Raw genomic sequence first — 57671 nt, forward strand, 5'->3', positions numbered from 1 at the left:
TATCCTCTTCATCATCACCATCACTGATTGCCTTAACTTGTCTCGCTTGCTCTCGGCTCAATCTTTCAATAATCAGGATGTTCGAAATAAAAACACCAAGGCCAACCGCAATGATCAAATCAACAAATACGGTTAACAGCATCACACCATACATCACGCCCATACCCGCATAACTGACCTTATGCGCACGTTGGATGAAACTCCAATCGAGTATATTGAAACCAACATACATTGCTATGCCAGCCAAAACCGCCATAGGAATCGGTTCGGTTAAGCCCCCCGCAACCAATACCACTAGCGCAAGTACTAACGCTCGAATAACACCTGAAAGCGGAGAACGCGCTCCCACCTGAATATTGGTTACCGTGCCCATCGTGGCACCAGCACCGGGAAGTGCACCAAACAAACCTGAAATCATATTAGCGATGCCCTGCCCGCGAAGTTCCTTGTCGGAATCGTGCTCTTTACGAGTCAGCGAGTCTCCAATAACGGCGGTCAAGAGCGTATCAATACAACCAAGCGTACCTAGCACTAAAGCATCAATAACCATGGTGGTGAATTGCTCAGCACTGATAGTAGGAATAACCAGAGAAGGCAAACCCGCTGGAATTTCACCAATTCGGCGAATAGAGTTGGTATCAAAAATAATGACGGACAAGAGCGTCACAGCAATCAAAGCAACCAGTTGAGCGGGCACATACTTACGATATTTAGCTGGAAAACCGAAAAGAATAGCGAGCGTTAATGCCCCTAAGAACAGTTCGCTGATTTTAAGATTAGCCAGTGTATCTGGAAGCGCAGAGAGCGTGCCCATTACCCCGCCAGAGGGAGCTGCATGTCCTAATAAAGGAGACAACTGAAGAATAATCAGAATAACGCCGATACCCGACATAAACCCGGAGATCACGCTATATGGCATCAACGTAACATATTTTCCGAGCTTTAATGTACCCAGTAATATCTGAAAGGCCCCTGCCATCATCACAACAGTAAAGGTCATTGCCATTCCACTTTCAGGGTACTTGGCGACCATACTTGTCATAACAGCGGTCATGATCACCGTCATTGGTCCGGTAGGCTCTGATATCAAACTGCTCGAACCACCAAACAATGCGGCAAATAGGCCCACCATGATCGCGCCCCAAAGACCAGCCTCAGCTCCCGCCCCAGAAGCAACGCCAAATGCCAACGCTAACGGCAGTGAAATAATCGCAGTCGTTACGCCGCCAAACATGTCACCTTTGAGATTGATATCCGTAAAACGATGTCCCAACAAAATACACTTTCCTGATGATTAATGAACAAATTTCATCACTCTAGCAAATGAGTGAGCCATGCCGAAAGTGGTAAATCAATCACATTGTTTATGTCTTATAACCAGATGGTAGCTTATGTGCTAAGTTAATGATTTTAGGGACTAGAACACGTCAGATGAGTACGTATTAATCGATTTTTTACGGGATTGAATTTGTAACATTGTGTATAGTTACCATTCTTAATTAAGGGATGTAAGACGTAAAATGCCAGAAATTAAACAGCTTTTTGAAAATAATTCTAAATGGTCAGAGTCTATTCGCTCTGAACGACCAGAATACTTTGCTACGCTTGAAGAGGGACAAAACCCTGGTTTCCTATGGATAGGTTGTTCTGATAGCCGTGTACCGGCCGAGCGTCTCACGGGTTTATATTCCGGCGAACTGTTTGTTCATCGAAATGTGGCCAACCAAGTCATTCATACCGATCTTAACTGCTTATCAGTTGTACAATACGCAGTGGACGTACTCAAAGTTAAGCACATCATTGTCTGTGGTCACTATGGTTGTGGTGGTGTCAATGCCGCGATTGATAACCCTAAACTAGGTCTGATCAATAACTGGCTACTTCACATCCGTGATAACTACCTTAAATATCGTAAGCAGATTGAATCTCTACCTCGTGAACAATGGGGTGACAAACTCTGTGAGATTAACGTCGCAGAGCAAGTCTACAACCTCGGTAACTCAACCATCATCCAAACCGCATGGGAACGTGGGCAAGAGATTGAAATCCATGGTGTCGTATACGGTATCGGTAATGGCAAGCTGCAAGATCTTGGGGTACGTTGTTCAAGTAATGACACGCTAGAAAACAGCCATCTAGAAGCACTTGATAAAATCCTGTCATCACCAACTCTTGGTTGATACTGAAAGCGAAAAATATGAAAAAGGCTCGCACAGTGCGAGCCTTTTATGTTTTTCTCAAGAAAGACAAAGATTACTCTTGAGGAACAACTTTACCAATATACGGTAAGTGACGATATTTTTGTGCGTAATCAATACCCACACCAACAACAAACTCATCAGGGATTTCAAAACCAATCCACTTAGTATCGACAATGACTTCACGACGAGAAGGTTTGTCCAGTAACGTGCAGATTTCGATAGATTTAGGACCACGTAGGCTCAGAATCTCTTTCACTTTCGTCAGTGTATTACCCGTATCGATAATATCTTCTACCAGCAAAACGTCTTTACCTTGAATATCGTCATCAAGATCTTTCAAAATACGTACATCACGCGAACTTTCCATGCCATTGCCATAGCTAGACGCCGTCATGAAATCAACTTGGTGAGTTAAATCGATAGCGCGAGCAAGATCCGCCATAAAGACAAAAGATCCACGTAATAAGCCAACTAAAACAAGATCTTCACTACCGTTGTAATGCTCCGTGATCTGTTTACCTAATTCGCTCACTCGATCCTGAACTTCTTGCTCAGAGATCATGACTTCAACTGTATGCTTCATACTGCTCTCATTTTATTTAGTGATTGCGACCAATATTGACCGTTTCGCCAGGTTTGCCGCTCAATTTTGTGGCTAAGTCTAGCATTGCTCAAATACCCACACCACCTTATGACTCGAATTTGCTGTTAGATTATCAACGATTGTGCACACAAAGACTTGTCCAACCGTCGCTTTCTCTCATATCTATGCTGATCACGCTTTATGGATCAACTACCTATAAAACAAGCTCAAAGGATTGACCATATTCATATGCACCATTACACTCATTAGTGCTTAAATAATAATAAAATCATTAATATAAAAATTCGTTGGCAAGGAAAATAAAATGGACTCAATATCTAAGAGACCTAGAACTAGGCTTTCACCCTTAAAAAGAAAACTTCAATTGATGGAAATCGCACTCGAGGTCTTCTCTCGTCGTGGCATTGGACGTGGCGGTCATGCAGACATCGCTGACATTGCCCAAGTTTCCGTTGCAACCGTGTTTAACTACTTTCCAACCCGTGAAGATCTGGTTGATGAGGTGCTGAATCACGTAGTCCGCCAATTCTCCAATTTTCTCTCAGACACGATTGATCTCGATGTTCACGCAAAAGAGAACTTACACAATATCACGAACGAAATGGTGAGCTTAGTCGCTAAAAATTGCCATTGGTTGAATGTTTGGTTCGAATGGAGCACATCGACTCGTGATGAAGTCTGGCCTCTATTTGTAACAACAAATCGTACAAATCAAATGTTAGTGCAAAATATGTTCAGTCAAGCGATTGAACGCGGTGAAGTCTGCAACAAGCATGCTCCTAAACACCTAGCAAACCTATTCCATGGCATTTGTTACTCGCTATTTATCCAAGCGAAACGTGCAGAAACGCCAGAAGAGCTTTCAAGCTTAACGGATAGCTACTTGAACATGCTGTGCATTTATAAGTAGATTCGAGATTCGAGATTCGAGATTCGAGATTCGAGATTCGAGATTCGAGATTCGAGATTCGAGATTCGAGATTCGAGATTCGAGATTCGAGATTCGAGATTCGAGATTCGAGATTCGAGATTCGAGTAAAATGATTTAAGGATTGGCGTTTTTCGTCAATCCTTTTTGATTGCCAATAGATTGCTATGAGTTGAAAGAGATTCCCTACTCCTTCCTTCGTCAGTCTAGGGAATGACGGACATAAAAAACCACTAATCATTACCGTGACCGAGTGGCGAAGAAATGAATCAGACACTGAAGTCAGAGATTCTCTATTCCTTCCCCCGTCAGTCTAGGGAATGACGGACATAAAAAACCACTAATCATTACCGTGACCGAGTGGCGAAGAAATGAATCAGACACTGAAGTCAGAGATTCTCTATTCCTTCCTCCGTCAGTCTAGGGAATGACGGACATAAAAAACCACTAATCATTACCGTGACCGAGTGGCGAAGAAATGAATCAGACACTGAAGTCAGAGATTCTCTATTCCTTCCCCCGTCAGTCTAGGGAATGACGGACATAAAAAACCACTAATCATTACCGTGACCGAGTGGCGAAGAAATGAATCAGACACTGAAGCCCGAGATTCTCTATTCCTTCTTCCGTCAGTCTAGGGAATGACGGACACAAGAAACCACTGATCATTACCGTGACCGAGTGGCGAAGAAATGAATCAGACACTGAAGTCAGAGATTCTCTATTCCTTCTTCCGTCAGTCTAGAGAATGACGGGAATACCGAGTGACAGTTCTCTCCTTCACGCTGAATAATCACCAAAATATAAGCTTCAACACCTCACTTCGTCATCCTCAAGAGCGAGGGACGAGCGAGTTGGGGATCTCTACAAGCATGACGACCAACGTTTCTTCAGACATAAAAAAACCGCTGACGAATCAGCGGCTTTTAAAAACATTAGCGAGTGGCTAAAAAAGAATTACTTTTTCTTTTTCACTGCTTTCTTGTTTGGAAGGTCAGTGATTGAACCTTCGAAGACTTCCGCAGCTAGACCAACAGACTCGTGTAGCGTTGGGTGAGCGTGGATAGTAAGAGCGATATCTTCTGCATCACAACCCATTTCGATTGCTAGGCCGATTTCGCCAAGAAGTTCACCACCGTTCGTACCAACAACAGCACCACCGATTACGCGATGAGTCTCTTTATCGAAGATCATCTTAGTCATACCGTCTGCACAGTCAGATGCGATTGCACGACCAGAAGCTGCCCAAGGGAAAGTCGCCACTTCGTAGTTGATGCCTTCAGCTTTCGCTTCTTTCTCAGTCTTACCTACCCAAGCAACTTCTGGCTCAGTGTACGCAATGGATGGGATGACTTTAGGGTCGAAGTAGTGCTTCTTACCAGAGATAACTTCAGCAGCTACGTGACCTTCATGCACACCTTTGTGAGCAAGCATTGGTTGACCAACAACGTCACCGATCGCGTGGATGTGAGGAACGTTAGTACGCATTTGCTTATCAACATTGATGAAGCCACGTTCATCAACTTCGATACCCGCTTTTTCAGCGTCGATAAGTGCACCGTTTGGAACACGACCGATAGCAACAAGAACAGCATCGTAGCGCTCAGCTTCAGCTGGTGCTTTTTTGCCTTCCATTGAAACGTAGATACCGTCTTCTTTCGCTTCAACAGCAGTCACTTTAGTTTCAAGCATTAGCTTGAACTTATTCTTAATGCGCTTAGTGAAAACTTTAACGATGTCTTTATCCGCAGCAGGGATAACTTGATCGAACATCTCTACAACTTCAACTTTAGAACCTAGAGAGTGGTAAACCGTACCCATCTCAAGACCGATGATACCGCCGCCCATGATAAGCAGTTTTTCAGGTACTTCGTTTAGTTCTAGTGCATCCGTAGAATCCCAAATACGTGGGTCTTCATGTGGGATGAAAGGAAGTTTGATTGGGCGAGAACCCGCTGCAATAATTGCATTATCAAAGTTAATTGTTGTCGTTTCTTCGCCAACAACTTCGATGCTATTAGGACCAGTGAACTTACCGAAACCGTTAACAACCGTAACGTTACGCATCTTAGCCATACCGCCAAGACCACCAGTCAGTTGATCTACTACTTTTTCTTTCCAAATACGGATTTTGTTGATGTCCGTTTGTGGCTCGCCGAATACAACGCCGTGCTCTGCCATCGCTTTCGCTTCTTCAATGACTTTTGAAACATGAAGAAGTGCTTTTGATGGAATACAACCAACGTTTAGACATACACCACCAAGCGTGCTGTAACGTTCTACCAGAACGGTTTCTAGACCTAAATCCGCACAACGGAATGCTGCTGAGTAACCAGCAGGACCTGAACCAAGTACAACAACTTGGGCTTTAATTTCTTTGCTCATTGTGACCTCTTGTAGTCATTATCCCTAACAGGCTGAGTAGATGTTCTTAAAATCATTGGGCTTTCAAACAGGAAACATTTTACAGAGATGTTAACGGTGTGAAAGTAGCTTTCAGTTAGCCTGTGAGCTAGACAACAATTCCCTATCAGATAATAAGAACTGCAGGAAACTGTTCTCTAAAAATAATCTTTATCTAAAGAATTAAGGTGACCCGCAAGTCACCTTATCATTACTTTCTCAATTACAGTACTAAACGACGAATATCAGATAGTGCGCTGTTTAGGAAAGTAATAAAGCGAGCACCTTCAGCACCATCGATCACGCGGTGATCGTATGATAGAGACAGTGGAAGCTGTAGACGTGGTTGGAACTCTTTACCATTCCAAACTGGCTTAATTTCAGACTTAGATACCCCTAGGATACCTACTTCTGGCGCGTTTACGATTGGAGTAAATGCCGTACCGCCAATGCCACCAAGGCTAGAGATTGTGAAACAACCGCCTTGCATGTCTGCCGCTGTTAGCTTACCAGAACGTGCTTTCTTAGAAACAGCCATTAGCTCTTCAGATAGCTCGTAAATGCCTTTCTTGTTCACGTCTTTGAAAACAGGAACCACTAGACCGTTTGGTGTATCAACTGCGATACCCACGTTTACGTACTTCTTAAGAATGATGCTTTCGCCATCTTCAGAAAGAGAAGAGTTAAACGCTGGGAATGCTTCTAGCGCTTTAGCAACCGCTTTCATGATGAACACAAGTGGCGTGATCTTCATGCCCGTGTCTTTCTTCGCTTCGATTGCGTTCTGTTCTTTACGGAATGCTTCTAGCTCAGTGATGTCTGCGTTGTCCCACTGTGTAACGTGAGGGATCATTACCCAGTTACGGTGCAGGTTAGCGCCAGAGATCTTCTTAATCTTAGAAAGCTTCTGAACTTCAGTTTCGCCAAACTTGCTGAAGTCAACTTTTGGCCATGGTAGTAGACCAAGAGCAGAACCGTCGCCGCCTTTGCCAGATGCCGCGGCACCAGACTCAAGACGCTTAAGTGCATCTTTAACGTAAGACTGAACGTCTTCTTTAAGGATACGGCTCTTACGACCAGTACCTTTAACCTTAGAAAGGTTAACGCCAAATTCACGAGCTAGACGACGAACAACTGGAGAAGCGTGCGCGTAGTCACCGTTATCTTGGAAGTCGCCAGCGGCTGGAGCCGCTGCAGGTGCTTCTGCTTTAGGAGCCGGTGCCGCCGCTGGAGCTGCTGCTTGTGCAGGTGCTGCAACAGGAGCAGGCGCTGCGCCTTCAACGACGAAAGTCATGATTAGAGAGCCCGTTGACACTGTGTCGCCAGCTGCAATCTTGATCTCTTTTACTGTACCAGCGAATGGTGCAGGCACTTCCATTGACGCTTTATCGCCTTCAACAGTGATTAGAGATTGCTCTTCTTCTACTGTATCGCCAACCGCGACCATGATTTCAGTCACTTCGACTTCGTCACCACCGATATCAGGAACGTTTACTTCTTTTTCAGCGGATGCTGCTGGAGCCGCGGCAACGGGTGCTGCCACAGGAGCAGAAGCTGCTGCCACTGGAGCGCCTGAACCCGCGACTTCAAATACCATCACAAGAGAACCAGTCGATACTGAGTCACCAGAAGCGATCTTGATTTCTTTAACGATACCTGCAAATGGTGCTGGTACTTCCATAGAAGCTTTGTCACCTTCAACAGTAAGAAGAGATTGCTCTTCTTCTACTGCATCGCCAACTTTAACCATGATTTCAGTAACTTCTACTTCATCACCGCCGATATCTGGAACGTGAACTTCTTTCAGTTCGTTCGCAACAGAAGGAGCCGCCGCTGCAGGAGCAGCTGCAACTGGTGCCGCCGCTTCAACTGCTGGTGCTGCTGCACCTTCCGCTTCGAAGATCATAATAAGAGAACCAGTAGAAACAGAATCGCCTTCCGCTACTTTGATTTCTTTAACGATACCCGCTTGAGACGCTGGAACTTCCATAGAAGCTTTATCGCCTTCAACAGTGATCAGAGACTGTTCTTCTTCAACCTTGTCGCCAACGCTTACAAGAATCTCAGTAACTTCAACCTCATCCGCACCGATGTCAGGTACATTAATTTCGATTGCCATTGCTTATTTACCTTCTAGTTTAGCGCTGTATTAAGCGTAAAGTGGATTTGTTTTTTCAGTGTCGATATCGAATTTAGCAATTGCTTCAACAACGACAGATTTCTCGATATCACCACGTTTAGCCAGTTCAGTTAGAGCTGCAACTACGATGTAGCCAGCGTTAACTTCGAAGTGACGACGTAGGTTTGCACGGCTGTCAGAACGGCCGAAACCATCTGTACCAAGTACTTTGTAAGACTCAGTTGGCATGTACGCACGTACTTGCTCAGCGTAGTTCTTCATGTAGTCAGTCACTGCGATCGCAGGTTCGTTACCAAGAACAGTCGTGATGTACGGTACTTTCTCTTCCGCTTCTGGGTGAAGCATGTTGTCACGCTCTACCGCTTGGCCGTCACGAGTTAGTTCGTTGAACGACGTTACAGAGAATACGTCAGATGCTACGCCGTACTCTTCGCTTAGAATTTCAGCCGCTTTACGCGCTTCGTTCATGATAGTACCAGAGCTCATTAGTTGAACTTTGCCCTTAGCACCAGCGTGAGATTCAAGCTTGTAGATACCTTTACGGATGCCTTCTTCAGCGCCTTCTGGCATTGCTGGCATTGCGTAGTTCTCGTTCATTACTGTTAGGTAGTAGTAAACGTTCTCTTGCTCAGGACCGTACATGCGACGGATACCATCTTGCATGATTACTGCTAGCTCGTAAGCGAATGTTGGGTCGTAAGAGATACAGTTCGGGATCGTGTTCGCTTGGATGTGCGAGTGACCATCTTCGTGCTGTAGACCTTCACCGTTCAGTGTTGTACGACCTGCAGTAGCACCGAGTAGGAAGCCACGAGCTTGTTGATCGCCAGCTAGCCATGCCATGTCACCAATACGTTGGAAACCGAACATTGAGTAGTAGATGTAGAACGGGATCATCGGTAGATCGTTGGTGCTGTATGAAGTTGCAGCAGCAACCCATGAAGCCATAGAACCGAGTTCGTTGATACCTTCTTGAAGTACTTGACCAGACGTTGCTTCTTTGTAGTAAGAAACGATACCTTTATCTTCAGGTGTGTATTCTTGACCGTGTGGGTTGTAGATACCAACCTGACGGAAGAGACCTTCCATACCAAATGTACGCGCTTCATCACAGATGATAGGAACAATGTTCTTACCAATGTTCTTATCTTTAAGCAGAATGTTTAGCGTACGTACATAAGCCATAGTGGTCGAGATTTCACGCTTTTGAGCACCCAGTAGAGGAGCGAACTCTTCGAGTTCTGGTACTTTAAACTCTTGTGTGAACTTAGGTAGGCGCTGTGGCGTGTAACCTTTTAGTGCTTTACGACGAGCGTGCAGGTATTCGTACTCAGCAGAACCTTCTTCCAGTTTTAGGTAAGGAAGTTCAGCCACTTTCTCATCAGAAAGAATATCTTCTAGGCCTAGGCGATCACGCAGGTGTTGAACATGAGTCATGTCCATTTTTTTAACACCGTGTGCAATGTTCTTACCTTCAGCGGCATCACCCATGCCGTAACCTTTAACCGTCTTAGCTAGGATGACCGTTGGCTTACCGTTTGTCTCTTTTGCATTGTTGAATGCAGCAAACAGTTTAGAAGAATCGTGACCACCACGCTTAAGCGCGAAGATTTCGTCATCAGTCATGTCTGCAACTAGTGCAGCTGTTTCTGGGTACTTACCAAAGAAGTGCTCACGTACGTATGCGCCATCTTTCGATTTGAATGTTTGGTAGTCACCGTCGATCGTTTCGTTCATAAGCTGTAGCAGCTTACCCGTTGTATCTTTAGCTAATAGAGCATCCCAGTTATTGCCCCAGATAACTTTAACAACGTTCCAACCTGCGCCTTTAAATAGACCTTCAAGTTCTTGGATGATGCTGCCGTTACCCATTACAGGGCCGTCTAGACGCTGCAGGTTACAGTTGATTAGGAAACATAGATTGTCTAGCTTCTCACGCGCAGCGAAAGAGATAGCACCACGTGATTCTGGCTCATCCATCTCACCGTCACCTAGGAACGCGTATACGCGTTGCGCTGACGTATCTTTCAGGCCACGGCCATCAAGGTACTTAAGGAAGCGCGCTTGGTAGATAGCAGAGATAGGGCCAAGACCCATAGATACGGTCGGGAACTGCCAAAACTCAGGCATCAGTTTCGGGTGCGGGTATGAAGGGATACCTTTGCCATCCACTTCTTGACGGAAGTTATCTAGCTGCTCTTCAGTGAGACGACCTTCAACGAATGCACGCGAGTAGATACCAGGAGATATGTGACCTTGGTAGTAAACCAGATCGCCACCGTCTGTCTCGTTTGGAGCACGGAAGAAGTGGTTGAAACAGACTTCGTAGAACGCGGCAGCTGACTGGTAAGAAGCCATGTGACCGCCAAGGTCTAGGTCTTTCTTAGAAGCACGCAATACGATCATGATTGCGTTCCAGCGAATAATCGAACGAATACGACGCTCAAGAGTTACGTCACCAGGGTAAGCTGGCTCTTGTGCTGCTGGAATGGTGTTGATGTAGTTTGTGTTGATGCCTGTAGCCATATCAACACCATCTAAACGCGCTTTATCTAGAACTTGTTCTAGTAAAAACTGTGCACGTTCTACACCTTCTTCACGTACTACTGATTCAAGAGCTTCTAACCAATCTTGAGTTTCCAGAGCATCAACGTCATGCTTCATGTCAGACATGGCGATCTATCCTTTTTGTTAGTTGGATTCTACTAAACATGTAAATAGCCGAAGTATTACGGTTATTTACCCTGTTGAATTCGACGTAAAGAGCGCTCGCGACGCGATTCTTCTTTGGTCAAATCCAGCAATGTTTCTTCGATGTAAGCTAAATGAGAATGTGACATTTCACGCGCCTGTTCTGGCTGCCCTGAAACAATCGCATCTACAATGTTAGCTCGATGTATACTCACTTTCTCCACAACGTCTTTACGACGATGCAACAGCTTTAAATTCTGCAAAACGTTTTGTTCAAGTAACGGAGCCAAACTGCGTACAATGTGCAATAACACCACATTGTGTGCTGCCTCTGTTAAAGCAATAAGAAAAGCCATCACGGCTGCAGATTCGGCTTCTATATCACCCTTATCTTGCGCGTCGTGAATTTTTTCTTGGCATGCTTGAATTCGAACAAAGTCTTCATCAGTGCCACGTAATGCCGCAAAGTAAGCCGAAATCCCTTCCATCGCATGACGCGATTCCAACAAGTCTAGTTGGGTTTCAGAATGGGATGACAACAAATTAAGCAAAGGATCTGAAAAGCTTTTCCAGATATTTTCACTCACAAACGTTCCCCCACCTTGACGACGGGTAAGCAAGCGTTTGGCTTCCAAACGTTGTATCGCTTCTCGGATTGAAGGACGAGACACATCGAACTGTTTCGCCAGTTCGCGCTCGGGTGGCAATTGCTGCCCAGGAGCCAGTGTTCCTTCCACTATCAACCTTTCTAACTCTTGTTCGATAACATCGGAGAGTTTTGGCTGACGAATCCTTTGATAAGCCATAGTTTGTTGTTCTTCTTTTTTCTTCGCTGACAATTGGTAATACCAATTTTAAGTTGAGCAGAAATTAACATAATTAAAACGCCACTGTCCAGTGCAAAATTGACCTACATCATAGAATGAGGCGCGAATTAACCAAGGGTTAACAAATGAAGTTTAAAACAGCAACCGAAATGGTCTTACCATTTACAGGGGTTATACTTTTGGGCAGGAATCGTGTGAAAAAGTTTCAAGATAAAAATAATTTGTTTCAGAAAGATTAGCAGCACTTGTTTACAAATAGAACCAAGCGCACATTTAAGATGGGGTTTCTGTTCATAAGTTTTAATAAATGACGATTTGATAAGCGCGTCACTCTCTCTATTTGTAAAGGCTCTTCTCTCCACCACTTTCTTTACATCGCAACAACAAAAATGCACCAGTCATTATGCTAAGCGTTGACTATTCAGCGCCTAACAGCAGTAAGACTCTCTTCAAGGTAGAGACTTAAACCTTGAGATTTTTTTTAAACTTTTGCCAGTCGAACACCAAACCAGGATCGGTTTTACGCAGTGGTGCAATATATTGATGGCCAGTGATACGTTCCGTGGTGATTTGAGGGAAAGTGGATACAATCGTTTCTGTTAATTGGGTCAGCGCTTGATACTGAAGCTCGCTATAAGCCACAAAATCACTGCCTTCCAGCTCAATGCCAATCGAATAATCATTGCACCTTTCACGCCCTGCAAAACTCGATTGGCCGGCGTGCCAAGCACGGTCAAGAAATGAGACAAACTGGACGACCTCACCATCACGGCGAATCAAACAATGCGCAGAGACACCCATTTTGTGGATCACCTTAAAAAACGGATGCTCAGTGGGATCAAGTTTCCCCGTAAAAAACTGTTCAATATAAGGTCCACCAAATTGGCTCGGAGGCAAACTAATATTGTGCACCACCAGCAGAGAGATATCGTCGATACTCGGTCTAGCATCAAAATATGGGGAAGGAACATGCCGAGCGTTGTCGTACCATCCATTGGAGCAGATCATCATCTGGGTCTCACTTTCTTTTCTGCTAGCACAATAAGATCTGGCCTTGCCTATAGAGCCGTCGCGCTAGCCTCTTTAATTTGAAGTTAAGCAAGAGTATCATGCCATTCTCACTCCCTTTCAAGATTAGATTTGCGATGAAAAACACACATAACAGCCACCAACGCCTTGACTACTTAAAACAGCAACTGCCTCTCGAGATCACTCGTGCAGTCGCTGAGACCATCAAAGAAGATCTAGGCGGCACGTTAGATCCTGCGGCTGATATTACGGCAAGTCTAATCCCTGCAGGCGCAATCAACAGTGCAACCATCATTACCCGTGAGCACGGCGTATTCTGTGGTAAAGCTTGGGCTGATGAAGTGTTTAAGCAACTGGGTGGTGAAGTCACCATCGAGTGGAACGTTGAAGATGGCGACAAAGTAGAACCAAACCAAACGCTTTGCACACTGACTGGCCCGGCACGCGCGCTATTAACCGGTGAGCGTAACGCAATGAACTTCATTCAAACGCTATCAGGCTGTGCAACGACAACGGCAATCTACGCAGACAAAATCAAACACACAGAATGCCGCCTATTAGACACTCGTAAAACCATCCCCGGACTACGCAGTGCACTGAAATACGCGGTTGCTTGTGGTGGCGGTTTCAATCACCGTATTGGTGTTTTTGATGCTTACCTAATCAAAGAAAACCACATCATCGCTTGTGGTGGTATTGAGAAGGCTATCTCTACTGCAAAAGAGCTGAACCCAGGAAAGCCAGTAGAAGTGGAAACCGAAAGCCTAGCAGAGCTAGAGCAAGCGATCAGCGCTGGCGCAGACATCATCATGCTCGACAACTTCACCACAGACATGATGCGTGAAGCCGTTAGAATCAACGCTGGGCGTGCTGCACTCGAAAACTCAGGTAACGTGACGCTAGACACCATTGCAGAATTTGCTGAAACAGGCGTTGATTACATCTCCGTAGGTGCACTGACTAAGCACCTAAAAGCAATGGACCTATCGATGAGATTCAAAGCGTAATCAACTGAATAATAAATGATTTTCATATCAAAGCACGGTTGATGACCGTGCTTTTTTATTGCCTGAATTATCAGTATTACAGCCGTTATTTAAGCTGATCGCATAATTTTGCGCGCTATATGAAACGCTACACTAATAAATACCAAACCACTCGCGACCACACCTGAACACCATTCCACTTCCCTATTTCGACTTCTATTCTTTCTATCAACCAGTGCTTGCGCTACAACTAACTCAACAATGGAATAGAACAATGAAGAACAAAAAAAGAAAAACCAATCAGAAAGGTTTTACCTTAATTGAATTGATGATCGTGGTGGCGATCATTGGTGTGTTGTCAGCGATCGCAGTGCCTGCGTATAAAGATTACGTAACAAAAAGCCAAGCATCATCTGCATTGGCCACACTAAAATCTTTAGTTACACCAGCAGAACTATTAATCCAGCAAGACGGGGCTATTAGTGGAGGTGCTAGTGCATTAGGTATTTCATCTGGTGCAAACACTCTAGGAGAAATCACCGCTTCAGGAACTTCGATTGCATTTACCTTCGATGAAGGGGCTCTGAATACTGGCGTTATTACGATTACACGTTCAGGCACGGGTTGGGCCTGCACTCGCAGTGCTAACACGACACTTACAGGATTAGATCTAGAAGGCTGTGACTAATTTACCGACCAACCTCCCAACCGTTCTTCGTCAGGCTGATTTACTTAGCCTGACACAAGAACAAGCCGTGGCGGAACATGTACAAGCTTCAGGCATTTCGACGCCTGAAGCTTTACTCGTTCTCGATTTCTTCACTGGCGATTCCTTAGCAAGCAACATTAAAACCATCTTCGGTTTACCGTTAGTACAACTCGTCAATACCGACTATGAAAGCTTGTGTGAACAATTAGGGCTTCGTGAACTGATCACTAAATATCGAGCTATCCCGATTTCCGTCTCTAACTCCACTCTGACACTCGCCTCCGCTGACCCGACCGATTTACTCGCAGAAGATGATTTTCGATTTGCGACCGGATTACAGATCGAATTGGTTGTCGCTAACTACTCTGAGCTGGAAGGCGCAATACGCAAACTGTATGGCCGTTCTATTTCCGGGCAAGACTCCAAGCGCAAAGAGATCAGCCAAGATGAACTCGCCAATCTGGTTGAGATCTCTGATGATGAGATCGCTTCTATTGAAGATCTTAGCCAAGACGACTCTCCGGTAAGCCGTTTTATCAATCAGATACTGGTTGATGCGGTACGCAAGGGCGCATCCGATATCCATTTTGAGCCCTACGAAGAACACTATCGCGTGCGGCTGCGTTGCGATGGCATCCTCATAGAGACCCAGCAACCCGCTTCCCATTTAAGTCGCCGTTTATCAGCTCGCTTAAAGATTCTTGCTAAGCTGGATATTGCCGAACGCCGATTGCCTCAAGACGGTCGCATAAAGTTACGTTTAAACGACGACCTGGCGATTGATATGCGCGTGTCCACACTACCAACACTCTGGGGAGAAAAGATCGTACTGCGTCTTCTAGACAGCAGCGCGGCCAATCTCGATATCGATAAACTCGGTTACAGCGAAGATCAAAAAGCACTCTATCTCAGCGCCTTAAAACGACCACAAGGGATGATTTTAATGACCGGCCCAACCGGCAGCGGGAAAACCGTCTCCCTTTATACTGGCCTTCGTGTCCTCAACACCACGGAACGCAACATTTCAACAGCCGAAGATCCGGTCGAGATTAACCTATACGGCATCAATCAGGTTCAAGTGACGCCTAAAATCGGCTTTGGATTTGCTGAGGCACTGCGATCGTTTTTACGGCAAGATCCCGATGTGGTGATGGTTGGTGAGATACGTGATTTAGAAACTGCAGAGATCGCGATCAAAGCCTCACAAACGGGACACTTAGTCCTTTCGACACTGCACACCAACTCCGCAGCAGAAACCGTCACTCGGCTCGCTCATATGGGAATAGAACCTTTTAATCTTGCTTCATCACTGAGCTTGATTATCGCGCAGAGATTAGCAAGACGATTATGCCGCCATTGCAAAGTAACGGACGACTCCCCAGACATATTTTTACGCCACTCGATTCCTGACAACCAAACCATCTACAAAGCCAACCTTCAAGGGTGTAATGAGTGTAATCAAGGTTATTCCGGTCGAGTGGGTATCTACGAAGTGATGTTGTTTAGTGACCAGCTCAAAAGTAGCCTGATCGAAAAACCGGACGCGTTAACCATTGAACATTTGGCTCGCCGAGAAGGCATGAGAACGCTGCAAGAGTCCGGTCTGGATAAATTGCTTGAGGGCACCACCAGCTATCAAGAGCTACAACGTGTTCTGTACCTATAATTCACGGAGTAAGAATGAGTCGTAAAAGCAAACAATCAAAACTCAAAAACTACTATTGGAAGGGCATTAACAGCTCAGGCAAAAAGGTTTCTGGGCAAACTTTAGCACTCTCCGAATTAGAAGTCCGAGACAAGCTCAAAGATCAGCATATCCAAATAAAGAAAATTAAAAACAAAAACATTTCAGCACTGACTCGTTTAACACATCGAGTCAAAACCAAAGACATCACAATCTTGACTCGCCAACTGGCGACCATGTTGGCGACTGGTGTGCCCATCGTACAAGCCATTAAACTGGTTTCAGACAATCACCGCAAAGCTGAAATGAAGTCGATTTTATCGCGCATCTGTAAAGGCGTTGAAGCGGGAACCCCGATTTCAAAAGCAATGCGAACCGCAAGCTGTCATTTTGATGATCTGTATACCGATTTAGTTGCGACAGGGGAACTCTCCGGCAACCTAGCACAAGTATTTGAACGTTTAGCAACCTATCGTGAAAAAAGTGAACAACTAAAATCTAAAGTTATCAAGGCGCTCATCTATCCCGCAATGGTTGTTGCGGTTGCCCTGATCGTTTCCTATTTAATGCTCACCATGGTCATCCCTGAATTTGAATCGATGTTTTCTGGCTTTGGCGCCGACCTACCCTGGTTCACTCAACAAGTACTCTATCTTTCCGACTGGATGCAGGCTTATAGCCTCTATACCGCAGTGGGGATTGGGATAATCATTTTGTTTATCCATCAACTATGTCAACGCTCCCATTCCATGAAATTGTCTTTAAGCCGCCTCGGGTTGCGCTTCCCTATTCTCGGTGGAGTTTTAGCCAAAGCTTCTATCGCAAAATTCAGCCGGACGTTATCAACCAGCTTCAGCTCAGGGATTCCTATTCTAATGAGCCTCAAAACCACAGCCAAAACAGCAGGCAACCTGCATTATGAATCGGCCATCATTGAGGTTCACCGTGAGACCGCAGCAGGCATGCCGATGTACATTGCCATGCGCAATACCAATGCCTTCCCAGAAATGGTTTTGCAAATGGTGATGATAGGCGAAGAGTCGGGTAACCTCGATGATATGCTCAATAAAGTGGCTTCTATTTACGAGTTTGAAGTCGACAACACCGTGGAAAATTTAGGCAAGATTTTAGAGCCACTGATCATCGTATTTTTAGGTACAGTGGTGGGGGGGCTTGTGGTCGCGATGTACTTACCGATCTTTAATCTTATGAGTGTGTTAGGATAGCTAAAAGCAACTAAACACCCATGAGCAGCCTACCTCTGCTCACTCTGATTAAGTGGTAAAGGACACTATGGAAGTATTTCACTACTATCCTTGGCTATTCCCCGTATTAGCTTTCATTTTTAGCCTGCTTATCGGCAGCTTTCTCAACGTCGTCATACACCGTTTACCGATCATGATGGAACGAGAATGGCAACAAGAGTGCTCGGAGTATTTCTCTCAATATAAAATTCCAGCACCAGAGGGGAAGTTTAATCTCAGTATTCCTCGCTCTGCCTGCCCGAAATGCAAAACCCAATTAAGAATCGTCGACAACATTCCAGTCTTAAGTTGGTTGTTCTTAAAGGGTAAGTGCCACAGCTGTGCGAATCCAATCAGTGCTCGCTATCCTCTCGTCGAACTGCTTACGGCCATCCTTTGCACCGTTGTCGCTAGCCACTTTGGTTTCAGTTACTACACTATTGCTTTGATATTTTTCACCTTCGCATTGATCAGTGCGACTTTCATCGATCTCGATACCATGCTATTACCGGATCAAATCACCTTACCTCTAATTTGGTCTGGTATCGCTTTAGCTCTGTTTGATGTCAGTCCCATATCACTTCAAGACTCTGTCGTTGGTGCAATGGCCGGCTACCTAGCCCTATGGTCTGTGTATTGGCTGTTCAAACTACTCACAGGCAAAGAAGGCATGGGTTACGGTGACTTCAAACTCTTGGCCGCGCTTGGTGCATGGCTTGGTTGGCAATATCTACCCATGATCATTCTCTTGTCATCGCTTGTCGGACTTATTTTTGGGTTAATCCAACTTCGCTTAAAACAGCAAGGTATCGATAAAGCTTTCCCGTTTGGCCCCTATCTGGCGATCGCCGGTTGGGTAAGTCTATTGTGGGGTAATGACATTATGGGTTGGTATTTCACTTCGGTACTAGGACTTTAAGTATGGCAATCATTATCGGATTAAGCGGTGGCATCGCCAGCGGTAAAACCACCGTCGCTAACCTCTTCAATCAACACTTTAATATTGATATTGTCGATGCTGATATTGTGGCGCGTGAAGTAGTCGCACTAGGCAGCGAGGGTCTCAAACAGATTGTCGCTCACTTTGGTGAAGAGATATTGCTTGAAGATAGGACGCTAAACCGCTCTAAACTGCGTGAAGTGATCTTCTCTGAACCCAACGAGAAGCAGTGGCTCAATGATCTTCTTCATCCGATGATCCGCGACAAAATTAACAGTGACCTGTCTAAAGTGACTTCGCCTTATGCTTTATTAGTCGCACCGCTATTGGTTGAAAATCAAATGCAAGGCATGGCCGATCGCGTTTTGATCGTGGATGTGCCCACAGAAGTGCAAATAGAACGAACCATGAGTCGCGACAATGTTTCTAGAGAACAGGTGATTGCCATTTTAAAATCGCAGGCTTCAAGAGAGCAACGCTTGGCCGTTGCAAATGACGTGATTGAAAACCATACTAAAAACCATGAACTTTTGCCTCAAATCACAGATTTACACCAAAAGTATGTGGCATTAAGTACCATAGATAGGTCAGAATAGATGTATATTGAAGAAAGGTTTGCTTGATGATCTCCCATAAGTTTGAACATCCTCTAAATGAAAAAACACGAATCTACTTAAGAGTTGAATCGCTCTTGAGGCAACTTCACCTATCTTCTACATTTTCCGATGCTCAACAGTATCAACTCTTTTTCCGCTCTATTTTTGATCTGGTTGAAATTTTTGAACAGATTCAACTCAAAAGCGAACTCGCAAAAGATATTGAGAAACAACGTCTAACCTACAAAAGCTGGTTAAACGTTGAAGGCGTTGATCAAGAGATGCTAACGTCATTGCTTAATGATGTGGGTAACATATATCGCAATCTCATGCAGGCAGAGCGTTTTGGGCAATCACTCAAAGAAGATCGTTTCCTGAGTGCCATTCGTCAACGTTTTAATCTACCTGGTGGCTCATGTTGTTTTGATCTACCCGCATTACATTATTGGCTGCATCTGCCCCTCGAGAAAAAAATGAGAGATGCTAAAACATGGATGGATAGCCTGCAGCCTTTGTATGAAGCACTCACGCTTTGGCTAAAGCTAACCAGAGAAACTGGCCACCTTAAAGGTCAAATTGCTCGAGTAGGATTTTTCCAGAGCGATGCTGACGAAGCAAATATCCTTCGCCTGTCCATCCCTATGCACTATGGCGCTTATCCCATGATTTCGGGGCATAAAAACCGTTTTGCCATCAAGTTCATCAGCTTTGAAACAGGGCAAGCCTGCACTCAAGATATCGAATTTGAGTTGGCTATCTGCACCTAATGAATGCCCTTTTATCGCTTGCTTGAGTCGTCACTCAAGCCTAAATTAACTGTTATTCCACCTTCAAGTTAAGAATCACTATGTCGAAGAAAATCACCATCGTTAAATGCCCTCAATGTAAGACTGATGTTGAGTGGGGTGAGCAAAGCCCATATCGCCCATTTTGTAGCAAGCAGTGTCAAATGATTGATTTCGGCGAATGGGCAGACGAAGAAAACAGCATCGCAGGCGCACCTGATATGTCAGATAGCGATGGTTGGTCAGAAGATCCGTACTAGGCCGAGTCGCGAGTAAATTTTGAAGGGTTAGCGTTTAACGTCGACCCTTTTTTATTGCCTATAATACTGCACTAATGGAGATTCCCTACTCCTTCCTTCGTCAGTCTAGGGAATGACGGTTAAATATGAGTTTCGCTTTGGTCCGTCATCCTCAAGAGCGAGGGACGAGCGAGTTGGGAATCTCTTACCTGCGAAGCTCTAATTAGCAGGCACAAAAAAGCGGAGCCTAATGGCTCCGCTTTTATCGATAGAATGCAAAAAGAATTACTTTTTAGTAAGTTTCTCTTTAATACGAGCTGACTTACCAGAACGCTCACGTAGGTAGTACAACTTGGCACGACGTACTGCACCACGGCGTTTAACTTCGATGCTATCAACCATTGGAGAGTGAGTTTGGAACGCACGCTCTACGCCTTCACCGTTCGAGATCTTACGAACTGTGAATGCAGAGTGTAGACCACGGTTACGAATAGCGATTACAACGCCTTCGAAAGCCTGTAGACGCTCACGGTCACCTTCTTTTACCTTAACCTGAACTACAACAGTGTCACCTGGTGCGAATTTAGGAAGGTCTGATTTTAGTTGCTCTTCTTCAAGAGCCTTGATGATGTTGCTCATTTGTATAAATTCCTAGAATAAACTGATACTAAATTTAATAGGTTACTGCTTGCTTTTCGTTAAGAGCGTTGCTCTTTAATGAATTCAGCCAGTAATTGTTCCTGTTCGTCAGTCAGAGCTAGGTTTTCCAGGAGCTCTGGTCTTCTTAGCCAAGTTCGGCCCAACGATTGTTTTAATCGCCAGCGACGAATGTCCTTATGGTTTCCAGACTTGAGTACCGATGGCACATCTTTATCGTCTAGCACCTCAGGGCGCGTATAATGGGGGCAATCGAGCAAACCATTGGCAAAAGAATCTTCTTCTGCTGAAGCGAAATCTCCAAGTACACCCGGAACAAACCGAGAGACTGAATCAATCAACGTCATGGCTGGCAGTTCGCCACCCGTCATCACAAAATCTCCAATCGACCATTCTTCATCGACTTCAGATTGAATAATGCGCTCATCTACCCCTTCATAGCGACCACAAATAAGAAGCAAGTTCTCGTTTGTTGCCAACTCTTCAACACCTTTCTGGTCGAGTTTACGACCTTGAGGTGAAAGATAGATAACTTTCGTCTTTCCCGGTGCTGCTTGCTTGGCTGTTTGGATAGCATCGCGCAAAGGCTGAACCATCATTAACATGCCAGGACCACCACCGTAAGGTCTATCATCAACAGTGCGATGTTTATCATGAGTGAAATCGCGAGGATTCCATGTCTCAATAGATAAAAGACCTTTTTTAACCGCTTGACCTGTTACTCCAAAATCAGTAACAGAACGGAACATTTCAGGAAACAGGCTAATAATGCCAACCCACATGTGTTCTCTCGCTCTGTAATTAGGAGTTAGAATCCAGGATCCCAGTCAACTTCGATCCGGCGAGCTTCGCGATCAACTTTCTTGATCACTTGCTCTTCAAGGTACGGTACTAACCGTTCCTTTTGGCCAAAAGCATCTTTAAGATTTGCTTTTATTACTAGAACATCGTTCGAGCCAGTTTCTAATAGGTCAGTGACCTCACCAAGGTCGTAACCTTTAGTGGTAAAAACTTGCATACCGAACAATTCACGCCAGTAGAATTCATCTTCTGACAATTCAGGTAACGAAGCAGGGTCAATAGCAATTTCAAAGTTAGTCATCAGTTGCGCGTCTTCACGAACATCTAATCCCGCTAGCTTACATACATAGCCTTGACCATGACGTTTCCAGCTCTCAACTTTATACTCAACCCACTCGCCCTTGATCTTTATATACCAAGGACTGTAATCAAATATGCTTTCAGCATTGTCTGTGTAGGAGAACACTTTAAGCCAGCCACGAATACCATAGGTAGACCCAAGTTTACCCATGACAATTCTTTCGTTTTGCTTGCTCATAGTTTCTTTACCCTTCATCGACATAAGCTATTTCTCTTAAAAAAGAATTAAGCCGCTTTTTGAGCGTCTTTAACTAGCTTAGCTACGCGGTCAGATAGAGATGCGCCTTGACCAACCCAGTGGTTAACGCGATCTAGGTCTAGACGTAGACCTTCTTCTTGACCTTGAGCAGTAGGGTTAAAGAAACCTACTTTCTCGATGAAACGGCCAGTTGCAGAGTTACGGCTATCCGCAACTACGATTTGATAAAATGGGCGCTTCTTTGCACCGTGACGTGCCAAACGAATGGTTACCATGTCGTCCTCTTTGCTTTCTTAATAAAATAATTAACCCCAAGTATAAGTAAATAGCTTGGGGTCTCGTGCCAAATTAAAGCCCCGGAATTTTACTCTTATTCCGGGGCAATGCAAGGGCTTTAGCCATTTTTTCACCAACATAGCCATCGCACACTTTCTGTGATGCGGCTAACACTATGAAAAGTAACGTAGCTAAAGCTTACATTTGTAGGTTATCGACCAAACGGGTTAAAACCACCACCCATTCCGCCCATACCTCCACCGCCGCCCATCATGCCTTGCATGTTGCGCATCATGCCTTTCATTCCACCCTTCTGCATTTTCTTCATCATCTTCTGCATTTGAGTGAACTGTTTCAGCATACGGTTTACATCTTGTACTTGAGTGCCTGAACCTGCCGCAATACGCTTCTTGCGTGAACCTTTGATTAGTTCTGGGCGCAGGCGCTCTTTCATGGTCATAGAGTTGATGATCGCTTCCATCTGCTTGAACATCTTGTCATCAACTTTATCTTTTACGTTGTTAGGTAGCTGAGACATACCAGGAAGCTTATCCATCATGCCCATCATGCCGCCCATATTTTGCATCTGACCAAGCTGTTCACGGAAGTCTTCAAGATCAAAGCCTTTCTTCTCTTTGAACTTCTTCGCCAGTTTCTCTGCTTTTTCGGTATCAACGTTTTTCTGTAGGTCTTCAATAAGAGACAGTACGTCGCCCATACCTAGGATACGAGAAGCAACACGATCCGGGTGGAACGGTTCTAGTGCGTCCGTCTTTTCACCCACACCTAAGAACTTAATCGGTTTGCCTGTGATGTGGCGAACAGACAGAGCGGCACCACCACGCGCATCACCATCCACTTTCGTTAAGATAACACCCGTGAGTGGTAACGTATCACCAAAGGCTTTTGCTGTATTCGCAGCATCTTGACCTGTCATGGCATCAACAACGAACAGAGTTTCTACCGGCTTGATTGCGGTATGAAGCTCTTTGATCTCGCCCATCATCCCTTCATCGATAGCCAGACGACCCGCAGTATCGACAATAAGTACGTCGTAGAATTTCTTCTTCGCGTGGTCGATGGCAGCGTTGGCAATATCAAGAGGCTTTTGATCCGCTGAAGATGGGAAGAAATCGACCCCCACATCGCTGGCTAATGTTTCTAGCTGTTTGATCGCCGCAGGACGGTAAACGTCGGCAGACACAACCAGCACTTTTTTCTTGTCACGTTCAGTCAGGAGTTTAGATAGCTTACCGACCGATGTGGTTTTACCTGCACCTTGTAGACCAGCCATTAAGATGACGGCAGGCGGTTGCGCCGCTAAGTTAAGAGCCTCGTTAGACTCCCCCATCACCGCTTCAAGTTCAGCTTGAACGATCTTAATGAATTCTTGACCGGGCGTTAGAGATTTAGAAACCTCAACCCCCACAGCACCTTCTTTTACGCGCTTAACAAAATCGCGGACAACTGGCAGTGCAACGTCGGCTTCAAGTAGCGCCATACGTACTTCACGCAGTGTCTCTTTTATGTTGTCTTCGGTCAGGCGACCTTTACCGCTGATGTTCTTCAGCGTTTTGGATAGACGATCCGTTAGATTATCAAACATAGTTTTCTCTTCGCTCAATCCTGCGATTATTAAGTTAAGTATACATTAGCGCGGATTAGAGTCATACCCGTTGTCGAGCGTTAATCATCCGTGCTTGTGATGTCAGACATTATTCACGGGGAATTGAATGAGGTTCGCCATAGCCCCAAAGAGCGATGCGAGGTATAATTCACATATTAGTAATCATTAAAATGGATACCATGGACAGTCTTATTGCGATCGCAGCAGCCTTTCTTTATGCAATGGCGATCTCCACGATCATTCCAGGTCTTGTGCACCAAACAAGGATCCGTGTCAAAACGGTGTTTATCAGCGCATTACTTGCTTTAGCTTTCCATGCTTGGTTGCTTGGCGATTTAATCTTTAATGCCAACGGTCAAAACCTCAGTATCTTGAACGTTGCTTCATTGATCAGTTTAATCGTCTCTCTGGTGATGAGCAGTGCGATGCTCAAAACCCGACTGTGGTTCATCTTACCCGTCGTGTATAGTTTCGCTGCGCTCAATTTGATGGCCGCGGCTTTTCTTCCAAGTACCTTCATCAAGCATTTAGAAAACGACCCAAAACTCCTCGTGCACATTTCTTTGGCGTTATTTTCATACGCGACACTGAGTATCGGTGCGCTATATGCCTTGCAGCTCGCGTGGCTCGACCACAAACTTAAAAAGAAAAAAGCGCTGGTAATCAACCCGAACCTCCCTCCCTTAATGATGGTTGAAAGACAACTTTTCAAGATCATTCTGATCGGTAATGGTTTATTAACAGGCACCTTACTGACCGGTCTTATCTTCGTACAAGATATGTTTGCTCAAGGGAAAGCGCACAAAGCCGTGCTGTCTTTTATCGCTTGGATTATCTACTCCATTCTTCTATGGGGTCACTACCAAAAAGGTTGGCGGGGACAGAAGGTCACTTGGTTTGCACTTGCCGGTGCTTGTATGCTTACATTAGCCTACTTCGGTAGCCGCTTCGTTCAGGAAATCATTCTGAATTAATCTGTAAAATGAAGGCAGGGTTTCACACACCTTGCCTTTAATATATTGAGTGTGAGACATTCAATTGACATCTTGACCATGTTCGGTCATAAATTAATCAAGATACACTCATAGGAAAAGAATAGTTTTGGACGACATATCAACGGGTATCTTATTTGCGCTACTCGCGTGTCTCATTGTAATTTCTGGTTATTTCTCTGGTTCCGAAACGGGCATGATGTCCTTGAACCGCTACCGTTTAAAGCATCTAGCCAATACGGGCCATAAAGGTGCTAAACGCGTAGAAAAACTTCTGAATCGCCCAGACAGATTGATCGGCCTCATCCTCATCGGCAACAATCTCGTCAACATTCTTGCGTCTGCGATCGCGACTATTCTTGGCATGCGCATCTATGGAGATATCGGCGTAGCGATTGCTACCGGTGTCCTGACTCTCGTGATCCTCGTGTTTGCCGAAGTCACCCCAAAAACGGTCGCTTCTTTATTTCCAGAACGTGTCTCTTACGCCAGTAGCATCCTGTTAATGATACTGATGAAAGTACTGTCACCACTGGTCATTTTAGTTAACTTCATTACCAATGGCTTTATTCGCATCCTTGGTGTCAAAGCCAGCCACGATGCAACTGACCATTTAAGCTCGGAAGAGCTGAGAACCGTGGTCAATGAAGCGGGAAGCCTAATACCTCAGCGCCACCAAGATATGTTGGTTTCTATTTTAGATTTAGAGCATGTCACCGTGAATGACATTATGGTGCCACGTAATGAGATAACGGGCATCGATATCAATGACGATTGGAAATCGATCGTTCGTCAGTTGACCCACTCCCCTCATGGCCGTGTGGTCCTGTATCGTGACCAGATAGATGAAGTCGTTGGTATGCTGAGGCTACGTGAAGCTTACCGCTTGATGCTTGAGAAAAATGAGTTCAATAAAGAAACACTTTTACGTGCCGCAGATGAGATCTATTTCATCCCTGAGGCAACCCCACTCAATACTCAACTGCTTAAGTTTCAACGCAATAAACAGCGTATCGGCTTAATTGTCGATGAATATGGCGATATCAATGGTTTGGTTACCCTTGAAGATATTCTAGAAGAGATCGTAGGTGAATTTACCACCTCAATCACCCCAAGCTTATCTGAGGAAATTACTCCGCAAAGCGATGGCAGCTTCTTGATTGAAGGCAGTGCCAATATCCGAGACATTAATAAAGGCCTGCAATGGACACTGCCAACCGACGGTCCAAGAACGTTGAATGGTTTGATACTGGAACACCTTGAAGATATTCCTGAGAGTCACCTGAGTGTTCAGGTTGCCAGCCACCCCATGGAAATCGTTGAACTTGAAGAGAACCGCATCAAGCTTGTGCGTGTGTTCCCGCAGATCGTGAACGGATAAAAGTGGCTTGTTGGAATAACTAAGTGGGTCGTCATAAACTCACACGACAACGACAACAAAAACAAAAGGCCCGGTTCATTGAACCGGGCCTTTTAATATCTAACTCACCGCATTCAAGGTGAACGATGATTAGTCGATTTTAAGCTCTTGTAACATTGACTCTGGCAGTGCCAATTCATCATTTTTGTTTACCGAAATACCGGCAGCGATGATCGCATTCGCGATGCCTTTCGCTTCATCCAAAGAGTGCATCGCGGCAGTACCACATTGGTACTCATTCAGCTCAGGAATCTTATTCTGATTCTCAACCTTCAGTACATCTTGCATTGCCGCTAACCAAGCATCAGCCACTTGCTGCTCTGAAGGTGTGCCGATTAAGCTCATGTAGAAACCGGTGCGACAACCCATTGGTGAAATGTCGATGATCTCAACATCTGAACCATTCAGATGAGCTCGCATGAACCCAGCGTATAGGTGCTCTAAAGTATGGATACCTTTCTCAGACAGGATATCTTTGTTTGGTGCGGTGAAGCGTAGGTCAAATACCGTGATGGTATCCCCTTTTGGGGTTTGCATTGTTTTAGCAACACGAACTGCGGGTGCATTCATGCGTGTGTGATCAACAGTGAAACTATCTAATAAAGGCATTGCTATTCTCCATAACGGAGGGGTTTAAAAAAACCAACTCCGATTGTCTTCTAATTCTTTACGGCACTGTTTAAGTTGCCATCCATAATCTTTTGCTTGCTGTTCAACTTTGCGAGCCACCTTAATCAAAGATGGTTTTCTATTGTATGATTTGCGTTTATACCCACCGCTGCCTTCATGATAAGCTAAATACTGATTGTAAGGATCCCACAGCGATATGCCCAGTTGACGACGTGTTTCGCTGGTATACCAACCGATAAACATCAATGCATCATCAAAATTCGCTCTTGAGCCACCATGATTCGTCGCTTTTTGGAAGTCTTCCCAAGCCGGATCCTGAGCTTGTGCATAACCGTAGGCGCTGCTCACGTGTCCCCATGGAATAAAGCCCAAAATATAATCTTTGGGTGGGCGCGCATCATGACGAAAGCTACTCTCTTGTTTCACAAAAGCCATCGCTACATTAATGGGGGTGCCCCACTCTTCTTGCATATCCAGTGCATCTTCATACCACGAAGGGTTCTCTCTGAAGATACTGCACAGATTATTCTGTTGTTTAGGCGGTGGCGTTGCACAGCCAGCCAAAAGGCTAGAGACTACACCAACAGTAATTACAGGTAACCATTGATAAGTGGGGTGACCTAACAAACCTTTCTTCCTTTCCACCAACGACTCGCTATGCTTTTAAATACGAAAAATAATCCGCTAAGAAGCTATCAAAATCTTGAGTACTGGCTTCTTCACTTTTTTGCTGAGCAATAACAGAACGTTGAACTTCAGCTTCCATTAACTCAGCTGAATACACTTTATATTGGTGTGCTTTATGTTGCTGAGCGTAGGTTTTTCCTAATGCACAACCTACTTTACCCAAACCACCTAATCTTTTAGTCTCTTCAAGTAACTGACCTGAAATCGTCAGTTCTGGGTTATCAATCCAAACTTCAAGCGTATCACAGGTTTCTTGGTAAGCTCGACCGCCTTGCTCCGCATCCATCAATTCAGCAATGGCGCGTAAATCTTTGAAGACACGTTTAGCCCAATCTTGCAGAGACAGTCGCTCGCCATGACAGCCAATTTGAAGCTCTAAACCTATCTGACGACCTTCTAAGATCACCTTGTTCCAGTTATCACGCCAGCATTCAAGTTCGCAGTTATCCATCTCAGCAGAGTCAGATAGAACGCTCCAAGTTAAGAATAAATCCAAGAAGCGCACTTGTTGCTCATTGATACCGATTGAGCTGAATGGATTGACGTCTAAAGAGCGAACCTCGATGTACTCGACGCCAGCTCGAGCCAGTGCTTCCGATGGCTTCTCACCATTTTTAGCAACACGCTTAGGACGAATCGGCGCATAAAGCTCGTTCTCGATTTGAAGAACGTTGCTGTTCAGCTGACGGTATTCGCCATCTACCTTAACGCCGATGTCCGCAAACTCTTCGGATGGTGTGCGAATCGCTTGGTTCAAGCCTTCAAGATATTGGCCTAGGCTGTTAAAGCCAATCTTCAGCACACTTTGCGCACTGTTAGTATAACCAAGATCGCTCAGCCGCAGCGCTGTCGCTTTCGGCAAGAACAGTGTTTCGCCCACCTTTTCAAAAGGTAATTTGGTTTCTCTTCCTTTGACAAAAGAAGAACATAGCGCTGGCGAAGCACCGAAAAAGTACGGTATTAACCAACCAAAACGATAATAGTTACGAATCAGACCAAAGTAAGCATCGGATTTAGCGTCACAACGCGCTTCTTCTGTTTGCTCTCCAAACAGGCTATCCCAAAAGCTTTCTGGGAAAGAGAAATTAAAGTGAACACCCGAGATAATCTGCATCAGGCTACCGTAACGTCGCTTTAAACCTTCACGATATAACGTCTTCATCTTGCCGTTATTCGAAGTGCCGTACTGAGCGAGCTGAATATCAGCTTCACTGCCAACATAACAAGGCATTGAGAGTGGCCACAGTTTTTCGTCACCTAACTTAGTTTGCGTGAAGTGGTGGACATCAGACAACTGATTCAATAACGTCGGAACATCGCTCGAAACTGGCGTAATAAACTCCAACAGCGACTCGGAAAAATCGGTTGTAATCCATTCGTTCATCAACGCAGCTCCCAAAGCCTCAGGGTGTGGCCCGGTAGCAAGATGCCCATTATCCGTATAGCGTAACGTTTCCCTCTCAACACCGCGACCGAATTGAGAAAAGGTCTTAGGGTTGGTTGCAACTTGCTTTAGTCGCGCAGCAAAATCAGTCAAAATTCAGTTCACTTATCTTATATCGTTCTGATTAGAACTATCATAAATTAGGTTAGAGGAGAAAAATAGAATCTTTTCCCTCCCCCTTTAATATGTACTCTAACGAGTGATTTCAAGCTCTTCTATTGGAATATCTAACTTTTCGAGTCGAGGACGAAGCAAAGTCGCATCGCCAACAACAATTATTTGATAATCATTCGGGTTAAACCATTTCTTAGCGAGCTTGTTTAAAGTCTCTTTTGGGACGGTTTCAACTATCTGATTACGCTGTTGCAAATAGTCCTCATCAAGATTCAGCGCAACAATGTTACTCAACAGCCCGGCCTTTTGACTGGGTGTTTCATACTTAAGTGCATCTTGTTGACCCACCGCTAAGCGCATAAATTGCATTTCATCCTCAGTCAAACCACTTTGGCTAAATTTATTCAACTCAGCGATAAACTCTTGAATCGATGCAACGGTAGCATTGGCTCTAACTTGAGCGCTAAAGATTACCGCGCCAGTTTCACGCGTACTCGCAAAGTAACCACTAGCACCATAAGTGTACGCCTTATCTTCACGTAAATTTTGGTTAATACGGCTATTGAAGTTACCCGCTAAATTAAAGTTTGCCAACTGGCTCAAATATAATTCACCCGTCGCATCAAACGGCAGGCCTTTACGAACCAAGCGAACAACACTTTGTGGCGCTCCCGGCTTATCGACTAAGTACAGATGTTGACCCGAAAGCGCTTTGACAATCTGCGGACGCGTTAACGGCGCCGCATCGCCTTGCCACCCTTCAAAGAACTGTAGCTGTTTGCCGACCTCTTCCTTCGAAATGTCTCCTACGACAACAATACTAGCCCCCTCTGGCGTATAATGTTGTGCATAGAATTTTTTCACATCATCTAAGGTCAATTTCGATAAAGCTTCCTTAGTGCCATCACTTGCGCGAGCAAAAATACTGTCACCAAACAGCACTTCACGGGTCGCTTGAGAGGCCATCCAACTTGGCTGCTGGTGTTGATATACAATGCCTTCTAACATCTGCTGCTTGACGCGTTCGAAATCTTGCTCATCAAACTTAGGCTCGAATAGCACCTCTTGCACTATCGCTAAAGTTTGAGGCAGATTTTTATCTAGCGTCGAGATGGAGATGTCCGTGGTGTAACTGCCCGCACTAATACTGACACTACTACCAAGCTTATCTAGAGTCGCCTGTAACTCTTCAACGGTTCGTTTCGTCGAGCCCTCTTCCATCATCGAAGCCGTTAGATTCGCAAGACCTTCTTGCCCTTTACGAACATAACGCTCACCAGCAGGAAGTTGAATTTGCAGTTGTACTGTCGGCGTTTCACTGGTTACCGTACCAATCAATTCTGCGCCGTTTGCAAAATGCATGCGATACAATTTGGGTGTGGTCGCCTCAACACCAAATTTAACTTCAGGCATCACGCTGCGATCAAATGTGTTCGGTACTTTTCTGAAATCCAATTGGTCTTCCGTCACTTTGCTGTACTTAGGAAGGGTACGTGCAGGCGTAGTAAAGGTCGCCTCACGAACAGCCAAATTGAGCTGTTTTTTAGGAACCACACTCAGAGTAACCTTATGCTTACCTTCGATAAAATCTTGGTATGCTTTACTGACGCTTTCTGGTGTGACAGCACGGATTTGAGCCAATTGCGATTCAATTCGGTCCGGCTGACCATAGAAGGTTTGATTCGAAGCGAGCTGTGAAACCTTACCTTTCACACTTTGCAGTGCGAAAACAGCATTCGCTTCTGCCATGCCAGTGATCTGGTCTAAACGCTCTTGCTCAACGCCCTCTTTCGAGAATTGCTCTAGGGTATCCATCAGCTCTTTATTAAGAACCGTCAAATCGCCTTTTTCACCTGAATTCCCCATTGCATACACGTACATGGTACAAGCAAGCTCAGCGCAATCATGGAAAGAGCCAGCGCTTACTGCCTTCTGCGTTTTCACGAGGTTTTGATACAAGTAACTATTGGTACCGGAACCTAGCACGTTAGACAGTGCATTCAGTGAAGCTTGCGTCTCTTCGCCACGATACGTTGTTGGCCAACCCACCACCACCATCGGCTGGCGAATGTTATCTTCTAAAGTGATGTATTTATCTTGCGTCAATTTCGCAGGTTGCTTCTCTGCCGCCTTAACCTCTGGCCCCTTAGGAATCGGACCAAAGTACTTATTAACCCATGCTAGTGTGTCATCAACGTCGATATCACCACCAATGGTCAATACCGCATTATTAGGGCCATACCAGCGTAAAAAGAAAGCCTTAAGATCATTCACATCAACCCGGTCTAGATCTTCAACATAACCAATGGGTTGCCATGAGTATGGATGACCTTCAGGGTAAAGCGCTTCACTCATGCGCTCCCACATCAAGCCGTAAGGACGGTTTTCATAGCTTTGGGCACGCTCATTCTTAACCGTACCTCTTTGAACCTCAAATTTCTTCTGAGAAACCGCATCGACTAAAAAGCCCATTCGGTCAGATTCTAACCACAACATTTTTTCAAGTTGGTTAGAAGGAACGGTTTCGAAGTAATTCGTGCGATCTCGATTGGTGGTGCCATTTAACGATCCCCCCGCTTCGGTAATGATCTTAAAATGCTGCTGGTCCCCGACATGTTCAGAACCTTGGAACATCATATGCTCAAAGAAGTGAGCAAAACCCGATTTACCAATCTGTTCACGAGCTGATCCTACGTGATAGGTCACATCAACATGGACAAGTGGGTCGGAATGATCAGGAGAGAGAATAACCGTCAAGCCGTTCTCGAGTTGATATTTTGTATACGGAATTACCACTTTATCGTTAGAAGGCTTAACTTCATCAATTAAAGTGACACCTTCTGGTAATGAAGAAAAGAAGGATGTTGAGCTAGGTACATTGTATGAACAGCCGACAATGGCGATAAGAGAAAATGTACCAAGTAAAACCTTTTTCATAGGTTCTCCTTAGAAAAAACCGAGGTAGATAGCAGTAAGTAAGCTATAGCGGACAGCTTTGCCTGTCGCTATCAAAATAACGCTAGGGATGAATTTCATTCTTAGCCAACCCGCGGCGAGACATAAAGGGTCACCAATGATCGGTACCCAACTGAATAACAGAGCCCAGTAACCATAGCGGCTCAACCAAGCCATAGCCTTATGACCATACTTTTCTGATTGAGTTCGATTCGGTAGCCACAAACCAATCCAATAATTGGTCAGGCCACCTAAAGTATTGCCAAGTGTCGCCACCAGAATGATTGATGATACAGAAAACTGATCGAGGCTCAATGTTGCAACAAGGCTTGCTTCTGAACCACCGGGCAACAATGTAGCACTCAAGAAGCCACTGATAAAGAGCACCCACAGCGCTGAGTCAGAGAACCACAACGCTATGTTTTCAAAAAAAGAATTAAAAAATTCTAGCACTGCATATCAACCTTCTTGCATTTTAAGTAGTACCTTGCCTCTAGTATGCCCAGTTTCAACCTGTAGGTGGGCCGACTGCGCATCGTCTAGCTTGTAGATAGCTTGAATTTCTGTTTTGAGTAACCCGACACTGACCATGTAAAGCATGGTGTCCATTTGCTCTGGGTTTGGCTCAACCAACATACCTGACGCAGTAAAGCCCAGTAGTGTTGCTTTATCGCAGATAAGTTCTGCGGACAATGTTGGTACCGTCACCACTCTCGCACCATCTTTCAGGCACTTCAAGGCATCAAGAGCCGTATCTCCACCAACCAAATCAATCAGCACATCAACCTCGGATACTCGTTCCGAAGCTGGCGCAAATTTATAATTAATCGCATGAGCACCGAGTGTGGCAAGATAATCAAGATTCGCTTCGCTACAAGTGGTGAACACTTCAGCTTTTGCTGCAACAGCGATTTGAACCGCAAGATGACCCACACCACCCGCTCCGGCTAAAATCAGGACACGATCGCCCTCTTTCACTTCAGCCTTGTTTAGCGCTTGTGCTGCTGTTTGGCTCGCTAAGGGTAACGCAGCTGCCGCTTCTAATGTGACACTATCGGGAACCTGACTTAAAGCCGTTTCAGATACACACACATATTGACTGTAACCGCCACCTTGCAGTGGGAAGCCAATAAAACCGGCCACATTATCACCAACATTAAAACGATTAGCCTGTTCACCGAGTGTGACAATTTGCCCTGAAATATCGTACCCCGGCACCCAAGGCAGGTTATCTTTGTTCTGCGCCACGGCCCAACCGAGGCCTGCTCGAGTTTTAACATCAATCGGATTAATGCCCGAAAAGGAAACTTTGACCACCACTTCCCCAGCTTTAGGCTTTGGAATCGTGCGAGTCTGAATACTTAGGTTTTCGACACCGCCAAATTGAGTAATCGCTATCTGTTTATTTTCCATTTCCACATTTCCTTGATTGATAAAAGCCCTAATGAGCAAACACTCTAATTGATAAAAAGAAAGGGATGCGAAAGCATCCCTTTGACTATAAACCATTTAATAAGGCTAAGTTAACCACTCATTTGTAAATTGACGCCCCATTAACGCATGATACAGGAGTCAGTCACCCCATTAACCGACGAGAGCTAATAGAATACCGGCTGCAACCGCGCTACCAAGTACACCAGCAACGTTCGGGCCCATTGCATGCATTAACAAGAAGTTCTGAGGGTTCGCCTCAAGACCAACCTTGTTCACAACACGGGCTGCCATTGGAACAGCGGATACACCAGCGGCACCAATCAGTGGGTTAATATCTTCTTTCGAGAAGCGATTCAACACCTTCGCCATCAATACCCCTCCCGCGGTACCGATACTAAAAGCGACGGCACCTAAACCAAGAATACCTAGCGTCTCCAAATTCAAGAAGGTATCCGCTTGAAGCTTAGAACCAACGCCGAGACCAAGGAATATAGTCACTATGTTAATCAGTTCGTTTTGCGCGGTTTTTGAAAGACGATCCACCACACCCGCTTCACGCATTAAATTGCCTAAACAGAACATGCCGACCAAAGGGGTTGCTGATGGTAGGAACAAAATCGTCATCAGCAGTACAGCAAGCGGGAATAGAATCTTCTCTGCTTTACTAACATGACGAAGTTGAGCCATCTTAATCTTACGCTCTTCAGGTGACGTCAACGCTTTCATAATAGGTGGCTGAATAATGGGAACCAACGCCATGTAGCTATAAGCTGCGACCGCGATTGCACCTAATAAATCAGGAGATAACTTACTCGCCAAGAAGATCGCTGTTGGGCCATCGGCCCCACCAATGATCGCAATCGAAGAAGCATCCGCCATCGAGAATTCCATACCTGGAACATAGTTCAGCAAAATCGCACCAAATAGCGTTGCGAAAATACCAAACTGAGCCGCAGCCCCCAGCCACAGAGTTTTAGGGTTAGCAATCAAGGCTCCGAAGTCCGTCATCGCGCCGACCCCCATAAAGATCAGCAGAGGGAAAATACCCGTCTCAATCCCCACGTAATAGACGTAATAAAGCAAACCACCCGGCTCAGTGAAACCTGCATTTGGGATGTTTGCTAATATGGCACCAAACCCAATCGGTAGCAGCAGTAAAGGTTCAAACCCTTTACGAATGGCCAAAAATAACAGTAAGCCACCCACTATCATCATACAGATTTGGCCGAACTCAAAGTTAGCAATCCCTGTTTCAGACCATAAGGTCATCAATCCTTCCATAGTACTCCCTTACGCTAAGCTGAGTAGTGGAGCGCCTACAGTCACTGCATCGCCTTCTTTAACATTCAACTCTTGAACAATACCATCACGAGCAGCTCGAACTTCCGTTTCCATCTTCATCGCTTCTAAGATAAGCAGAACGTCACCTTCAACCACTTCCGTACCCGGTTGAACGATAACTTTAAAGATATTTCCCGCCAGTGGAGCCGGCACAGCTTCCGCGTTCGATGGTGCAACGAGTGCCGCTTGGGTCGATTGAGCGGGCTTTGCCGATGGTGTTGCAGATTTGAGTTCACCTTGAGGGCCGACTTCGACATCATAAACTTGACCATCCACTTTCACGCTGTAGTGCTCAATACCACCCGAAGCTTGTACAGGTACTGGTGCAACTGAGGGCTCAGTTTCTAGTGTTGGTGCGGGCTCAAAGGCTTCAGGGTTGTGGCGGTTCTTAAGGAACTTCAGACCGACTTGTGGAAAAAGTGCGTAAGTCAATACATCATCAACCGTCTCTTCAGCTAAAGAGATGCCGTCTGATTTCGCTTTTTCTAAAAGCTCTGTCGTTAACGTATCCATTTCTGATTTAAGTAAATCAGCAGGTCGACAAGTGATTGGCTCAGCCCCATCGAGAACTTTCGCTTGCAGTTCAGCATCCACTTCAGCAGGAGCTTGACCGTATTCACCTTTCAGCACGCCCGCCGTCTCTTTGGTGATGCTCTTGTAGCGCTCCCCGGTTAAAACGTTGATAACCGCTTGAGTACCGACAATCTGAGATGTTGGCGTTACCAAAGGAATATATCCAAGATCTTTACGTACCCGTGGGATCTCCTCAAGCACTTCGTCCATACGGTCGGCGGCGCCTTGCTCTTTAAGTTGACCTTCCATGTTGGTTAACATGCCGCCAGGGACTTGAGCGATCAAGATGCGAGAATCGACACCTTTTAGCTGACCTTCCCATTTCGCGTACTTTTTACGTACATCTCGGAAATACGTAGCAATAGGCTCAATCTGGTCAAGCTTAAGGTTGGTATCGCGTTCTGTACCCTCTAACATCGCCACAACCGTTTCAGTCGGCGTGTGGCCGTAAGTACAGCTCATTGAAGAAATTGCGGTGTCTAGAATATCGATCCCCGCTTCAACGGCTTTAACTGCTGTAGCTGTCGATAGCCCCGTTGTTGCGTGGCTATGTAACGCTAAAGGTACGTCACACGATGCTTTGATACGCGTAATCAGCTCTTCCGCTTCATACGGTTTCAATAAACCTGACATATCTTTGATACACAGTGAGTGACACCCCAAGTCCTCTAAACGTTTAGCCAAATCAACCCAAGTATCGGTGTTATGAACCGGACTGGTCGTATAAGACAACGTACCTTGCGCATGACCACCAACATCGATCGTTGCTTTCACCGCGGTTTCAAAGTTACGTACGTCATTCATCGCATCAAAAATGCGGAATACGTCCATGCCATTATAGTGGGCACGTTCAACAAACTTTTTGACGACATCGTCCGCGTAGTGACGATAACCCAACAGGTTTTGACCACGCAGTAGCATCTGCATGGGGGTATTGGGCATCACTTTTTTCAGCTTGCGTAAACGCTCCCATGGGTCTTCGCCTAGAAAACGGATACACGAATCATACGTCGCCCCGCCCCAAGTTTCTAATGACCAGTAGCCGACTTTATCCAGTTCGGCGGCAATTGGCAGCATATCTTCGATACGCATGCGAGTAGCAAATAGTGACTGGTGTGCGTCACGAAGTACCACATCTGTAATCGCTAGTGGTTTAGACATGCTCATAAACTCCTTTTTAATCCTTTAAATGCTACTTAGCAGTAGACGCACGGTATTGGTGAACCGCAGCCGAAATTGCTGCCACAACTTGTGGACTAACAGTAGAAGGGGTTGGTTGTGATTTGTTAATTGTTTTAGATGCTGCGATCGGTTCTGGTACTTCTTCTGGTACCAGTTTTGACATCAACCGAACGAGGTAAACGAGAATAGTGAGGAAAATAAAGACAACGGACATCCCCGTTATCATTAGAGTAGCCGCATCTCCTAGCAGGCTTCCAATATTAGTCATGTTGCTTCCTTTCTTCGTCATCCTGACATATGTACAGAATTTCAGCGAATAGTGATCCCGACTGTTGGATTATCTCGATTGGTTAAATTTTGTCAATTTTGTTTAAGGTGCTGTTACGTGTAACGCACACATGAGGTTAATTATTCGCATGGCAGATCACATAAATCCGTTAAATACATCACTCGCAGATATTTAAACTGTGAGCTAAATATAGATTTTATAGATTGGAGTATGAGGCAGACAGAAGAGCAAGGTGATAATCAAGAATCATTGGAATACAACAGGTTATAAACCATCGCGTTTAACATTTAATTAACAGCCAATCCGGAGGTATAAAAAAAGCCTCGTAAAAACGAGGCTTTTTTTATAATGTGGCGCGCTCTGGAGGATTCGAACCTCCGACCGCCTGGTTCGTAGCCAGGTACTCTATCCAGCTGAGCTAAGAGCGCACGGTTTTCGTATCAACTTGTTGTCAACAACAAGGCAGTACACGGGGTTTCATTCTTATCAGAAAGAAGCCGTTAAATAGTGGCGCGTCCTGGAGGATTCGAACCTCCGACCGCCTGGTTCGTAGCCAGGTACTCTATCCAGCTGAGCTAAGGACGCACGGTTTTCGTATCAACTTGTTGTCAACAACAGGCCATACAGGGATTTCATTCTTATCAGGAAGCAACCCTTAAATAGTGGCGCGCTCTGGAGGATTCGAACCTCCGACCGCCTGGTTCGTAGCCAGGTACTCTATCCAGCTGAGCTAAGAGCGCACGGGTTTTAGTATCAACGTGTTGAAACAACAAGGCAATACAAGGATTTTCATTCTTATCAGAAAGAAGCCCTTAAATAGTGGCGCGTCCTGGAGGATTCGAACCTCCGACCGCCTGGTTCGTAGCCAGGTACTCTATCCAGCTGAGCTAAGGACGCACGGTTTTAGTATCAACGTGTTGAATCAACAAGACAATACAGGGAGTTCATTCTTATCAGAAAGAAGCCCTTAAATAGTGGCGCGCTCTGGAGGATTCGAACCTCCGACCGCCTGGTTCGTAGCCAGGTACTCTATCCAGCTGAGCTAAGAGCGCACGGGTTTTAGTATCAACGTGTTGAAACAACAAGGCAATACAGGGAGTTCATTCTTATCAGAAAGAAACCCTTAAATAGTGGCGCGCTCTGGAGGATTCGAACCTCCGACCGCCTGGTTCGTAGCCAGGTACTCTATCCAGCTGAGCTAAGAGCGCACGGGTTTTAGTATCAACCTGTTGAAACAACAAGGCAATACAGGGACTTATTTCTCATAAGAAAAAGCCCTTAAATAGTGGCGCGTCCTGGAGGATTCGAACCTCCGACCGCCTGGTTCGTAGCCAGGTACTCTATCCAGCTGAGCTAAGGACGCACATTATTCATTCACTGGGAATGATGTTGTGAAATATATCACATTCTTCGTGCTGCGAAGAAAAAAAAAGGCCACAGGCCTGTAATGAATGGCGGTGAGGGAGGGATTCGAACCCTCGATGCAGCTACAAACCACATACTCCCTTAGCAGGGGAGCGCCTTCGGCCACTCGGCCACCTCACCTAATTCATTATTCTCAAAACACTTGTAAGTAAGAATTAAGAGAATGGCGCGCTCTGGAGGATTCGAACCTCCGACCGCCTGGTTCGTAGCCAGGTACTCTATCCAGCTGAGCTAAGAGCGCACATTTACAATGCCTAATTTGCTAAATTTAGACGCGCAAGAAATGGCGGTGAAGGAGGGATTCGAACCCTCGATGCGGCTACAAACCACATACTCCCTTAGCAGGGGAGCGCCTTCGGCCTCTCGGCCACCTCACCGTCTTGCGGAGGCACATATTACGTTTTACCGAAAATATGTCAAACACTTTATTGAAAAAAATTGGACAAAAACACTCAACCGTTTGCAATTTAAACAAAGCGCTTGCAAATTGAACTTACCAGCACAATTTTATGCTTTTTCCCTTAAAAATTAAGGTGAAAGATTAGCTGTAATAAACAGCCAAAACAATTATCTCATTTATCTCAGAAGCCAGTGTTACCGTTATTCGAACCATACTACGAGATGCGTTGTTACGCTATAGGGATCGCCGGAAAACTTGAGTTTTAACAAAAAAATAGCCAAATGATCGGACTAAATCACGCTCATATTTTAATGCTTTATGTCGCGGTTTAAAAACGAATCCATGACACGACCAATTGGCATTGAAACGTTTCTTTTCGACTCCCCAAAAACAAAAAAGGCCAGCAATAATGCCAGCCTCCTCTTTTCGCAAAGTATTAGTAGTTGCCAGGTGCAACGTTACCATTACCTTTTTCAGCTTGAATTCGCATGTAGATCTCTTCACGGTGAACAGATACTTCTTTAGGTGCATTAACACCAATACGTACTTGGTTACCTTTAACGCCCAGCACAGTAACGGTTACTTCGTCACCAATCATTAGTGTTTCGCCAACGCGGCGAGTCAAAATTAGCATTCTTTGCTCCTTGAGTAATCTCTAAATTTATCTAGCTACGAGAGCATTATCCAACAAAAGTTATATTTTCGTAAACTATCGTTTGAGTTTATTTAACCAAAATGCACTTCTTTTTTAGGATAATCCAATGTATCACGCGCTACAATATATGCATTGTGTAATATGTTAGCAGCCGTGTCGACTTGCATAGGTGGTAACACCAACGTTAAAGACTGCTGCTGCAATAAGTGATGCTGGACATCAATTTCGCCTTCAGACAATAATCCATGTGCACTGACCACAATATCTTGTGTTCGGCTTCCTACCACAGTTAACAAACTAACCTGTTCACTATTACGGATTTTTTCAGCAAAAACTAGTTTTAATTTGGCACTTATGTCTTGTTTAATAATGAGTACTGCTCGTTCTGTTTCCTCGATCACATTACAGACTTCGATCCCAAGCAACTGGCAATACGATATAAAAGACGGCAAATCTCCATTCAAACACTCGATACGCACCATATCTCTTTGGATGGCGATGCCAGCAATATCATTCAAACACTGATTACCTGCTATTAATGTACCCTCACCTTGTTCAAAGCTTGAAAGCACTCGCAATGGCATATTATGTTGCCACGCATACTGAACACACGGTAAGTGCAATACTTTGGCGCCTCGGCGAGCCATCTCTTCCATAGACGGAAAATCCAGAGTATCGAGCTTCTTCGCATGTTTTACGATCCTTGGATCACAAGAATAAACGCCATCAACATCGGTATAGATCTGACATTCTGTTGCCTGAAGCGCTCCTGCTAACGCAACCGCTGTGGTATCGGAACCACCTCGGCCTAATGTCGTGATGTCACCTTTTGCATTAACCCCTTGAAAGCCTGCCACAATCACAATCTGGTTATCATCGAGCAAAGCTTGAATAGGCGCAGTATCAATACGCTCTATCGCTGCATTATTATGATGAGAGTCGGTGTGTATTTTGGCTTGATAGCCCGTCATCGATGTCGCTTCATAACCTAACTTGTGTAACGTCATTGCCAGCAAGGCCATGGAGACTTGCTCTCCCGCCGTTAACAGCACATCCAGCTCTCTAGCGTTTGGGACACTATCGACTTGTGTGGCTAAGTTAACCAACCGATTTGTTTCACCTGACATAGCAGAAACGACAACCACGACCTGGTTCCCTTCATTTTTCGCTTCAATGACTTTCTCTGCTACATGGTGAATTCGTTCTATAGAGCCCACCGACGTTCCACCAAATTTCTGCACGATAAGAGGCATTTTCACCCGTCCTCACCTTCCCAAGACCAATGTCTATATATGACAAAAAAACACAGACTCCGCGTCAGGGCGAAGCAATAAAAAATTAACCAAGAAGTCTAACGTCACCAGTAAACTTCTTGGTGAATCTCAATCAAACCTTGTTTAGACACACTTTCAATAGACAAAATAAAAGATGCCCAATCAACGGATTGGGCATCTTTGTATCTAAAACTTAAGCTTAAAGACGCTCTTCTAGCCAAGTACGCACAGATTTAAGCGCTTCTGGTAGCGCTGCAACGTCGGTACCGCCCGCTTGAGCCATATCTGGACGACCGCCGCCTTTACCGCCAACTTGCTCGGCAACCATCTTAACCAGATCACCCGCTTTTACTTTGCCGATAAGATCTTTGGTTACACCAGCAATCAAGCCAACTTTACCGTCAGCTACGTTCGCGATAAGGATGACACCACTGCCCACTTGGTTTTTGGCGTTATCCACCATAGTACGTAGGTTTTTGTTATCTGCGCCTTCGATTGCAGCAACCAGAACTTTAGTACCAGCGATCTCTTCAACTTTGCCCATGATGTTTGCGCTTTCTGCAGCAGCCATCTTTTCTTTAAGCAGTTGGATTTCTTTCTCTAAAGATTTCGCTTTCTTCGCGGATTCTGCCAACTTCTCTTCGTAAGCGTTAGCCTGAGCTTCTACTGCATCGAGAGCAGCTTCACCCGTTACCGCTTCAATACGACGAATACCCGCAGCAATACCACCTTCAGAGGTGATCTTGAATAAGCCGATATCACCGGTATTGCTTGCGTGGATACCACCACAAAGTTCAGTAGAGAAATCGCCCATAGATAGAACGCGAACTTCATCATCGTACTTCTCGCCAAACAGTGCCATTGCACCTTTTTCTTTCGCTGACTCGATGTCCATGATGTTGGTTTCAATCACGTGGTTCTTACGAACTTGTGCATTAACCAAACGCTCGACTTCTTTAATTTGTGCAGGAGTGACCGCTTCAAGGTTAGAGAAGTCAAAACGTAGGTTGTCTGGCTTAACTAAAGAACCTTTCTGAGCAACGTGCTCACCTAGCACTTCACGCAGTGCAGAGTGAAGTAAGTGAGTTGCAGAGTGGTTTAGTGAGATAGCAGTACGACGCTCAGCGTCAACCGTTGCTTCTACTTTATCACCCTTAGCAAATACACCTTCAACGAGCTCACCGTGGTGCGCAAATGCGTTACCTAGCTTCTGAGTATCTTGTACTTTGAAAAGACCCGAAGTTGTTTTTAATGTACCAGCGTCACCACATTGACCGCCTGACTCAGCGTAGAATGGTGTCTCTTCAAGGATGATGATTGCTTTATCGCCAGCCGATAGTGAAGCGACTTCTTCGCCGTCAACAAATAGCGCAGAGATTTCACCAGCACCTTCAGTTGCTGTGTAACCACAGAACTCAGTGTTGGTGTCTACTTTGATCGTCGCGTTGTAATCTGTGCCGAATTGACCAGCTTCACGTGCACGCTTACGCTGTGCTTCCATCGCCTTCTCAAAGCCTTCTTCATCGATAGTAAAATCGCGTTCACGAGCGACATCGTTAGTCAGGTCAGCTGGGAAGCCGTATGTATCGTAAAGTTTGAAAACTGTTTCGCCATCAAGCTCTTTGCCTTCAAGTGCATCTAGTGCGTCATTAAGAATAACCATGCCGCGCTCTAGAGTACGACCAAAGTTCTCTTCTTCAATACGAAGTACTTTTTCAACAAGCTCTTGCTGTTTCTTAAGTTCATCTGCCGCAGAGCCCATCACTTCAGCCAGTACACCCACAAGTTTGTGGAAGAACACACCTTGTGCGCCAAGCTTGTTACCGTGGCGAACGGCACGACGAATAATACGACGTAGAACGTAGCCACGACCTTCGTTTGAAGGCATCACGCCGTCAGCGATTAAGAATGAACAAGAACGGATGTGGTCAGCAATCACGCGTAGCGATTGGTTAGAGAGATCGTCATGACCCACAACTTCCGCTGTCGCTTTGATTAGCTTTTGGAATACATCAATTTCGTAGTTAGAGTGAACGCCCTGCATGATTGCAGAAATACGCTCAATACCCATACCTGTATCTACTGCAGGCTTAGGTAGCGGTTCCATTGTACCGTCAGCGTGACGGTTGAACTGCATGAATACGTTGTTCCAGATCTCGATGAAACGGTCACCATCTTCTTCAGGTGTGCCAGGACGGCCGCCCCAAATGTGCTCACCGTGATCGTAGAAGATTTCAGTACATGGACCACAAGGACCTGTGTCACCCATCGTCCAGAAGTTATCCGACTCGAACTGTTTACCGCCTTCTTTGTCGCCGATGCGAACGATACGGTCAGCCGGTACACCGACTTTTTTGTTCCAGATGTCGAATGCTTCATCATCTGTCTCGTATACCGTTACCAGTAGACGATCTTTTGGCAGTTGAAGCGTTTCAGTCAGGAATTCCCAAGCAAACGCAATCGCTTCTTCTTTGAAGTAGTCGCCAAAGCTGAAGTTGCCTAGCATTTCGAAGAACGTGTGGTGACGAGCTGTGAAACCTACGTTTTCAAGGTCATTGTGTTTACCACCCGCACGTACACAACGCTGAGCCGTAGTTGCTCGAGTGTAGGCACGCTTTTCGGCGCCTAAGAAGCAATCTTTGAATTGGTTCATACCTGCGTTAGTAAATAGCAGGGTTGGATCGTTATGTGGAACTAACGATGAACTGTCTACGATTTGGTGTTCTTTGCTCTCAAAGAACTTAAGGAACGCGTTGCGAACCTCATCAGTGCTCATGTACATGCAGCTCTTCCTGAAAATAGTCGAGTTAGAATTTTGCCGTATTGTAGATCATGGTTAAGGCTTCGACTAGTTTTCTTGTAGAAAAGACACCCTTGGGCAGGATTTTAGTGGAAATTCGATAAAATGAAGAATATTCCACTATATCTAGCCGTGGAAAAGCAGAACGAAATTGACGACCGAGTACCGAAGAAACTCAGTCAACGAAAGAGAGTTGACCAAAGACATACTCGACGGAGCTGAACCAATAAAAAAGCCCCGTATAAAATATGCGAGGCTTTAAATTCTTTCAAAGCGGATGCTGCTTTCCAACACCCTCTCAATAAAACGTTAGCTTATAGCTCTTCGTTTTCTTCTTCTTTCTCTACGCCTTTCTCTTCAAGCACAGCAGGAGTCAGTAGTAATTCACGAAGTTTAGTATCGATCTCTAGAGCAACTTCTGGGTTTTCACGTAGGTATTTACCAGCGTTAGCTTTACCTTGGCCGATCTTATCGCCTTGGTAGCTGTACCAAGCGCCCGCTTTTTCTACTAGCTTATTCTTAACACCTAAATCGATAAGCTCACCTTCGCGGTTGAAGCCTTTACCGTAAAGGATTTGAGTTTCAGCCTGTTTGAATGGTGCCGCAATCTTATTCTTAACGACCTTAATACGAGTTTCGTTGCCCACAACTTCATCACCATCTTTAATCGCACCAGTACGGCGAATATCAAGACGAACAGATGCGTAGAACTTAAGTGCATTACCACCGGTTGTGGTTTCTGGGTTACCGAACATCACACCAATTTTCATACGAATTTGGTTAATGAAGATAGCCATACAGTTAGACTGCTTAAGGTTACCTGTCAGCTTACGCATCGCTTGAGAAAGCATGCGAGCCTGAAGACCCATGTGGCTGTCACCCATTTCGCCTTCAATTTCTGCTTTGGGTGTAAGTGCAGCGACTGAGTCAATAACAAGTACATCGATTGCACCTGAACGAGCCAGTGCATCACAGATTTCTAGCGCTTGCTCACCCGTATCTGGTTGAGAAACAAGAAGCGCATCGATATCAACACCCAGTTTTTGAGCGTAGATAGGGTCTAGTGCGTGCTCCGCATCAATGAATGCACACGTCTTGCCAACTTTTTGTGCTGCGGCAATAAGCTCAAGCGTTAGTGTTGTTTTACCTGATGATTCTGGGCCGTAAACTTCTACGATACGTCCCATCGGTAGGCCACCAGCACCTAGTGCGATATCGAGAGATAGAGAACCAGTAGAAATAGTTTCTACGTCCATTGTGCGGTTATCACCAAGACGCATGATAGAACCTTTACCAAATTGCTTTTCAATCTGACCAAGGGCTGCGGCTAACGCTTTTTGTTTATTCTCGTCCATTTCTATCTCCACATAATCGGTTGTCTCAACAAGCGATCTAGAATCTATTTCTAACCCACATAGGGGTGACTAATTGGCTTTCATTATACTGTTGATTCATACAGTGTCTATACCTGTATGAAAATAATTTGTACAAATGCTACTTACCTTCCATTGATAAGTAATCATAAATAACTTGCAGGGCATGGTGCGTAGCCTGTTGACGTACTTGTGATCTATCGCCTGTAAATACATGCGTTTCTACTTTATTCCAGCCATTTAGCACTTTCCAAGCAAAACACACAGTCCCTACGGGTTTATCTTCGGTCGCGCCGCCAGGCCCGGCAATACCACTGATCGCGACCGCGATTGTGCCATTTGAATGTTGAAGAGCACCATCAGCCATCTCGATGACCACAGGCTCACTCACCGCACCAAATGCAACTAAGGTTTCCCGCTGAACATCGATCATCTGTTGTTTTGCTTCATTACTGTAGGTTACAAAAGCACGGTCAAACCACGCAGAGCTCCCCGCAATATCGGTGACTGCACTCGCGACACCGCCGCCAGTGCAAGATTCAGCCGTGACTAAAACATGTTTATGTTTCGCAAGTAAGTGTCCAACTTTTTCACTAAGAGCTTGAGTTTTCTGCATCTTTGGCTTCCCTAATCTGGCTATCTATCATTTGGTTGTGCATCTTTTCGCATGTGTCGCTTTTCGCACGAAACGCTTTCACGTATCCTAAGCTGCAATAGAAATAAACGAAAGAAGTTACCTGTGAAAGCCGATCAAAAACACACTCCTGATGCATTAGTATGCATTCACTTTAAAAACAACAATTTAAAACAATAGTAATTAGAAAACCATACTTTTACCTACACTAACCAAAAAAGCTAACTCATTGATAGAAAAGAAACCTTAGTTCTCTACCTCGAATTCCAATTAGTTGCTTTTTGTATGCATCTGCAAAATTTCAAGTTACAAACTAAAGTATTCTACAAACCTAAAACCGTGGCACCCTATATCCTCGAAACAAAAAAAGAGGGCCTTAATCTGCCCCTCTCAAATCTATATGTTCTGCCTTTCCGCGACTTGTGCTTTTATCCAGTTCTGAATATCACTTTCAACCCAAGCAACTGAGCGACGGCTCAAACGTACTTGCTTTGGGAACCGACATTCTCTTATGCCCCTGTAGATAGCAGAGCGACTCAAAGTCGTCATTTCAATCACAGCTTCTAATTTTATTAACTTAATTTTATTCATGTCATGTCTTACCTGAATATTGATGTTCACGGTAATGACATCTATCTAAAACATTTTGGATGACGCCGCCAACTCCTTGCCGCATTATCTATCGCTAAAAAAATGAAACCCTTCCAACCAATATGACTGAAAGGGCTTTTTCATTAGTTAATGAGCATAACGATACCAACAACTACGACCACTACCCCAAACAAGATTGGTAATAGTATTAAGTAGCTTTCATGAGCTGTGCGTATTTCTGAATAGTTGCGGGGCAGACTTAAATTTACCTACTTTGTTTACTTCATTATGGAAAGAAGCACATTCTTCACTAGGTAGTCTGCGTCAATAAAGAAACTGACAACACTTGTATGACTCACAGGCTAGTAGTGCGTCCTGACTGTCTAATTTGCGCGTAGTGGGATTGAATTAAATGATCTGGAATCACTTTCTGGTGCGTCCCGTCCCATACTTGATGCCATGGACTACCATCACGGTGTGTTAGGTCCATCAACTGTGGTCCAGTTAAATGACCAAGTTGAGAAACAACATCCTTCACGATAGATTCGCTTTCAGCATCTAGAACCACATCACCCTGTTCAGTAATAACGTCCACTCCGTACGACTTAAAACGAAAATACACTGATGGCACTAATGGACCAAACCTCCAAGCAAATACGTCATCAATCACTAAAGGCCGTTGAAAATGCGCTAAAGACAAACCATGGCATACGTAAGTGAGTTTCTCTAGCTGCAAATTGGAGAAACATTTGCCTTGCTCATACGCATGCTTAAGCAAGCTCAATGAAACATCTACTGCGCTATATGTATGATAAATTTCATTGTTTTTATTTAATATCGTCTAAAATATTCACTAATATCGACTAAGGGCACTCGCTGCTCTTATATTAATCGACATTCTTTAGGCCAGACCACTCCAGCAGTGGATCCCTCCTCGATTACAAACGGTACAATCCACAACTTCAACTTGTTATCACCACTAGTATTGAAGTCGAAACTCTGCTCTATGGCTGTCTCAAAACCATCGTGTGCGGGATAGATCAGAAACACCTCCCTTTCATCTGCACTATCATCGAAATAGTGTTGTCCATAGGCAAACATCTGATAAAAATCGCTTTGCGATAGACCGTACTTATCGGAACCGTTGTCTTTTGTCTGGTCTACTAGCTTCCACTTAGTATCCAAAACACTCACAACACATCCACCCTTTTCAAGCAACAAGTCGGGCTGTAACTTAAACCAACTCGCTTGTTTATGTTCCACCAAGCTTTTACGTTTAACCTGATTTTTCACAACAAAATCATCAGGCACCTGCTGACGTAAAACCTTAGCTACATAGTCTTCGAATACTCGTTCCATTGGAAACAGAAGAGAGATAGCTTGGTTGCTCCCTTTCATTGTCTGAGGTGAAAACCCGTTGAGTATTAACGTAGCCCAAGCAATGGGAGTGTGGTAGTGACTCATTCCCCTATCTAACCTTAATCTCGATAGATCACTTTTATAGTCTCGGCTTAAAGGAACTTCTTCGAAAATAAAAAAGAGTTCCTGTAATTGCTTCTTGTGCTTAGGGCTACGGGAAAGCTTGGCAACAATATTCAATGCAGAATGGAGCAGCCTATTAGCAGGTCGATCAACCAGATACTCTTGATATTCGCAATAGAACTTGTGTTTGGTGACCAAGTTGTTACGCAATTGTCCTGCGGAAACGAGCTTACCTTTCTGATAGGCAAGGTTGTCCACTGTCTGCACATAATCACTTTTCAAGCCCTTCTTAACAAGGTTAAGGACTGAATTAATAAATTGACCAATAAACACTTCAAGCAGAGGCATTTTCTCTTCATGAATTAACGCGCTAGACGTTTGAACATGTGAAAAACCTTTAAGAGCGCGAAGCATGACCAATAATGACTTTCTAGCGAGTGTCGGGTTAGACGACGTTCGACCAACTTTAGGCAACACTTCGATATGAGTACCATCGGGAGTAAAGATCACTCCCGCATGATTACGCACCTGTAGTGCTTCACTCCCTGATTTTTTACAAAGCCGGAACAGCTTATTGTCTTCTTTCGAGCCTAACGCTATCTGCTTTAGAAAAACGAAGGCAGAGGGCGCGATAGGCTCTACATGATTCACTTCTCTACATACATCGCTAGACTCACTGACCAAATAAGAAAACTCAAACAGGGAGATCTCTTTGTTAGTTCTCATCCATCACCTGTGCGGCAAGCACCTCAGTCAACTGCGGCTTGTAGATAGCAAGATAGCACTCACCATTGGTCCATATATCATCGTTTTGATCGGCTAAAGTATAACGATACTCGTCTGACGCGTACCCATCGGGTTCATACTGGTTGCCGAACAGCCTTTGGTACTCAACTTTTTCTCGACGCACAAATTGCAAGGCTTGCAGTTCTTTTCGATCACTACCGAGCTTTTGATTATCCCCTAGCACGAGACGGATCTTGCTCCAGTTATCATGAAAATACTCTTGAAGCAAAGGAACGATTTTACCGATAAAAGCCTTGGCGAGGTTTGATAGCGCCTCATCATGATTCCCAGCTTTGGCAGCATTATAGGTTGGAAAGAAGAAGGCATGTCCTAGCGTATGTTCCCTGTCGTATAAGGCTTCGATACGGTCATTAAGCGACTTCAATAACTCACCGAGATCAATATACTGATTATTACCAATATCGATTAAACCATCGGACTCAAACAAGCGGATATCTGGCATCATTTCGATGAACTCGAAACGTCTGCGTAACGCTGTATCCATCAAGGCGATAGAGCGGTCAGCTGTATTCATTGTGCCGATGATATCGACATTCGAAGGCACGCTAAATGGTCTACCGCTATAGGCAAGATTGACAGACATAGGGTGAGCACCATCTTTGCGTTTGTCGGTCTCCACTAGTGAGATCAGCTCGCCGAAAATCTTCGAGATGTTGCCACGGTTAATTTCATCAATAAACATGGCGTATTGAGAGTCTGGATCTTGCTCTGCTCTACGGCATAGCTTTAGAAACTCTCCGGGCTCAACAGAATAATGTACGTTTCCCTCACCATCCGTGGAGGCTCTAAGCCCTTCAATGAACTCTTCGTAACCGTAGGACTGATGAAACGTGGTGGAGGAAAAGCGTTTCACAACCGTTCCGGGTGGTGGCCCTTGCTCTAACTCTTTATGTAGAACCTGTAGTTCATCCACCAGCTCCAATTTGTCATCGAGAAGGTGCCAAACTGAATCACTGGTTTTATCAAACACCGCAGGTTCACCACGGCCTTTGTAATTAACGGTTGTCGAATTCGATACAGTGAACTTCTGTAAGTAACTCCATGCAGTCTGGCTTAAATTCCCATCTCGATTATTCACCTTTGCTTTAGTCTGGAAGTATTTACTGGCAACGATATCAGATACTTTCGCCTTTTTGCCTAAACTAAGAAGTGACAGCACTAACACTTGCATCCAATTCAGTGGAGCAATTTTTTCTTGTAGCCAAAGATATGCATCAACACCTTCTGTCTGACCTTTATACTTGGCTTGAAGTTGCTGTAGTTTGTAAGTTTTACCCGTACCCGGAGGCCCAAAAAGAATCACATTCTGAGAGCTTGAGGTTATCTCCTTTTCCACTCTGTACTCCTCTCCATCTTCTTGTATCTGATCCATGTCTTCAGTTTTTTTGTGTCGTTTAGTTGCCCATTCGTATAAATTCCACAGATGAATATTTCTCGTATGTACATCCCAGTCATGTGGAATCAAGGTGTTCACTACCTCAACTAGCTTTTGATTATCAATGATCCAGTTACCTGTTGGTTTAATAGATAATTGAAACTGTTTTTTAAGACAGTCGATAACGGTGCTTAAATAATCTCTGCCAGCGATACTGGTATACTGCTCTGGAGATGCAGCACCAAATAACCTATGAATGACAGTCCACAGTACACGATCAAACTCACCGTCCGTACGCCAATTTTTTAGAGTACTTTCATAAGTCTCTTTCGCGGGGGACTTAATAATTTTTTCCGTCAGCTTTTGCAAATAGCTAACGTTATTGCTTAGCTCTCGTTTGTACATAAAGCCCTGCCCAACACTCGCAATACCGTTGGATTTCTCATACCAGAGCTTATGTACATTCTCCTCTGATACCGTTTTTCCTTCTTTTATCTGCTTAGCCAACTGACAGGTATCTTGATAGTCTTTATACCAACCATTGGGGTTAAAGTGACTTTGTTTATCCCAAGATAGCAATTGCGTTAATGAATGGTTGTTCTTGCCAGAATCCCATAACTCCGCCAATATCTCTTCATATTCATTTTTAACCAGAATACCTGATGTTTGGGGACTCCACTGTTGCTCTGGCATCGCTGAGTTAAGAAGTAACATAGGCAATAAACCCTCTTCGCAGGAGTGGCGAATGTCTTCTAGTTCAAATTGAATATAGGCTGTCTGCTTTTCTGGATTTTTCCAACCTGAATCCAAGTAACTTTCTTTTGTCACCTTACCTCTAGCGATAATTCCTCTAGGCTCAGTACCTAAGCGGATTAAGTAAACTACATCACCAATCTTGGGCTTCTTACTGTGACAAGACCAACGGACTTCATCTCCGACTTCGTAATCCAACTTACCGCTTTCGTTCCCATCGCCACCTGTAATGAAATGCTTTGGGTTCCACGTTAATAAATACTCTGACATTTTCATACCCACAAAAAAGCACGCTCAATGGCGTGCTTATATAATTATCAATTATGCTTTCGCTGCGCGTTTTTTGGCAGCTTCCGCTTTCTTAGCTGCTTTGGCTAACGCTTCAGCTTCCTCTCGGGCCTTAGCAATACGCTCAAGCAGTTTATCGGCGGACTCATCGTTTGGATCTTGCGGCACTAGCTCACCACGAAAGGCTTTAGCAAGAATACTTTGCGTAAGGTTATCCACCTTTGCTTGGGCTTTTTTCACCTGCGCTTCGATTGTTTCAGCAAATGCGAAGTATTGGTCAACTAGGCGGACGATTTCTTTTTGCTCACTTAAAGACGGCAAGCCCAAGCAAATCTTAACCATGCGTTTGAGCCCCAAATCGCGATTGGCTACACCATGAGTATAGTTCTGAGACTGGGCGTAACCAATCGGTGAATTAAAGAATAAACTTAAGTACTCGGGCATTATTATTTCTTCTGATGTGACTCTAAGGACTGCAACGTGAACCCAAACATTAAACTCGTGTGTATGCTTGTTCACGCACGAAACGCCCGTAGTCCCTCCCTTTGTTAGCAGTACATCGTTAAATTCAGGTTTACATCTAACACTTAACTCCTCGTGCAACTCTTGAGATATGTATTTGGAAGACGAAAAATCAATACCTTTTATAGTGATATTGCGACCACTGATGAACTCAATTCCATCATCAACATACTTAGGACTGTAATGAGGTCCATCCTTAACAAACTTGGTTAGTTGATCTACGGACGTTAACAGCCAAGTTGCAGGCAAATCACCTACAAATTCACTCTCATTATCAGTAGGGAGATAAGGGGTTGGGCACTTTGCTTTCCAGCTCTCATTTTTAGGCGTTTTTCCTTTCGCCAGAAAATCTTTTCTTTTTTCAGATTCCCATCCAGACACAAACGCATCCTCGATATCACTAAGGGAAACCTGTTGACTATTGTCAACACGCCACTCCTCCGTCAACTTACCCGATACAGCTGAAGTCAGTACCGACTGGCGGAAGCGCTTGAGTATATTCGGGATACTATCTAAACGCGCTTTTATGGTGTCGACCTGTGCCAATGCTTCATCGAGTTTTTCTACGATGCGTTTTTGTTCTGGCTCTGGTGGTAAAAGTATTGCCTGCTTATAAGCGTCCTCTCGATTCAGTCCCGGTATAGCGGTCGAGCGATTTAGCTTGGTCAGTGGAAGCTTTTTAAGTTGATAATACCAATATTTAATGGAGCCACTTGGAATGTCATCCACAAAGTAAGTTGTATCTATTGGTGAAAAGGGCGTATCACTAATATGTACCTCACCGAAAGAACCTTTTCGACCGACAACCAAACCACCCGTGCTTACTAAAGGGGTTGAGTGCTTGCCAACAACTCCATTTGAACCATATACGGGGAAGCCATCTCCATCCCTAGTCTTCGCAGGTAAGGATTTTCCATACTTTAGTTCAATTACTTCGCCTAATTGGATTTTCTTCCATCCTGTTGGCAAATCATTCATCACTCAATCTCCGACTTTTCTGCCAAGCCAAATGCTTCTTCAAGCAACTGCTTTTGCCCTTCAGCTTCGTCGTGTGCGCCTAGCGCTTGCATTAATTGGTAGATCTCAGACATCGCTTCAGTGAGCTCCGCCATCGCTTCACCAGCTAATACTTCTGGTTCTGGTAAGTTTTCAGCGCTGGTAGCTTCTAGGTCTTTAAGCCATGAAATATTTAGGCTATCGCTTTTAGTGTCGCGAATGTATTCACGATTAAACTTCTTCCAACGAGCGTTTTCCGATGTATTTTCAGCGTCACTCTCAACTTCACCAAGCTGTTGCCACACACCTTCGTTACGCGGTGATTGACCGTTAGCATCACTACCATAAGCTTCAATAAAAGATGCGAAGTGTTTTTCAGTCAATGGACGTCGTTTACCAAAAGTATTCATATTGGTACGCATGTCGTACACCCATGTACTGGTCGTGCAGTTTTCTTCTTGGTCTTTGTTTTCTGGCGTGCCTTTTTGGAAGAACAGTACGTTGGTCTTCACCCCTTGGGCGTAAAAAATCCCTGTAGGTAAACGCAGGATGGTGTGAAGGTTACACTTGTTCATTAGGTCCGCTCGAACCTTTTGCCCCACACCTGCCTCAAACAAGACGTTATCTGGAAGTACGACAGCGGCACGACCACCCGGCTTTAAATGACGATAAATGTGCTGCAAAAACGCCAGTTGCTTATTACTGGTTTCATAGGTCAAATCATCACGAGTTGGACCACCGCCACCTTTAGATGTGCCAAACGGCGGGTTAGAAAGAATCAGGTTCACTTTCGGTAGTTGTGCCCCTTCGCCACTTAGGGTATTACCTTGATGAATAGCACCTTCGCCCTCACCTTCAATACCGTGCAATAGACAGTTCATCAAAGCTAAGCGGCGCGTAGAAGGAACTAGCTCCATGCCGTTATAAGCTTTGCGCTTTTGAAAATCTTGCTCTTTTTCACCTAAGTCATAAAGATCATCAGTTTTATCTTTAATAAACTCATGAGCAGCAATTAAGAAGCCAGCCGTACCTGCTGCGGGATCTTGAATAGTTTCGCCTGCTTGTGGGTTCATCAACTTAACGATAGCGTCGATCAATGGACGCGGGGTGAAGTATTGACCTGCACCCGATTTGGTTTCATTAGCATTCTTCTCTAACAAGCCTTCATACAAGTCACCTAGACCATCTTCACGTGCTGAGAACCAATCAAGTTCATCAATACGCTTCACTAATTGACTAAGGTGCTTAGGCTCTTTAAGGCTTGTTTGTGCACCTGCATAAATTGCAGCAAGCAATGGATCATGGTGTTTACCCAGATCAAGCAGCATTTGACGGTAGTTATCATACTGTTTAATACCGGTCTGAGTTGCGATATCCGACCAACGACACCCTTCAGGCAATACATGTTGAGTAATTCCGGCTTCCGCTTGTTCGGTTTCCATTTTTATGAACAACAACAACACTAATTCAGTGACGTAGTCCGTGTAAGTAATACCGTCATCACGTAGTACGTCACACAGTTTCCAAAGTTTTTGTACGATTTCATTGTTGTTCATTTTGCTTTTTCCTAGCGGGTGCACAGCTTGTTTTATGTAAACGAGCTGGCAAAATACAAATAAAAATAATTAGGCTGAGTGTATCACTCAGCCTTTAAATTAGCTTTGGCCTTATGGTCGTTCATGTACTGATTGACGACAATACCACCAGCACCGTCCTAGAGCGGAATGCAGTTTTTGTTAACCTTGTTGCTGCCAAATGTGCTCATTTAGTGCAGCTAAAACTTGCTCTAGCTGCCCATTCAAACGCTTATCTAACCCCATAGAGCCACCATCTTGAGCAAAACTTCGATTAATATCATCCGTTTGTAAGACAATTTCTTTCTTAAGTTGCTTGGCAATGCGATCCAGCCATTTAAGCTGAGGCTTAGTCCATGAATGCATGGCATAGATACTATCCATTGCCATATCTATACGTCGCTCATAAGGCATTAACGCTTCACCTAGCGCTGCCCTGCGTATGTGACCCACTATCGACGCAGCAATATCGCGATTCGTTGTCTTCTTCCATGCGCTTTGTAAATCGGCTTCTTTAAAATCTTGGTTATCCAGTAAGATACGAATCTCTTTTAACTGAGCACGAGTCAGCTCTTTGGGCTTACTCACAACGGCATTAAGAGCGGCATTACTGTTAAGATTATCTTTAATGAAGCGCTCAAAGGCGGTGAGATAATCCTCTGGTTTACTGTAAGCAGAAAAGTTCTGCTCTCGAATGATAAACTCATCCTCATGATCAGAAATAATGTATTTCTCACCACCATTTAGCATCCCTCGCACACTCTCAACTCGCTTAGCTAAACTACTGTGCTGCTTTAGCATTTGTGCTGCTTGCTTAGGTCCAGCTTGGTGCAGTTGCTGGTGGATTTTATCAGCAGGACATCCCCACTCTTGTTCAATACTCTCCAGCTCTTGTTTCAGAATTGGGTCTTTTTCTGCTCGCGTCTGCGCCTTGCGCATAACACGCATGACCTTTTGGCTTAGTTCATCAAGAGCATCTTCTGCAAAGCTGCGTCCTTCTTCACTGCCAGCTAAATCAAGATTACGCTCGTCAGACACTTCATCAATCAATTGCTCAATTGTAATATTCGGCCTTTTAACCACGGGCTTCATGGTGTTCACTTGCTCTAACGAGGCATACAGGTCAACCGGGTCAAAAATTCTAAATACGGTTTTACCAATTTCGTCACAACGACGCGTAGCTCGACCTAACATTTGTTCGTACAAAATGCGCGACTTAACTCTGCGCATAAAGACAAGATTACAAATCTTAGGTACATCAATGCCTGTAGTCAGTAGATCGACCGTAATTGCTACATTGGGGAAAGTTTCGTTTTTAAACTTACGGATGGCTTGCTTCACTTTATCCGTGCTACCCGTGATTTTTTGCACGGCATGAGCAGGAATATCATCACCATGGATCTTCTGGAGGGTTTCTACCAGTAAGCGTTCTACTCTATCTGCGTGTTGATCGGTAACACAGAAGATCATGGTTTTCTCTTGGCTGGTTGGATCGATATCTTCAGCTAGAGCTTCACACACCGTACGATCAAAATTCTCGTTAATCACAGTGCGGTTGAAATTCTCAACATGAAAATCAAGCTCGTCCTCAAGCTCTACACTATTCACTTCTCCCGATAAGGTATCAACAACGTCGACTTGCTCACCTTGATTGAATTTTATACCCGCTTGGTTAAGCCTAGTTTTATAGGTGATTGGAGTTTCATGGTCGATAAGATAATCTTCAGCCACCGCCTCACGATACGAATAAGTGTAAACTGGGGGGCCAAAAATCTCTGCGGTATGCGCGGCTGGTGTGGCAGTTAAACCGATTTTTACGGCATCAAAGTAATCAAGCACACGACGGTAACTAGAACGATAAAGGTTAGGGTCTCGCGCTACTAACTCAGCTTCACCCAACTCTTGATCCAATGTATAACCACGGTGAGCTTCATCAACGATAATACAGTCGTATTGGTCAACGGGTAGGATCACCGCATTATCATTGTCGCTGTCTTTATCTTCAAACAAACGCTTCACCATGGCCTGCACGGTAGCAACATGTACGCGAGTCTCAGCCTCTGGCAACTTATCTGACATTTCTTTTATGTCATAGATATTGGACAAACGACGTTTTTGCTCTAAAGGTGTTTCATCGAAAGCTTCAGTCGCTTGATCACCTAGAGCAGAGCGGTCGACGAGAAATAAAATACGTTTAAATCTTTCCGTTTTCAGGAAGCGGTAAAGCAGGCCAATGATGGTACGAGTTTTACCTGTACCTGTAGCCATGGCTAATAAACTTTCACGTTTATTTTGAGCTAGTGCTTCTTCTACCGCGATAACAGCCTTTTTCTGATATGGTCTCAGACCAAGGTACTCAAACGGCTCAACAATCATCTCTTGCTGTGCTTTATGGTGATCTCGATGCAGTAAGTCCAGTAGCCCTGCGGGGCTCATAAAGCTCTGACAGGCACGTTTTGCATTAGATGCTAAACGACAATCACGGAACCATGTTCCGCTTTGCTCTTGCATTTGACGTAAGAAAGGCTTGCCATTACAAGCAAAGACAAAAGGTAGTTTATAGTTAGCTTCACCTTCACATCCTTGCCACGATTCGCTGCGTCCAGCCTCTATCCAAGCTGGCTTAATCTCGTCTTCAAGGTTAACGATACTTTGAGGATCAAACTCTCTGCTATAACGCTCTGCTTGAGCAATTGCGCCAGAAACGTTAAGGCGCTTTCTTTTCGCTTCAACGGCTGCAATAGGGATTAAGCCAACAAACAAGACATAATCAGCACGATGCTTCTGCCCCTGCATTTCCCACTCTGCAATTGCCATATTACGTCCTTTCTCAGGACGAACACCTTTACGGTAATCAAGAACAACTGAGTCAGCTTCCCACCCGGCATCTCGTAACTGCTGATCGATAATGAATCGAGTTTGGTCTTCCGTTAAGTCAAAGCGGCTATTTTTAAGTATCTCGACACGCTGCTTGAGCGTTTTAGCTTCTTCAGCTTCATCGAGGTTGGTCGGTTGTTCTTGGCTGCGCTCACGTAATTGGGTTTCTAATTCACGAATGCGAGCTTTGGCTTTCTCTACACTCATTGAATCATTGGCTTCTAATACGGATAGCTGCTGCTTGAATCCAACCAGAGATTTGAATTGACGGTGTGGTAGAGCAAGCTCAACTGATTGCTGCGCTTCCAACTGCTTAATTACTTCTTTTAGCCGCGCAATCTCTTTCTTGGATTGCTCGACCAATTCTGCTGTTTGCTCTTCAACTGGCGGAACATACTTTGGTGGTTGAAAATTAGCTTCACCTGTCTTAACTCGATAGTAAATCGTCGCAGCTTTATGAGAGATTTCTAAAGCGTGGCCTGCTGCAACCGGATTATTGTAATAACCATGCGCAGCTTTGTTGCCATGCTTTCTCAGTGCATGAAATATTGTTAATCGTTCATCATCTAAGAGTCCCCGATTTCCCAACTCTTTTAGCTGGTCAAAGGTTGATAAATTCGGAGCGAGCTTAACTAGCTCTGCGATAAAGCCAACGATCTCTTCGGAGAGTAAACGAACCTTAAACAAGGTAGTGTGAGGATCTTGGTGCAAATTGCGCTCAGCAGAAAGCGCAATCGCATACAAGGTGTCATTAACCCCTTGTAAAAAATCAAAGTTTGACGAAGCCATGAGTGTCCCTGAGCCAACTGAAACCTAGATGCAGTTTACATGATTTCATACTTATCCCATTCGTAATTT

General features: G+C 44.7%; 45 protein-coding genes and 10 tRNA genes (1 of these 55 only partly in view). 12 read left to right on the forward strand and 43 right to left on the reverse strand.

Features of this window, described 5'->3' with window-relative positions; genetic code table 11:
* Positions 1-1234: the 5' portion of a SulP family inorganic anion transporter gene (locus tag OCU36_RS11015; protein ID WP_261839726.1), read on the reverse strand. The gene continues 398 nt to the left of window position 1, outside the view; the window shows 1234 of its 1632 coding nt (coding positions 1-1234); its start codon is at positions 1232-1234; its stop codon lies beyond the left edge, outside the window.
* A 286-nt stretch (positions 1235-1520) separates the two neighbouring features.
* Between OCU36_RS11015 and can the strand changes: the two genes are divergently transcribed.
* Positions 1521-2180, forward strand: coding sequence for a carbonate dehydratase (gene can / locus OCU36_RS11020; RefSeq protein ID WP_261838055.1), 660 nt, complete (start codon positions 1521-1523; stop codon positions 2178-2180).
* Between the two features lie 73 nt (positions 2181-2253).
* On the opposite strand, the gene hpt is transcribed toward can, so the two are convergent.
* Positions 2254-2784 (reverse strand): hypoxanthine phosphoribosyltransferase, encoded by a 531-nt coding sequence (hpt, locus tag OCU36_RS11025; protein ID WP_261838056.1) that lies wholly within the window; start codon positions 2782-2784, stop codon positions 2254-2256.
* Between the two features lie 325 nt (positions 2785-3109).
* Between hpt and OCU36_RS11030 the strand changes: the two genes are divergently transcribed.
* Positions 3110-3715, forward strand: a complete 606-nt coding sequence (locus OCU36_RS11030; RefSeq protein ID WP_261838057.1) for a LuxR/HapR/OpaR family quorum-sensing transcriptional regulator — start codon at positions 3110-3112, stop codon at positions 3713-3715.
* Positions 3716-4690: 975 nt separating this feature from the next.
* Here OCU36_RS11030 and lpdA read toward each other — a convergent pair.
* The 5 genes from lpdA to ampD form a co-directional block, all read right to left on the reverse strand.
* Positions 4691-6118, reverse strand: coding sequence for a dihydrolipoyl dehydrogenase (gene lpdA, locus OCU36_RS11035; protein WP_261838058.1), 1428 nt, complete (start codon positions 6116-6118; stop codon positions 4691-4693).
* A 241-nt stretch (positions 6119-6359) separates the two neighbouring features.
* A complete protein-coding gene (aceF, locus tag OCU36_RS11040) occupies positions 6360-8255 on the reverse strand; it encodes a pyruvate dehydrogenase complex dihydrolipoyllysine-residue acetyltransferase (RefSeq protein WP_261838059.1) in 1896 nt (631 codons plus the stop codon).
* Between the two features lie 30 nt (positions 8256-8285).
* The gene (aceE, locus tag OCU36_RS11045; protein ID WP_261838060.1) at positions 8286-10949 is read right to left on the reverse strand and encodes a pyruvate dehydrogenase (acetyl-transferring), homodimeric type; all 2664 of its coding nucleotides are present in this window, start codon (positions 10947-10949) and stop codon (positions 8286-8288) included.
* Between the two features lie 62 nt (positions 10950-11011).
* A complete protein-coding gene (pdhR, locus tag OCU36_RS11050; protein ID WP_261839727.1) occupies positions 11012-11773 on the reverse strand; it encodes a pyruvate dehydrogenase complex transcriptional repressor PdhR in 762 nt (253 codons plus the stop codon).
* Positions 11774-12256: 483 nt separating this feature from the next.
* Positions 12257-12856: a 1,6-anhydro-N-acetylmuramyl-L-alanine amidase AmpD gene (gene ampD, locus OCU36_RS11055; protein ID WP_261839728.1), complete on the reverse strand. Its 600-nt coding sequence runs from the start codon at positions 12854-12856 to the stop codon at positions 12257-12259.
* Between the two features lie 83 nt (positions 12857-12939).
* Here ampD and nadC point away from each other — a divergent pair, with 83 nt between their 5' ends.
* From nadC to yacG, 8 genes are all read left to right on the forward strand, one after another.
* Positions 12940-13830, forward strand: coding sequence for a carboxylating nicotinate-nucleotide diphosphorylase (gene nadC / locus OCU36_RS11060; protein ID WP_261838061.1), 891 nt, complete (start codon positions 12940-12942; stop codon positions 13828-13830).
* Between the two features lie 253 nt (positions 13831-14083).
* Positions 14084-14497, forward strand: coding sequence for a pilin (locus tag OCU36_RS11065; RefSeq protein WP_261838062.1), 414 nt, complete (start codon positions 14084-14086; stop codon positions 14495-14497).
* Positions 14490-16184, forward strand: a complete 1695-nt coding sequence (gene pilB / locus OCU36_RS11070) for a type IV-A pilus assembly ATPase PilB (RefSeq protein WP_261838063.1) — start codon at positions 14490-14492, stop codon at positions 16182-16184. The genes OCU36_RS11065 and pilB overlap by 8 nt, the downstream gene beginning before the upstream one ends.
* A gap of 14 nt (positions 16185-16198) precedes the next feature.
* Complete coding sequence (locus tag OCU36_RS11075; protein WP_261838064.1) at positions 16199-17428, forward strand: type II secretion system F family protein; 1230 nt, start codon at positions 16199-16201, stop codon at positions 17426-17428.
* A gap of 67 nt (positions 17429-17495) precedes the next feature.
* Complete coding sequence (locus OCU36_RS11080; RefSeq protein ID WP_261838065.1) at positions 17496-18365, forward strand: prepilin peptidase; 870 nt, start codon at positions 17496-17498, stop codon at positions 18363-18365.
* Positions 18366-18367: 2 nt separating this feature from the next.
* The gene (gene coaE, locus OCU36_RS11085; protein ID WP_261838066.1) at positions 18368-18982 is read left to right on the forward strand and encodes a dephospho-CoA kinase; all 615 of its coding nucleotides are present in this window, start codon (positions 18368-18370) and stop codon (positions 18980-18982) included.
* A gap of 26 nt (positions 18983-19008) precedes the next feature.
* Positions 19009-19749 (forward strand): cell division protein ZapD, encoded by a 741-nt coding sequence (zapD, locus tag OCU36_RS11090; RefSeq protein ID WP_261838067.1) that lies wholly within the window; start codon positions 19009-19011, stop codon positions 19747-19749.
* A gap of 80 nt (positions 19750-19829) precedes the next feature.
* The gene (gene yacG, locus OCU36_RS11095; RefSeq protein WP_261838068.1) at positions 19830-20027 is read left to right on the forward strand and encodes a DNA gyrase inhibitor YacG; all 198 of its coding nucleotides are present in this window, start codon (positions 19830-19832) and stop codon (positions 20025-20027) included.
* A gap of 264 nt (positions 20028-20291) precedes the next feature.
* Here the strand turns inward: yacG and rplS are convergent, their stop codons facing one another.
* The 5 genes from rplS to ffh all read right to left on the reverse strand — a co-directional run bounded on the left by rplS (position 20292) and on the right by ffh (position 23905).
* Positions 20292-20645: a 50S ribosomal protein L19 gene (gene rplS / locus OCU36_RS11100; protein ID WP_004735514.1), complete on the reverse strand. Its 354-nt coding sequence runs from the start codon at positions 20643-20645 to the stop codon at positions 20292-20294.
* A 59-nt stretch (positions 20646-20704) separates the two neighbouring features.
* Positions 20705-21445 carry a tRNA (guanosine(37)-N1)-methyltransferase TrmD gene (gene trmD / locus OCU36_RS11105; protein WP_004735512.1) on the reverse strand — a complete coding sequence of 247 codons (741 nt, stop codon included), beginning with the start codon at positions 21443-21445 and terminating at the stop codon, positions 20705-20707.
* Between the two features lie 26 nt (positions 21446-21471).
* Positions 21472-22026 carry a ribosome maturation factor RimM gene (rimM, locus tag OCU36_RS11110; protein ID WP_261838069.1) on the reverse strand — a complete coding sequence of 185 codons (555 nt, stop codon included), beginning with the start codon at positions 22024-22026 and terminating at the stop codon, positions 21472-21474.
* 23 nt (positions 22027-22049) lie between these two features.
* Positions 22050-22298, reverse strand: coding sequence for a 30S ribosomal protein S16 (gene rpsP, locus OCU36_RS11115; protein WP_021705764.1), 249 nt, complete (start codon positions 22296-22298; stop codon positions 22050-22052).
* A gap of 212 nt (positions 22299-22510) precedes the next feature.
* A complete protein-coding gene (ffh, locus tag OCU36_RS11120; RefSeq protein WP_261838070.1) occupies positions 22511-23905 on the reverse strand; it encodes a signal recognition particle protein in 1395 nt (464 codons plus the stop codon).
* A gap of 200 nt (positions 23906-24105) precedes the next feature.
* Here ffh and OCU36_RS11125 point away from each other — a divergent pair, with 200 nt between their 5' ends.
* Both OCU36_RS11125 and OCU36_RS11130 read left to right on the forward strand, forming a co-directional pair.
* The gene (locus OCU36_RS11125) at positions 24106-24900 is read left to right on the forward strand and encodes a cytochrome C assembly family protein (RefSeq protein ID WP_261839729.1); all 795 of its coding nucleotides are present in this window, start codon (positions 24106-24108) and stop codon (positions 24898-24900) included.
* A gap of 127 nt (positions 24901-25027) precedes the next feature.
* A complete protein-coding gene (locus OCU36_RS11130) occupies positions 25028-26299 on the forward strand; it encodes an HlyC/CorC family transporter (RefSeq protein WP_261838071.1) in 1272 nt (423 codons plus the stop codon).
* Positions 26300-26428: 129 nt separating this feature from the next.
* Here OCU36_RS11130 and luxS read toward each other — a convergent pair whose 3' ends face one another.
* From luxS to hsdR, 31 genes are all read right to left on the reverse strand, one after another.
* Positions 26429-26947, reverse strand: coding sequence for an S-ribosylhomocysteine lyase (gene luxS, locus OCU36_RS11135; RefSeq protein ID WP_261838072.1), 519 nt, complete (start codon positions 26945-26947; stop codon positions 26429-26431).
* 24 nt (positions 26948-26971) lie between these two features.
* Entirely contained in the window at positions 26972-27613 is a 642-nt protein-coding gene (locus OCU36_RS11140) for a transglycosylase SLT domain-containing protein (RefSeq protein WP_261838073.1), read from the reverse strand.
* Positions 27614-27623: 10 nt separating this feature from the next.
* Complete coding sequence (gene gshA / locus OCU36_RS11145; protein WP_261838074.1) at positions 27624-29192, reverse strand: glutamate--cysteine ligase; 1569 nt, start codon at positions 29190-29192, stop codon at positions 27624-27626.
* Between the two features lie 99 nt (positions 29193-29291).
* Positions 29292-32150 (reverse strand): M16 family metallopeptidase, encoded by a 2859-nt coding sequence (locus tag OCU36_RS11150; RefSeq protein WP_261838075.1) that lies wholly within the window; start codon positions 32148-32150, stop codon positions 29292-29294.
* 9 nt (positions 32151-32159) lie between these two features.
* Positions 32160-32621 carry a YqaA family protein gene (locus OCU36_RS11155; RefSeq protein ID WP_261838076.1) on the reverse strand — a complete coding sequence of 154 codons (462 nt, stop codon included), beginning with the start codon at positions 32619-32621 and terminating at the stop codon, positions 32160-32162.
* A 6-nt stretch (positions 32622-32627) separates the two neighbouring features.
* Positions 32628-33581 carry an NADP-dependent oxidoreductase gene (locus tag OCU36_RS11160; protein WP_261838077.1) on the reverse strand — a complete coding sequence of 318 codons (954 nt, stop codon included), beginning with the start codon at positions 33579-33581 and terminating at the stop codon, positions 32628-32630.
* Between the two features lie 171 nt (positions 33582-33752).
* A complete protein-coding gene (locus OCU36_RS11165; protein WP_261838078.1) occupies positions 33753-34883 on the reverse strand; it encodes a sodium ion-translocating decarboxylase subunit beta in 1131 nt (376 codons plus the stop codon).
* Between the two features lie 9 nt (positions 34884-34892).
* Positions 34893-36677: a sodium-extruding oxaloacetate decarboxylase subunit alpha gene (gene oadA / locus OCU36_RS11170; RefSeq protein ID WP_261838079.1), complete on the reverse strand. Its 1785-nt coding sequence runs from the start codon at positions 36675-36677 to the stop codon at positions 34893-34895.
* A 31-nt stretch (positions 36678-36708) separates the two neighbouring features.
* Complete coding sequence (locus OCU36_RS11175) at positions 36709-36966, reverse strand: oxaloacetate decarboxylase subunit gamma (RefSeq protein ID WP_261838080.1); 258 nt, start codon at positions 36964-36966, stop codon at positions 36709-36711.
* Between the two features lie 372 nt (positions 36967-37338).
* A tRNA-Arg gene (locus OCU36_RS11180) sits at positions 37339-37415 on the reverse strand.
* Between the two features lie 80 nt (positions 37416-37495).
* Positions 37496-37572 (reverse strand) — tRNA-Arg (locus OCU36_RS11185).
* Positions 37573-37650: 78 nt separating this feature from the next.
* Positions 37651-37727 (reverse strand) — tRNA-Arg (locus OCU36_RS11190).
* Positions 37728-37807: 80 nt separating this feature from the next.
* Positions 37808-37884, reverse strand: a tRNA-Arg gene (locus OCU36_RS11195).
* A gap of 78 nt (positions 37885-37962) precedes the next feature.
* Positions 37963-38039, reverse strand: a tRNA-Arg gene (locus tag OCU36_RS11200).
* 79 nt (positions 38040-38118) lie between these two features.
* Positions 38119-38195: transfer RNA gene (locus tag OCU36_RS11205), tRNA-Arg, on the reverse strand.
* Positions 38196-38273: 78 nt separating this feature from the next.
* Positions 38274-38350, reverse strand: a tRNA-Arg gene (locus OCU36_RS11210).
* An 89-nt stretch (positions 38351-38439) separates the two neighbouring features.
* Positions 38440-38532, reverse strand: a tRNA-Ser gene (locus OCU36_RS11215).
* Positions 38533-38576: 44 nt separating this feature from the next.
* Positions 38577-38653 (reverse strand) — tRNA-Arg (locus OCU36_RS11220).
* Positions 38654-38696: 43 nt separating this feature from the next.
* A tRNA-Ser gene (locus OCU36_RS11225) sits at positions 38697-38789 on the reverse strand.
* Between the two features lie 459 nt (positions 38790-39248).
* A complete protein-coding gene (gene csrA, locus OCU36_RS11230; protein ID WP_009847619.1) occupies positions 39249-39446 on the reverse strand; it encodes a carbon storage regulator CsrA in 198 nt (65 codons plus the stop codon).
* A gap of 92 nt (positions 39447-39538) precedes the next feature.
* Entirely contained in the window at positions 39539-40720 is a 1182-nt protein-coding gene (locus OCU36_RS11235; RefSeq protein WP_261839730.1) for an aspartate kinase, read from the reverse strand.
* 220 nt (positions 40721-40940) lie between these two features.
* Positions 40941-43523 (reverse strand): alanine--tRNA ligase, encoded by a 2583-nt coding sequence (gene alaS / locus OCU36_RS11240; protein WP_261838081.1) that lies wholly within the window; start codon positions 43521-43523, stop codon positions 40941-40943.
* A 332-nt stretch (positions 43524-43855) separates the two neighbouring features.
* The gene (recA, locus tag OCU36_RS11245; RefSeq protein WP_261838082.1) at positions 43856-44896 is read right to left on the reverse strand and encodes a recombinase RecA; all 1041 of its coding nucleotides are present in this window, start codon (positions 44894-44896) and stop codon (positions 43856-43858) included.
* A gap of 139 nt (positions 44897-45035) precedes the next feature.
* Entirely contained in the window at positions 45036-45530 is a 495-nt protein-coding gene (gene pncC, locus OCU36_RS11250) for a nicotinamide-nucleotide amidase (protein ID WP_261838083.1), read from the reverse strand.
* A 414-nt stretch (positions 45531-45944) separates the two neighbouring features.
* Positions 45945-46139, reverse strand: coding sequence for a helix-turn-helix transcriptional regulator (locus tag OCU36_RS11255; RefSeq protein ID WP_017088307.1), 195 nt, complete (start codon positions 46137-46139; stop codon positions 45945-45947).
* A gap of 355 nt (positions 46140-46494) precedes the next feature.
* Positions 46495-46923, reverse strand: coding sequence for a Panacea domain-containing protein (locus tag OCU36_RS11260; RefSeq protein ID WP_261838084.1), 429 nt, complete (start codon positions 46921-46923; stop codon positions 46495-46497).
* A gap of 98 nt (positions 46924-47021) precedes the next feature.
* Complete coding sequence (locus OCU36_RS11265) at positions 47022-48347, reverse strand: McrC family protein (protein WP_261838085.1); 1326 nt, start codon at positions 48345-48347, stop codon at positions 47022-47024.
* Positions 48337-50826 (reverse strand): McrB family protein, encoded by a 2490-nt coding sequence (locus OCU36_RS11270; protein ID WP_261838086.1) that lies wholly within the window; start codon positions 50824-50826, stop codon positions 48337-48339. Before OCU36_RS11270 ends, OCU36_RS11265 begins: the two co-directional genes overlap by 11 nt.
* Before the next feature lie 51 nt (positions 50827-50877).
* Entirely contained in the window at positions 50878-52344 is a 1467-nt protein-coding gene (locus OCU36_RS11275) for a restriction endonuclease subunit S (protein ID WP_261838087.1), read from the reverse strand.
* Positions 52344-53918 (reverse strand): class I SAM-dependent DNA methyltransferase, encoded by a 1575-nt coding sequence (locus OCU36_RS11280; protein WP_261838088.1) that lies wholly within the window; start codon positions 53916-53918, stop codon positions 52344-52346. The genes OCU36_RS11275 and OCU36_RS11280 overlap by 1 nt, the downstream gene beginning before the upstream one ends.
* A gap of 180 nt (positions 53919-54098) precedes the next feature.
* A complete protein-coding gene (gene hsdR / locus OCU36_RS11285; protein WP_261838089.1) occupies positions 54099-57602 on the reverse strand; it encodes a type I restriction-modification system endonuclease in 3504 nt (1167 codons plus the stop codon).
* Positions 57603-57671: the final 69 nt, after the last annotated feature.

This window comes from Vibrio artabrorum (assembly GCF_024347295.1).
In the GTDB taxonomy this organism is placed as follows: domain Bacteria; phylum Pseudomonadota; class Gammaproteobacteria; order Enterobacterales; family Vibrionaceae; genus Vibrio; species Vibrio artabrorum.

Bases quoted from the DNA above. Each gene is read 5' to 3' on its own strand.
- coaE (WP_261838066.1), top strand. From the start codon at position 18,368: ATGGCAATCATTATCGGATTAAGCGGTGGCATCGCCAGCGGTAAAACC.
- OCU36_RS11080 (WP_261838065.1), top strand. From the start codon at position 17,496: ATGGAAGTATTTCACTACTATCCTTGGCTATTCCCCGTATTAGCTTTC.
- zapD (WP_261838067.1), top strand. From the start codon at position 19,009: ATGATCTCCCATAAGTTTGAACATCCTCTAAATGAAAAAACACGAATC.
- luxS (WP_261838072.1), bottom strand. From the start codon at position 26,947: ATGCCTTTATTAGATAGTTTCACTGTTGATCACACACGCATGAATGCA.
- aceE (WP_261838060.1), bottom strand. From the start codon at position 10,949: ATGTCTGACATGAAGCATGACGTTGATGCTCTGGAAACTCAAGATTGG.
- rpsP (WP_021705764.1), bottom strand. From the start codon at position 22,298: ATGGTAACCATTCGTTTGGCACGTCACGGTGCAAAGAAGCGCCCATTT.
- OCU36_RS11255 (WP_017088307.1), bottom strand. From the start codon at position 46,139: ATGAATAAAATTAAGTTAATAAAATTAGAAGCTGTGATTGAAATGACG.
- rplS (WP_004735514.1), bottom strand. From the start codon at position 20,645: ATGAGCAACATCATCAAGGCTCTTGAAGAAGAGCAACTAAAATCAGAC.
- OCU36_RS11150 (WP_261838075.1), bottom strand. From the start codon at position 32,150: ATGAAAAAGGTTTTACTTGGTACATTTTCTCTTATCGCCATTGTCGGC.
- OCU36_RS11270 (WP_261838086.1), bottom strand. From the start codon at position 50,826: ATGTCAGAGTATTTATTAACGTGGAACCCAAAGCATTTCATTACAGGT.
- recA (WP_261838082.1), bottom strand. From the start codon at position 44,896: ATGGACGAGAATAAACAAAAAGCGTTAGCCGCAGCCCTTGGTCAGATT.
- aceF (WP_261838059.1), bottom strand. From the start codon at position 8,255: ATGGCAATCGAAATTAATGTACCTGACATCGGTGCGGATGAGGTTGAA.
- OCU36_RS11030 (WP_261838057.1), top strand. From the start codon at position 3,110: ATGGACTCAATATCTAAGAGACCTAGAACTAGGCTTTCACCCTTAAAA.
- OCU36_RS11275 (WP_261838087.1), bottom strand. From the start codon at position 52,344: ATGAATGATTTGCCAACAGGATGGAAGAAAATCCAATTAGGCGAAGTA.
- hsdR (WP_261838089.1), bottom strand. From the start codon at position 57,602: ATGGCTTCGTCAAACTTTGATTTTTTACAAGGGGTTAATGACACCTTG.
- hpt (WP_261838056.1), bottom strand. From the start codon at position 2,784: ATGAAGCATACAGTTGAAGTCATGATCTCTGAGCAAGAAGTTCAGGAT.
- yacG (WP_261838068.1), top strand. From the start codon at position 19,830: ATGTCGAAGAAAATCACCATCGTTAAATGCCCTCAATGTAAGACTGAT.
- oadA (WP_261838079.1), bottom strand. From the start codon at position 36,677: ATGTCTAAACCACTAGCGATTACAGATGTGGTACTTCGTGACGCACAC.
- OCU36_RS11165 (WP_261838078.1), bottom strand. From the start codon at position 34,883: ATGGAAGGATTGATGACCTTATGGTCTGAAACAGGGATTGCTAACTTT.
- OCU36_RS11125 (WP_261839729.1), top strand. From the start codon at position 24,106: ATGGACAGTCTTATTGCGATCGCAGCAGCCTTTCTTTATGCAATGGCG.
- ffh (WP_261838070.1), bottom strand. From the start codon at position 23,905: ATGTTTGATAATCTAACGGATCGTCTATCCAAAACGCTGAAGAACATC.
- rimM (WP_261838069.1), bottom strand. From the start codon at position 22,026: ATGTCGATGAAGGGTAAAGAAACTATGAGCAAGCAAAACGAAAGAATT.
- trmD (WP_004735512.1), bottom strand. From the start codon at position 21,445: ATGTGGGTTGGCATTATTAGCCTGTTTCCTGAAATGTTCCGTTCTGTT.
- pncC (WP_261838083.1), bottom strand. From the start codon at position 45,530: ATGCAGAAAACTCAAGCTCTTAGTGAAAAAGTTGGACACTTACTTGCG.
- OCU36_RS11175 (WP_261838080.1), bottom strand. From the start codon at position 36,966: ATGACTAATATTGGAAGCCTGCTAGGAGATGCGGCTACTCTAATGATA.
- alaS (WP_261838081.1), bottom strand. From the start codon at position 43,523: ATGTACATGAGCACTGATGAGGTTCGCAACGCGTTCCTTAAGTTCTTT.
- can (WP_261838055.1), top strand. From the start codon at position 1,521: ATGCCAGAAATTAAACAGCTTTTTGAAAATAATTCTAAATGGTCAGAG.
- OCU36_RS11265 (WP_261838085.1), bottom strand. From the start codon at position 48,347: ATGAGAACTAACAAAGAGATCTCCCTGTTTGAGTTTTCTTATTTGGTC.
- csrA (WP_009847619.1), bottom strand. From the start codon at position 39,446: ATGCTAATTTTGACTCGCCGCGTTGGCGAAACACTAATGATTGGTGAC.
- nadC (WP_261838061.1), top strand. From the start codon at position 12,940: ATGAAAAACACACATAACAGCCACCAACGCCTTGACTACTTAAAACAG.
- OCU36_RS11160 (WP_261838077.1), bottom strand. From the start codon at position 33,581: ATGGAAAATAAACAGATAGCGATTACTCAATTTGGCGGTGTCGAAAAC.
- OCU36_RS11065 (WP_261838062.1), top strand. From the start codon at position 14,084: ATGAAGAACAAAAAAAGAAAAACCAATCAGAAAGGTTTTACCTTAATT.
- OCU36_RS11280 (WP_261838088.1), bottom strand. From the start codon at position 53,918: ATGAACAACAATGAAATCGTACAAAAACTTTGGAAACTGTGTGACGTA.
- pdhR (WP_261839727.1), bottom strand. From the start codon at position 11,773: ATGGCTTATCAAAGGATTCGTCAGCCAAAACTCTCCGATGTTATCGAA.
- OCU36_RS11235 (WP_261839730.1), bottom strand. From the start codon at position 40,720: ATGCCTCTTATCGTGCAGAAATTTGGTGGAACGTCGGTGGGCTCTATA.
- OCU36_RS11075 (WP_261838064.1), top strand. From the start codon at position 16,199: ATGAGTCGTAAAAGCAAACAATCAAAACTCAAAAACTACTATTGGAAG.
- lpdA (WP_261838058.1), bottom strand. From the start codon at position 6,118: ATGAGCAAAGAAATTAAAGCCCAAGTTGTTGTACTTGGTTCAGGTCCT.